Below are 57,076 nucleotides of genomic sequence, written 5' to 3'. Positions count from 1 at the left end.
TCGAACTGCCCATGGTCTCCGTGATCGCGCCCTACCAGGGCGCCTCGCCGGACGTGGTCGAGAAGCAGGTCGTCGAGCCCATCGAGGACAGCCTGGAGGCCGTCGACGGCATCTCCGGCGTCACCTCGAAGGCGAGCGAGGGCACCGCCGTGATCATGGCGTCCTTCGACTTCGGCAACAACACCCAGCAGCTCGTCGCCGATGTGCAGCAGGCCGTGAACCGGGCCGGCGCCCGGCTGCCGTCCGGGGTGGACCCGCAGGTCGTCGCCGGTTCCACGGACGACATCCCGACCGTGGTGCTCGCCGTCACCTCCGACCAGGACCAGCAGGCGCTCGCCGACCAGCTGGACCGCACGGTGGTGCCCGCGCTGAAGGGCATCGACGGCGTCGGCCAGGTCCAGGTGGACGGCGTTCGCGACCTCCAGGTCACCGTCGTCCCCGACGCCGCGAAGCTCGCCAGGGCGGGCCTGAGCACCCAGTCGATAGCGCAGGCCCTGCAGGCCGGCGGGGCGACCGTGCCGGCGGGCTCCTTCGACGAGAACGGCGCCAACCGCACCGTCCAGGTGGGCGGCGGCTTCACCTCGGTGCGCCAGATCCAGGACCTGATGGTCACCGCCGCACCCGGTGCGGGCAAGCCCGTCCGGCTCGGTGACGTCGCCACCGTGCGCCAGGAGGAGGCGGGCTCCGACTCCCTCACCCGCACCAACGGCAGGCCGAGTCTCGCCGTGATGGCCACCATGGACCACGACGGCAGCGCGGTCGCCATCTCCGAGGCCGTCGAGGACAAGCTGCCCGAGCTGCGCGAGGACCTCGGCGACGGCGCCACCCTCACCGTGGTCAGCGACCAGGGCCCCGCGGTCTCCAAGGCCATCGAGGGCCTGACCACCGAGGGCGCGCTCGGTCTGCTCTTCGCCGTGCTGGTGATCCTGGTCTTCCTCGCGTCGGTCCGCTCCACGCTCGTCACCGCCGTGTCCATCCCGCTGTCGGTGGTGCTCGCCCTGATCGTGCTGTGGACCCGCGACCTGTCCCTGAACATGCTGACGCTCGGCGCCCTGACCATCGCCATCGGCCGCGTCGTGGACGACTCCATCGTCGTCCTGGAGAACATCAAGCGGCACCTCGGCTACGGCGAGGAACGCCAGGCGGCCATCATGAACGCGGTGCGCGAGGTGGCCGGCGCGGTCACCTCCGCCACGCTCACCACGGTCGCCGTGTTCCTGCCGATCGGCCTGGTCGGGGGCATGGTGGGCGAGCTGTTCGGCTCCTTCAGCCTCACCGTCACCGCCGCGCTGCTGGCGTCCCTGCTGGTGTCGCTGACGGTCGTCCCGGTGCTGTCGTACTGGTTCCTGCGGCCCCCCAAGGGCACCCCGGAGGACGCCGAGCAGGCCCGCCGGCTGGCGGAGGAGAAGGAGGCCAGGAGCCGGCTGCAGCGCACCTACGTGAGCGTGCTGCGGTTCGCCACCCGGCGCCGGCTGGCCAGCGTGGCCATCGCCGTGGTCGTCCTGATCGCCACCTTCGCCATGGCGCCGCTGCTGAAGACCAACTTCTTCGACGCGGGCGAGCAGCAGGTCCTCACCGTCCAGCAGAAGCTGAAGCCCGGCACCAGCCTGGCCGCCACCGACGCCCAGGCCAAGAAGGTCGAGCGGCTGCTCGACGACACCGAGGGCGTGCGGGACTACCAGGTGACGGTCGGCTCGTCCGGCTTCATGGCCGCCTTCGGCGGAGGTACGGACACCAACCAGGCGACCTACCAGGTCATGCTGGAGGACTCCGCGTCATCCGCGGACGTGCGGGACAGCCTGGAGAAGGGCCTCGGCGAGCTCGACGGCATCGGCACCACCACCGTGGCGGCCGGAGACGGCTTCGGCAGCCAGGACCTGAGTGTGGTGGTCAAGGCCGCCGACGCGCAGGTGCTGCGCAAGGCGGCCGAGCAGGTGCGTGACGCGGTGGCCTCGCTGGACGACGTCACCGACGTCACCAGCGACCTCTCGCAGAGCGTGCCCCGCATCTCGGTGAAGCCCACCGACAAGGCCGCCGCGGCCGGCTTCGACGCCCAGACCCTCGGGACGGCCGTCGCCCAGTCGGTGAAGGGCACCCCGGTCGGCAAGGCGGTCCTCGACGACGCCGAGCGCGACGTCGTCATCCGCTCGGCGCGACCCGCCACCACCGCGGACCAGCTGCGCGAGCTGCGCCTCGGCGCGGTGAAGCTCGGCGACATCGCCACCGTGCAGGTGGTGGACGGTCCGGTCTCCATGACCCGGATCGACGGCCAGCGCGCGGCCACCGTCACCGCCCGCCCGGTCGGCGACAACACGGGCGCCGTGGGAACGGAGCTCCAGACGAAGATCGACGAGCTGACGCTGCCCGCGGGCGCGACGGCCGAGATCGGCGGCGTGACCGAGGACCAGGACGAGGCGTTCGTCAACCTGGGCCTGGCCATGCTGGCCGCGATCGCGATCGTCTTCATGCTGCTGGTCGGCACCTTCCGGTCGCTGGCCCAGCCGCTGATCCTGCTGGTGTCCATCCCGTTCGCGGCGACCGGCGCGATCGGCCTGCTGCTGGTCACCGGCACCCCGATGGGCGTCCCGGCGATGATCGGCATGCTGATGCTGATCGGCATCGTGGTCACCAACGCGATCGTGCTGATCGACCTGATCAACCAGTACCGCAAGCAGGGCTACGGTGTCGTCGAGGCCGTGCTGGAGGGCGGCCGGCACCGACTGCGGCCGATCCTGATGACGGCCCTGGCGACCGTCTTCGCGCTGCTCCCGATGGCGCTCGGTGTCACCGGCGAGGGCGGCTTCATCGCCCAGCCGCTCGCGGTCGTGGTGATCGGCGGTCTGATCACGTCGACCCTGCTCACCCTGCTGCTCGTCCCGACGCTCTACGCGATGCTGGAGCTCCGCAAGGAGCGCCGCGCGAAGAAGCGCGCGGCGAAGCGGGAGACGGCCGCCCAGCAGCGGACGCCCGAGAAGCCGGCCCCGGCGCAGGTCTGATCCGCGGCACGGCGAAGGCCCCCGTCCGGCACCCACAGGTGCCGGACGGGGGCCTTCGCCGTGTGCCGTGCCGGTGTTACGGCAGCGCCAGCATGCGCTCCAGGGCGAGCTTGGCGAACGCCTCCGTCTCCTTGTCCACCTCGATGCGGTTGACCAGGTTCCCCTCGGCGAGGGACTCCAGGGCCCACACCAGGTGGGGGAGGTCGATGCGGTTCATCGTCGAGCAGAAGCAGACCGTGCGGTCGAGGAACACGATCTCCTTGTCCTCGGAAGCGAAACGGTTCGCCAGGCGGCGGACCAGGTTCAGCTCGGTGCCGATGGCCCACTTGGAGCCGGCCGGGGCCGCCTCCAGCGTCTTGATGATGTACTCGGTCGAGCCGACGTGGTCCGCCGCGGCCACGACCTCGTGCCGGCACTCGGGGTGCACCAGGACGTTGACGCCCGGGATGCGCTCGCGGACCTCCTCGACCGAGTCGAGGCTGAAGCGGCCGTGCACCGAGCAGTGACCGCGCCACAGGATCATCTTGGCGCCGCGCAGCTCCTCCGCCGTCAGTCCGCCGTTCGGCTTGTGCGGGTTGTAGACGACGCAGTCCTCCAGCGACATCCCCATGTCACGCACCGCCGTATTGCGGCCCAGGTGCTGGTCGGGGAGGAACAGGACCTTCTCGCCCTGCTGGAACGCCCAGTCCAGGGCGCGCTTGGCGTTGGAGGAGGTGCAGATCGTGCCGCCGTGCTTGCCGGTGAAGGCCTTGATGTCGGCGGAGGAGTTCATGTACGAGACGGGGACGACCTGCTCGGCCACCCCGGCCTCGGTCAGCACGTCCCAGCACTCGGCCACCTGCTCGGCGGTGGCCATGTCGGCCATGGAGCAGCCGGCCGCGAGGTCCGGCAGGACCACCTTCTGGTCGTCGCCGGTGAGGATGTCGGCGGACTCGGCCATGAAGTGCACACCGCAGAAGACGATGTACTCGGCCTGCGGGCGCGCGGCCGCGTCCCGCGCCAGCTTGAAGGAGTCGCCCGTGACGTCGGCGAACTGGATGACCTCGTCACGCTGGTAGTGGTGGCCGAGGACGAAGACCTTGTCCCCGAGCTTCTCCTTGGCCGCGCGGGCGCGCTCCACTAGGTCGGGGTCGGACGGCGAGGGGAGGTCGCCGGGACACTCCACACCGCGCTCGCTCCTCGGGTCGGCCTCACGGCCGAGGAGCAGCAGGGCGAGGGGCGTCGGCTGGACGTCGAGCTCCGGGGTCTGGGCGGTGGTCACGACACGCACCCTTTCTGTTCTGGCGACTTCTCGTCGAAATGACGCTATCTATCATAACCGGTTCACGTCACTTTGACGATGGCCATAGCGTCCATGTGACGTGAATCTAGGCGGCCGCCCGTTCATTCCCGCCAGGCCCCGACAAGGGACGGTTTCCGCTCCGCACGGCGTGTGCGAGCATGAAGAGCGAGGCGAGGAAATCACGCGCCCGGCCCGGAATGAATCCGCGGTCCCGCCGGTTGCAACCGTCGGCAAGCAGTCTCCGTACAACCCGGGAGAGATGTAGATGTCCGTATCGGACGAGACCACCACCGTCACCGACGGCATCGTCCTGACCGACGCCGCCGCGTCCAAGGTCAAGGCCCTGCTCGACCAGGAAGGCCGTGACGACCTCGCCCTGCGCGTCGCCGTCCAGCCCGGCGGCTGCTCCGGCCTGCGCTACCAGCTCTTCTTCGACGAGCGCTCGCTCGACGGCGACGTGGTGAAGGACTTCGGCGGTGTGAAGGTCGTCACCGACCGCATGAGCGCCCCGTACCTGGGCGGCGCCACCATCGACTTCGTCGACACCATCGAGAAGCAGGGCTTCACGATCGACAACCCCAACGCCACCGGCTCCTGCGCCTGCGGCGACTCCTTCAGCTGAGCGCACCGCCCGGTCCGGAGTACCGGTCCGGAGCGTGACGAAGGCGGCGGCCCCGTGGACACGGGACCGCCGCCTTCGTCGTACGCGCCCGGCGGTCAGCGGCTACGGGGCGCCGGCAGGCGGGCGCCCTCCTTGTGCAGCGGCACCGGCTCGCCCCGCGCGTCCACGACCTCGCGGTCGCCGAGCGGCGCGTCCAGCCGTACCGTCTGCCGGTACTGCTTGGCGATCATGATGCACACCTTGTCCGGCCAGGGTGTCTCGGTCACCTTCACCGTGACCCTGCCCCCGCTCTCGCTCGCCGTCGCCTCGTAATCGGCGCACACGCCGCCGGAGAAGGTCACGGTGAGCTCGTCGCCCTCGGCGGTGTAGCCCTCCACCGCGACGTCCCGGGCGGCCGGCGCCGACGTCGGCTCGTCACCCGGCCGAGAGGGCCGCTCGCCCGGCTGCTCCCCGGACCCGGTCGGCGAGGCGAGGAACGAGGGGGCGACCGCGGGGTGCGTCACGGTGAACGGACTGTCCGAACCCGCCGGCCGCACCTCGAACAGCCAGGACGGCACCAGCGCGGGCCGCCCGTCCACCGAGTGCGCGGCCAGCCCGAACACCGCGTCGTCGACCGAGACGGTGTCACCGGCCGGCTTCGTCGCCGGGGCGCACGGCTCCTCCTGCCGCTGCCCGTCCTCCAGCGGTACGGGGGTGGCGCAGCCGCCGATCTCCACCCGGTCCCCGGCGCCGGGAGCCCCGTTCATCGACGCCAGCGCCTCGTCGGCGCCGACCACGGGGTAGGTGTCCCCCTTCACCGGCTCCGCGAGCCGGCCGCTGCCGCCGACCACCTCACCGCCGGCGCCGACGACCACCCCGGTCGTCCAGCCGTAGGTCGGCAGGCCGCCGACCACCGGGTCGGCGTTCACCACGCGCCTGCCGTCCAGCAGCTGGCTCGCGTCCAGCTTGGCCTCGTCCTGGCCCACGGCCTTGAGAACGGGGGCGGCGGCCTTCTTCGCGGCGGCCTCGCTCACCGCGGGACCGCCGGTGCCGGACGGTGCCTTGCAGGTGGCGCCCTTGCAGTTGTCGCCGCCGGGGATGTTCCGGCTGAACGTCCAGGTGCCGGGGGCCTGCTGGTCGACGCGCAGGGTCGGTCCGGAGCCGTCCTGGCCGCCGATCCGCCACGAGGCGCCCTCGGCGACCGGCCGGCCTTCCATGCCCAGCGCCTTCGCCAGCGCGACCACCTTGTCCTCGGTCACCTGGCCCCGCGCGTGGTACACCGGCGCCGTGTCCGGGCCGTCGGGAAGCGTGCCGTCGGCGCGGTAGGTGGCGCCGTAGGGGTTGGGCTCGCCCGGTGCGATGGCGTTCGGGCCGCTCTCGGAGAAGCCGTCCAGGGCGAGCGGCGGGGGAGTGGGGTCACCGTTCGCCCCGGGAGCCGTCCCGGCCCCCTTGTCCTCGCCGGTCCCGGCCGCGAGGTACGCCCCTCCGCCTCCGACCAGCAGCACGGCGGCGGCGACGGAGGCGACCAGCACGGGCGAGCGCCGCCGGCCGGCCGCCGGCTCGCCGGCACCGGAGGGTCCACGCGCTCCCGTCAGCACCGGCTCGGCCCCGGCCGAACCCGCGCCGCCCGAGCCGCGCTCCTCGCCTGCGGCCGGCTGCTCCGCCCTGCCGGCGCTCGCGCCGGGCCTGCGCCCGCCGCGCCGGGCCGGCCGGGCTCCTTGGCATCGGCCGACGGCTGTGCGTCGCCCGGCGGGATCCGCGGTTGCCGGGGCCGGTGCCCCCGCCTCGGAAGGCCGGGTCTCACTCGCGCCCGCGCCGGTGGCCGCCTTCCCGGGCCGTCCGGAATCCTTCACTCCGGAGGGCTCCACCGACTGGTCCGCGGTCGCTTCAGCCGGGGACACAGAGGGCTCGGCCCCCGGTTCCGTCTCCTTCGGCCGGCCGGCCGGCGCCGCCTCACCCGTTCCGGTCCCCGTCACCGCGGTGCCCGCGCCCCGCGGCTCGGTCGCCTCGGCAGCCTCGGTCCCCTCGGCCTCGGACGTCGAGGAGTCCTCCGCACGACCGCCGGACGGTGCGGAGCCGGAATCTCCGCGATCCGGTGCGTCCGCCCGCGCCTGCCCCGGCTCGCGCTCCTGCGGTGCGCCCCCGGTGTCGGGCGCGTTGCCCGGGGCGGGGCGCGGCTCGTCGTCGTGGTCGGGTCGCTCGGTGTTCACCGCATCGCTCCTTCGCCTGCACAGCTGTCCCATGCGGACCCTGCCCGTTCGCACCCGGGCTGCCGAGGGTTCGTATCCCGCATCCCCTCTACGGGGGACAGCGATGGGACGCAGTGGGGGAGCGCGCGGTTCCCCGCGTCCGCTCAGTCGCCGTAGTCCGACATGGCGTCGAGCAGCCGCGCGGACGTGGACGGCACGCTCACGCCGTGGATGAGGGAGGGGGACACCGGCCGTGCCGCGGCCCGCTCGGGGACCGACCAGTGCGGGACCATCCGGGCGCAGTCGCCGCGCAGCGAGGTCAGGTCGCCCTCGAGGTCGGCCGGAGCGGTGCCGTGGACCTTGATGTTCGTCATGTCGGCACCGTATGCACGCAGGACGTCGCGAAGAAAGAGCTACTATCGGGTAGTTTCGGCTGCTTCTACGGGCCGTTCACACCCGGTAGCGTGAAGTGTCAAACCCCCTCCCCCAGGAGAATCCACGCCGTGCGCATCGCAGTCACCGGCTCCATCGCCACCGACCACCTCATGACCTTCCCCGGCCGGTTCGCCGACCAGTTCGTCGCGGACCAGCTGCACACGGTCTCGCTGTCCTTCCTGGTCGACAACCTGGACGTGCGACGCGGCGGGGTGGCCGCGAACATCGCCTTCGGCATGGGCCAGCTGGGCACCCGCCCGATCCTGGTCGGCGCCGCCGGCTTCGACTTCGACGAGTACCGCGCCTGGCTGGAGCGGCACGGCGTCGACACCGATTCCGTCCGCATCTCCGACACGCTGCACACCGCCCGCTTCGTGTGCACCACGGACGCCGACCACAACCAGATCGGCTCCTTCTACACGGGCGCGATGAGCGAGGCGCGGCTGATCGAGCTCAAGACCGTCGCCGACCGCGTGGGCGGCCTCGACCTGGTGTCCATCGGCGCCGACGACCCGGAGGCGATGCTCCGGCACACCGAGGAGTGCCGTTCCCGGGGCATCCCGTTCGCCGCCGACTTCTCCCAGCAGATCGCCCGTATGAACGGCGAGGAGATCCGGATACTGCTGGAAGGGGCGACCTACCTCTTCTCCAACGAGTACGAGAAGGGGCTCATCGAGACCAAGACCGGCTGGAGCGACGAGGAGATCCTCGCCAAGGTCGGCCACCGGGTCACCACCCTCGGCGCCCGCGGCGTGCGCATCGAGCGGGCCGGCGAGCCGGTGATCGAGGTCGCGTGCCCCGACGAGGAGCGCAAGGCCGACCCCACCGGCGTCGGTGACGCCTTCCGCGCGGGCTTCCTGTCGGGCCTCGCCTGGGGCGTCCCGCTGGAGCGCGCCGCGCAGGTCGGCTGCATGCTGGCGACGCTCGTCATCGAGACCGTCGGCACCCAGGAGTACCAGCTGCGCCGCGGTCACTTCATGGAGCGCTTCACCAAGGCCTACGGCGACGACGCCGCCGGCGAGGTGCGCCGCCACCTGGGCTGACCCGGTCAGGAGAGCCGGCGGACCACATAGGCCGCGCCCCGGTCCGCCGGCTGCTCACCGACGTACTCCTGCCCGCGCATCTCGCACCACGCCGGGATGTCCAGCCGGGCCGCCTCGTCGTCGGCGAGGACCCGTACCAGGCCGCCCACCGGCACCTCGCCGATCACCTTGGCCAGCTCGATCACCGGAATGGGGCAGCGCCGCCCCAGCGCGTCCACCACCAGCGCCTCGCCGCGCTCCTCGGTCACCACGTCCGTCCGGGACACCGGCGCGCCGAGCATCTCCCGCACCCCGGCCACCACCTCCGGCAGCACGGCGAGGAACCGCTCGACGTCCTCCTCCCGCGTGCCCGGCGGCAGCGAGACGCGCACATTGCCCTCGCTGAGCACCCCCATCGCCCTCAGCACATGGCTCGGCGTCAGGGTGCTGCTGGTGCAGGACGAGCCGGAGGACACCGAGAAGCCGGCCCGGTCCAGCTCGTGCAGCACCGTCTCCCCGTCCACGTAGAGACAGGAGAAGGTGACGACGCCCGGCAGCCGCCGCTCCGGGTCACCGACGACCTCCACGTCCGGCACCACGCCCGGCACCCGGACCCGGATCCGCTCCGTCAGCTCCCGCAGCCGGGCCGCCTCCCCGGCCGCCTCCGCCCGCACCGCCCGCAGCGACGCCGCCGCGGCCACGATCGCCGGGAGGTTTTCGAACCCGGCCGCCCGCCCCGACTCCCGCTCGTCGTGCGGACCCTGGGGCGCGAACCGTACGCCCTTGCGCACCACCAGCAGTCCGACCCCTGACGGTCCGCCCCACTTGTGGGCGCTCGCCGCCAGCAGGGACCAGTCGCCCTCCACCCGTCCCCAGCCCAGCGACTGGGCCGCGTCCACCAGCAGCGGCACCCCCGCCGCCCGGCACGCCTCCGCCGTGGCGGCCACCGGCTGGACCGTGCCCACCTCGTGGTTGGCGGACTGCAGACAGGCCAGCGCGGTGTCCTCCCGCAGCGCCCGCGCGTACCCGGACGGGCTGACGGCACCCGAACGGTCCACCGGGACCTCGGTGACCGTGCCGCCGCCCGCCCGGTGAACTTCCGCCGCATGGAGTACAGAAGAGTGTTCGACCGCTGACACGATCAGGTGATGCCCGGTGCGCCGCCTCCCGGCCAGCGCGCCCGCGATCCCGGAGTGCACGGCCGCGGTGCCCGACGGGGTGAACACCAGCTCGTCCGGACGGCAGCCCACCGCCTCCGCGGCGGCCTCCCGAGCGGCGTCGAGCAGCAGCCGCGCCCGCCGCCCCTCCTTGTACAACCGCGCCGGATCCGCCCACCCTTCGTCCAGGGCGGCCAACAGGGCCTGCCGGGCGACGGGGTGGAGCGGAACGGCGGAAGCGGCATCGAAGTAGGACACGCCACCACGCTAAGCGCCCCGGCGGGGAGGCGGGAACCGGCCGGGGCGCCCCCGCGTCCAGGCGGCCGGGTGACGGCCCGGATCCGGCCGCCGGACGACCCGAACACCCGGGCGATGAGGCGCTCGGTGTAACCCGCGGCGCGTATGGCACCCCTCCCCGCGAGACCTCAAAAGGCGTCGGCTAGGGTTTGGTCCGCATAAACATCCAAACCCCTGCCCGACGCAGGGCGGCGACCGACCAGCGAGAAGGCCAGGCCGCAGCCGAACAGCGCGGGCGAGACTCTCGGGAAGGCGCTACGTGAGTCCCAACGGCTCCGACCTCCCCCACGGCCTGGAAGGCGTGGGCGGTACCCCCAAGCCGCGGCGCCCGATGCGGCGGAAGCTGCTGCAGGCACTGACCGCGGGCCTGGTCCTGGCGACCGCCACCGGTTGCACATGGGAGGACTTCCCCCGCCTCGGCATGCCCACCCCCACCACGGAAGAGGCCCCGAGGATCCTCTCCCTGTGGCAGGGGTCCTGGGCGGCCGCGCTCGCCGTCGGCGTGCTGGTGTGGGGCCTGATCCTGTGGAGTGCTTTCTTCCACCGGCGCAGCCGCACCAAGGTCGAAGTACCTCCGCAGACCCGGTACAACATGCCCATCGAGGCGCTGTACACGGTGGTCCCCCTCATCGTCGTCTCGGTGTTCTTCTACTTCACCGCCCGCGACGAATCCGAGCTGCTGAAGCTCGAGAAGAAGCCCGACGTCACGGTGAACGTGGTCGGCTTCCAGTGGAGCTGGTGCTTCAACTACGTCGAGAACGTCGAGGGTTCCACGGGCGACGCCAAGACGTCCAAGGAACTCGACCCGATCCCGGACCGCTACAAGGAGGCCTTCCCGGCCGACGCCGGCGGTGTCTACGACTGCGGCATCCCCGGAACCCGGAACCCGCAGACCAACAACCCGGGCCCCACCCTGTGGCTGCCCGAGGGCAAGCGGGTCCGCTTCGTGCTGACCTCGCGTGACGTCATCCACTCCTTCTGGGTGGTGCCGTTCCTGATGAAGCAGGACGTCATCCCGGGCCACACCAACGCCTTCGAGGTGACCCCCAACCGTGAGGGCACCTTCCTGGGCAAGTGCGCCGAACTCTGCGGCGTCGACCACTCCCGGATGCTGTTCAACGTGAAGGTCGTCTCCCCCGAGCGGTACGAGCAGCACCTGAAGGACCTCGCGAAGAAGGGGCAGACCGGCTACGTGCCCGCGGGCATCGAGCAGTCCGGCCCTGAGAAGAACCGGGAGTCGAACATCCTGTGAGCATCCTCAACGAACCCCAGGGTGCCGCGGCAGCAGGGTCCCACTACGAGGACGAACTGCCGGTCAGGCGCCAGAGCCGTGGCAACGTGGTGGTCAAGTGGCTGACCACCACGGACCACAAGACGATCGGCACGCTGTACCTGGCGACGTCGTTCGCGTTCTTCGTCATCGGTGGCGTGCTCGCCCTGGTGATGCGCGCCGAGCTGGCCCGCCCGGGCCTGCAGATCGTGTCGAACGAGCAGTTCAACCAGGCGTTCACGATGCACGGCACGATCATGCTGCTGATGTTCGCGACGCCGCTGTTCGCCGGCTTCGCGAACTGGATCATGCCGCTGCAGATCGGCGCGCCCGACGTGGCGTTCCCGCGGCTGAACATGTTCGCCTACTGGCTCTACCTGTTCGGCTCGCTCGTCGCGATCGGCGGTTTCCTCACGCCCGACGGCGCCGCCGGCTTCGGCTGGTTCGCCTACTCGCCGCTGTCGGACGCGGTCCGCTCGCCGGGTCTGGGCGCCGACCTGTGGATCATGGGTCTGGCCTTCTCCGGCTTCGGTACGATCCTCGGCTCGGTCAACTTCATCACCACGATCATCTGCATGCGCGCTCCCGGCATGACGATGTTCCGCATGCCGATCTTCACCTGGAACGTGCTGCTCACCGGTGTGCTGGTGCTGCTCGCCTTCCCGGTGCTGGCCGCGGCGCTGTTCGCCCTGGAGGCGGACCGCAAGTTCGGGGCACACATCTTCGACTCGACGAACGGCGGGGCGTTGCTCTGGCAACACCTCTTCTGGTTCTTCGGTCACCCAGAGGTGTACATCATCGCGCTGCCGTTCTTCGGCATCGTCTCCGAGATCATCCCGGTGTTCTCCCGCAAGCCGATGTTCGGCTACATGGGCCTCATCGGCGCGACCATCGCGATCGCGGGTCTGTCGGTGACGGTGTGGGCGCACCACATGTACGTCACGGGCGGTGTGCTGCTGCCGTTCTTCTCCTTCATGACCTTCCTGATCGCGGTCCCGACCGGTGTGAAGTTCTTCAACTGGATCGGCACCATGTGGAAGGGCAGCCTGTCCTTCGAGACACCGATGCTGTGGACGCTGGGCTTCCTCATCACGTTCACCTTCGGCGGTCTGACCGGCGTCATCCTGGCCTCGCCGCCGCTGGACTTCCACGTCTCCGACTCGTACTTCGTGGTGGCGCACTTCCACTACGTGGTGTTCGGCACCGTGGTGTTCGCGATGTTCGCCGGATTCCACTTCTGGTGGCCGAAGTTCACCGGCAAGATGCTCGACGAGCGGCTCGGCAAGATCACCTTCTGGACGCTGTTCATCGGCTTCCACGGCACGTTCCTGGTCCAGCACTGGCTGGGTGTCGAGGGCATGCCGCGCCGGTACGCGGACTACCTCGCCGCGGACGGCTTCACCGCCCTGAACACGGTCTCGACGATCGCCTCGTTCCTGCTCGGCATGTCGCTGCTGCCGTTCTTCTACAACGTCTGGAAGACGGCCAAGTACGGCAAGCCGGTCGAGGTCGACGACCCGTGGGGCTACGGCCGCTCCCTGGAGTGGGCGACCTCCTGCCCGCCGCCCCGGCACAACTTCCTCACCCTGCCGCGGATCCGCAGCGAATCCCCGGCGTTCGACCTGCACCACCCGGAGATCGCCGCGCTCGACGAGCTCGAGAACGCCGGTCACGGCGAGAAGGCCCTCTCCGGCGGCAAGGAGGCCGGCAAGTGAAGATCCAGGGCAAGATGTTCGTCTGGCTGAGTGTCTTCTTCCTGGCCGTCGCCGTGGTCTACGGCCTGTGGTCGAAGGAGCCGGTCGGTACCACCGCCCTCGTCCTGGCCTTCGGCCTGAGCATCATGATCGGCTTCTACCTGGGCTTCACGGCCCGGCGGGTCGACGTGGGCGCCCAGGACAACAAGGAGGCGGACGTCGCCGACGACGCCGGCGAGGTCGGGTTCTTCAGCCCGCACAGCTGGCAGCCGCTGGCCCTGGCCGTGGGCGGCGCCCTGGCCTTCATGGGCGTGGCGATCGGCTGGTGGCTGATGTACTTCTCGGCGCCGATCCTGCTGATCGGCCTGTGGGGCTGGGTCTTCGAGTACTACCGCGGTGAGAACCGCACCCAGTAGCACGCCGCGAGGCACCCGGGAGCCCGGACACTCCGTCAGGAGGGTCCGGGCTCCCGCTTTTGCCTCATCCGCCTCACCCGTTCGGGCCGCCCGGTGAGCCGATGCCGCCCCGGCTCCCTAGCGTGGGGCCATGAGAGACACAGAGTCCCCCCGGACCGGCCCCCGGGCCCGCCGGGGCCGCCTCATCGGCTGCACGCTGCTGGTGACGGCCCTCGGCGCGGGCGTCACCGGCTGCTCCTCCGACGGCAGCCCGCTGTCCGCCGAGCCGTACGACGCGGCGGACCAGATCTCCTTCAGCGGCTCCCTCGACGAGGGCAAGCCCGCCGACCCCGACAAGCCCCTCGAGATCGTCGCCAAGGACTCCGACGGGCGCATCACGGACGTCACCGCCGTGGACGCCGCCGGACGCCGTCTGGCGGGCGAGCTGGCCGCCGACGGCAGCCGCTGGCACAGCACCACCCCGCTGGCCGCCGACGCCCAGTACACGGTCCGCGTGAGCACCGAGGACGAGGACGGCGCGCCCGGCCGCAAGGTCCTCACCTTCACGACGGGCAAGACCGGCACCGCCAAGCGGCTGGGCGTCACCTTCGGCCCCGAGGCGGGCACGTACGGCGTCGGCCAGCCGCTCGTCGCGGAACTCAGCGAACCGGTCAAGGACCGGGCCCAGCGGGCCGTCGTGGAACGGAGCCTGAAGGTCGACTCCACGCCCGCCGTGACCGGCGCCTGGCACTGGGTCGACGACAAGAAGCTGCATTTCCGCCCCAAGGACTACTGGCCCGCCCAGGCCACCGTCCAGGTGCGCAGCAACCTGGAGGGCATCAGGATCGGGGACCGGCTCAGGGGCGGCGCGGCGAAGCCGCTGACGATCCGGACCGGTGACCGGGTGATAGCCCTCACCGACGCGGCCACGCACCGGCTGACGGTCTACAAGAACGACGAGGAGATCAAGCAGATCCCCGTCACCACCGGCAAGCCCGGCTTCGAGACCCGCAACGGCGTCAAGGTGGTGCTCGCCAAGGAACGCTTCGTACGCATGCGCAGCACCACCGTCGGCATCGCCGAGGGATCGTCCGAGTCGTACGACCTGGATGTGCACTTCGCCACCCGGGTGACCTGGAGCGGCGAGTACGTGCACGCCGCCCCGTGGTCCGTCGGCTCCCAGGGCTACGCCAACGTCAGCCACGGCTGCGTGGGCATGAGCACCGCCGACGCCGAGTGGTTCTTCGACACCTTCCGCCAGGGCGACCTCGTCGAGGTCGTGAACTCCGAGGGCGACACGATGGAGCCGTTCGGCAACGGCTTCGGCGACTGGAACCTGGACTGGGACAAGTGGCGCGCGGGCAGCGCCCTGACGGCCGGCGGGACGGCGCCCGACACCGGGGAGGCGGCGCGTCTGCGGCCCGCGACCCTATGAGGCTCGCCGGAGGCGTCACAGGGCCGCGGCGGGGCACCACCCGCCGCGGCAGGTGGCTCAGGCGCCCGCGAGGGCCTTCTGCCGCAGCAGGGAGGCCAGGGCGGACGCGAACTCCACCGGCTCCACCGGAAGCGTCACCGCGGCCTCCGCGCGGCTCCAGGTCGCCAGCCAGGCGTCCTGCGGCCGCCCGATCAGCAGCAGCACCGGGGGGCAGTTGAAGATCTCGTCCTTGATCTGGCGGCACACCCCCATGCCGCCCATCGGAACGGCCTCGCCGTCCAGCACGCACACGTCGACGCCGCCGCGGTCCAGCTCCTTGAGCACGGCCGCCGGCGTCGCGCACTCGATGAACTCCACCAGGGGCACGTCCGGCGCCGGGCGCCGCCCGGTGGCGAGCCGCACCTGCTCCCGGGTGTTGGCGTCGTCGCTGTAGACCAGCACCGTGGCGGTCGCCTGCATTGTTCCTCCACGCGTCAGAGAGAGGGCACGGCTCGGTCGGGACCCTCGGGTACCGATGGCGCGGATGCTACCCCCTCGGACCGCCCCTCAACACTGGTTCGGACACGGCTTCGAAGAGGGCTTTCATGGGCCATACGGGCAGTCCAGGAGGGGCGAACACACCGAACGGCACCCCCGGGAGTGAGGGCGGGATAAGCGACCGACATAATGTCGGCGTGGCGACAGCAACGACAGTAGACACCGGGCACGCGCACCCGTCGGTCAACCGACCGAACCTCACCAGCGTCGGAACCATCATCTGGCTGAGTTCCGAGCTGATGTTCTTCGCGGCCCTCTTCGCGATGTACTTCACCCTGCGATCGGTGACCGGACCCGACTTCTGGTCGGAGAAGGCCGACCTGCTGAACTTCCCGTTCTCGGCGACGAACACCACGATCCTGGTGCTCTCCTCGCTCACCTGCCAGCTCGGCGTCTTCGCCGCCGAGCGCGGTGACGTGAAGAAGCTCCGGATGTGGTTCATCGTCACCTTCATCATGGGCGCGGTGTTCATCGGCGGCCAGGTCTTCGAGTACACCGAGCTGGTCAAGCACGAGGGCCTGTCCCTCTCCTCCGACCCGTACGGCTCGGCCTTCTACCTGACCACCGGCTTCCACGGCCTGCACGTGACGGGCGGCCTGATCGCCTTCCTGCTGGTCCTGGGCCGGACCTACGCGGCCCGGAGGTTCACCCACGAGCAGGCGACCGCGGCCATCGTCGTGTCCTACTACTGGCACTTCGTCGATGTCGTCTGGATCGGCCTCTTCGCCACGATCTACATGATCAAGTAGGCGGGCCCTCATCCGCGCGCGCTGGACACAGCGCACCCAACAGAAGCATCGACGCAGAAGATCCTGACACCGGGGTAATCCGTGAAAAAGCTCTCCGCACGACGACGCCATCCGCTGGCGGCGCTCGTCGTCCTACTCCTCGCGCTGGCATGCACCGGGGGGCTGTACGCCGTGTTCGCACCCGCGGACAAGGCGCAGGCCGACGAAACCGCCCAGTCCCTCACGATCAAGGAGGGCCAGAAGCTCTACACGGTCGGCTGCGCCAGCTGCCACGGCACCGGTGGTCAGGGCACGTCCGACGGCCCCAGCCTGGTGGGCGTGGGCGCCGCGGCGGTCGACTTCCAGGTGAGCACCGGCCGCATGCCGGCCGCCACCTCGCAGAGCGCGCAGATCCCGCGCAAGAAGAACATCTACAGCCAGGCCGAGATCGACCAGCTGGCGGCGTACATCGCCTCCCTGGGCGCCGGCCCGGCCATCCCGACGGAGGCGCAGTACGGCCCCGAGGGTGCCGACGCCGCCAAGGGCGGTGAGCTGTTCCGCAACAACTGCGCGCAGTGCCACAACTTCACCGGCAAGGGCGGTGCGCTCACGCACGGCAAGTACGCCCCGAACCTGGACGGCGTCTCGCCCAAGCACATCTACGAGGCCATGCTCACCGGCCCGCAGAACATGCCCTCCTTCCCCGACACCACCCTGTCGGAGCAGAACAAGAAGGACGTCATCGCCTACGTGAAGGCGGTCAACGGCGAGGACACCGAGAGCCCCGGCGGCCTGTCGCTGGGCGGCCTCGGCCCCGTCTCCGAAGGTCTGTTCGCCTGGATCTTCGGACTGGGCGCCCTGATCGCGGTCGCCGTCTGGGTCGCCGCTCGGACCGCAAAGGCCAAGAAGTCATGAGTAGCCAAGACATTCCCGAAGAGAACCTGCCCGCAGCGCAGGACACCGGCCACGGAGCGGTGAAGCTCGCCAACGAGCAGAACCCGTTCGCCGACCCCGGCCTGCCGCCGCACGAGCCGCGGATCCAGGACATCGACGAGCGGGCCGCCAAGCGGTCCGAGCGTACGGTCGCCCTGCTGTTCACGGTGTCGATGCTGGCCACCGTCGGCTTCATCGCCTCGTACGTGACCATCCCGGTCGACAAGTCGGTCTACATCTGGCCGCTCGGTCACATCAGCGCGCTGAACTTCGCGCTGGGCATGACGCTCGGCCTGGCCCTGTTCTGCATCGGCGCCGGCGCGGTCCACTGGGCCCGCACGCTGATGTCGGACCACGAGCTGGCCGACGAGCGTCACCCGATCGAGGCCGCTCCCGAGGTCCGGGCGAAGGTCATGGACGACTTCCGCCAGGGCGCCAAGGAGTCGGTGATCGGCCGCCGGAAGCTGATCCGCAACACCATGTTCGGCGCGCTGGCGCTGTTCCCGCTCTCCGGCGTGGTGCTGCTGCGCGACCTCGGGCCGCTGCCCGAGGACAAGCTGCGCCACACCCTGTGGGGCAAGGGCAAGCTGCTCGTCAACATGAACACCAACGAGCCGCTGCGCCCGTCGGACCTGATCGTGGGTTCGCTGACCTTCGCCAAGCCCGAAGGCCTGGAGGAGCACGACCACGGGTTCCAGACCGAGATCGCCAAGGCCGCCCTGATGCTGGTCCGCATCCAGCCGGACGACATCAAGGACAAGCGCTCGCTCGAGTGGTCGCACGAGGGCATCCTGGCCTACTCGAAGATCTGCACCCACGTCGGTTGCCCGATCTCCCTGTACGAGCAGCAGACGCACCACGCCCTGTGCCCCTGCCACCAGTCCACCTTCGACCTCTCCGACGGCGCCAAGGTGATCTTCGGTCCCGCCGGTCACCCGTTGCCGCAGCTGCGCATCGGCGTGAACGACGAGGGTTACCTCGAAGCGCTCGGCGACTTCGAAGAGCCCGTCGGCCCTGCTTTCTGGGAGCGCGGATGAGTACTACGACCAGCACCGATTCCCGCTCGCGCGGGAAGGCACCGGCCGGTGAGCGGGTCGCCGACTGGGCGGACGGCCGGCTGGGGATCTACTCCCTGGCCAAGGCCAACATGCGCAAGATCTTCCCCGACCACTGGTCGTTCATGCTGGGTGAGATCTGCCTGTACAGCTTCATCATCATCATCCTCACGGGTGTGTACCTGACGCTGTTCTTCCACCCGTCGATGAACGAGGTGGAGTACCACGGCAGCTACGTCCCGCTGCAGGGCCAGCTGATGAGTGAGGCCTACAAGTCGACGCTGGACATCAGCTTCGACGTCCGTGGCGGTCTGCTCATCCGGCAGATCCACCACTGGGCCGCGCTGATCTTCGTGGCCGGCATGTTCGTGCACATGATGCGCGTGTTCTTCACCGGCGCGTTCCGCAAGCCGCGTGAGATCAACTGGCTGTTCGGCTTCCTGCTGCTCGTCCTGGGCATGTTCACCGGTTTCACCGGCTACTCGCTCCCGGACGACCTGCTCTCCGGCACCGGTATCCGCTTCATGGAGGGCGCGATCCTGTCCGTGCCGATCGTCGGCACGTACCTCTCGTTCTTCCTCTTCGGCGGCGAGTTCCCCGGCGACGACTTCGTGGCCCGGTTCTTCTCGATCCACGTCCTGCTGCTGCCGGGCATCATGCTCGGCCTCGTGGTGGCGCACCTGATCCTGGTCTTCTACCACAAGCACACGCAGTTCGCGGGCCCCGGAAAGACCAACAAGAACGTGGTCGGCATGCCGCTGCTGCCGGTGTACATGGCCAAGGCCGGAGGCTTCTTCTTCCTGGTCTTCGGTGTGCTCGCGGCCGTGGCCGCGATCGCCACGATCAACCCGATCTGGGCCATCGGCCCCTACCGGCCGGACATGGTCTCCACCGGTGCCCAGCCGGACTGGTACATGGGCTTCTCCGAGGGCCTGATCCGTGTCATGCCGGGCTGGGAGATCAACTTCTGGGGTCACACGCTCGTCCTGGGCGTGTTCATCCCGCTGATGATCTTCCCGCTGGTCCTGGCGGCCATCGCGGTGTACCCGTTCATCGAGTCCTGGGTCACCGGCGACAAGCGCGAGCACCACATCCTGGACCGCCCGCGCAACGCCCCGACGCGCACCGCGTTCGGTGTCGCCTGGATGACGCTGTACTTCGTGCTCCTCGTCGGCGGCGGCAACGACATCTGGGCCACGCACTTCCACCTGTCGATCAACGCGATCACCTGGTTCGTCCGCATCGCGTTCTTCGTCGCCCCGGTCGTGGCGTTCATCGTCACCAAGCGCATCTGCCTCGGCCTGCAGCGCCGGGACAAGGAGAAGGTGCTGCACGGCCGCGAGTCGGGCATCATCAAGCGCCTGCCGCACGGTGAGTTCATCGAGGTGCACGAGCCGCTCAGCCAGGAGCAGCTCTACACCCTCACCGCGCACGAGCAGCCGAAGCCGCTCGAGATCGGCCCGGAGGTCGACGAGAACGGCGTCCGGCGCAAGGTGAAGGCCGGCGAGAAGCTGCGCGCGAAGCTCAGCAAGGGCTTCTACGGCGAGGAGTCCCAGGTTCCGAAGCCGACCGTCGAGGAGTACAAGGAGATCACGAGCGGCCACGGCCACCACTGATCCCGAAGCTGCTCCACCCGTCGCCACACGACAGCGAAGGGCCCCCGTCCGTTCTGCGGACGGGGGCCCTTCGCCGTGCCCGGGGCTGGATAGGGTGGGTCCGGGACCGCGCCGGTCCCGGCCATCCGCCACTACCGTCAGGAGCGACCATGAGCGCTGTGACCCCCGCTGGAGGCGACAACGCGGCGGGCCGCTCCTGGCCCGCCCTGCTGAACGGCCTCCTGGACGGACGGAACCTGTCCGCCGACGACACCGCCTGGGCGATGGACCTGATCATGCGGGGCGAGGCGACCGACGCGCAGATCGCCGGCTTCGCGGTGTCCCTGCGCGCCAAGGGAGAGACGGTCGAGGAGATCACCGGCTGCGTCCGGGCGCTGTACGCCCACGCCAACGTCATCGACGTGCCGGGCGCCACCGTCGACATCGTCGGCACCGGCGGCGACGGCGCCAAGACGGTGAACATCTCCACCATGTCCTCCATCGTCGTGGCCGGCGCCGGCGCGAAGGTCGTCAAGCACGGCAACCGCGCCGCGTCCTCCGCCTCCGGCGCCTCCGACGTCCTGGAGAAGCTGGGCGTCAACCTCGAACTCACCCCGCGCCGGGTCGCCGAGGTCGCCGAGGAGGCCGGGATCACCTTCTGCTTCGCGGTGAGGTTCCACCCGGCGCTGCGCCACGTGGCCGCCGCCCGCGGCCAGCTCGGCATCCGCACGGTGTTCAACTTCCTCGGCCCGCTGGCCAATCCGGCCCAGGTCAAGGCCCAGGCGGTCGGCGTCGCCGACCCGCGGATGGCGCCCATCATGGCCGGGGTGTTCGCCGGGCGCGGCCACTCCTCCCTGGTGTTCCGCGGCGACGACGGCCTGGACGAGCTGACCACCACCGGTACCTCCCGGGTGTGGGTGGTCCGCGACGGCGCGGTGACCGAGGAGAGCTTCGACCCGCGTGACGTCGGCATCGAGCTGGTGCCGGTGGAGGCTCTGCGCGGCGCCGACGCCTCCTACAACGCCGAGGTCGCCCGCCGGCTGCTGGACGGCGAGCGGGGCCCGGTGCGGGACGCGGTGCTGCTGAACTCCGCGGCGGCGCTGGTGGCGCTGGAGCCGGGCGGCGGCACGCTCACCGAACAGATCCGCGCCGGGATGGACAAGGCGGCCGAGTCGATCGACTCCGGCTCGGCCAAGCGCGTCCTGGAGCGCTGGGTGGCCGTCAGCAACGCCTGAGGAGGGTGCGGTCGTCCCGAGATCCGGACCCGGGTTGCGGGACGCCGGTCACCTCACGTAATTTCCCTGTCAGGTCATGAGTGACAGTCACAAGGCCCCGGCCGGCTGTCCGGCAACCCTCCGTCCGTGGCGGGGTGCCCCGGGTGAGGACCAGGCCGTGAGCAGCAGGGCTCACGGCAAGCGCGGACCCCTCGCACACCAGGGGTCCTGGTCGTCGAGGAGCCTTCCGTGAGCAAGCGAATGCGCTAGGGCGCCGAGCCCCGCCTCCGCACACCCTTTTCACTCTTCTTCCCGCGCCGGCGCGCCGTCCGTTCGCGCGGGGATCCGTCCTGCCTCACGGGAGTTACGCCATGTCCGTCTCCGCCGTTGCCGCCGCCCCCACCGTCCGTGCCCCGCTGCCCGTCCTCGGCCGGGACGTCGCCGTCCCGCTCGTCACCGGCGGCGAGGTCACCTACGCCGCGCTCGACTACGCCGCCAGCGCCCCCGCCCTCCAGCGGGTCTGGGACGACGTGGCCGCGTACGCCCCGTACTACGGCAGCGTCCACCGGGGCGCCGGGTACCTGTCGCAGCTGTCCACCGACCTGTTCGAGAACGCCCGCCGGACGGTCGCCGAGTTCCTCGACTGCCGCAGCGGGGACCAGGTGGTGTTCACCCGGTCCACCACCGACTCCCTGAACCTGCTCGCCGCCGCCCTGCCCGAGGGCTGCGAGGTCTTCGTCTTCGAGACCGAGCACCACGCCTCCCTGCTGCCCTGGCGGGGTGTCCGGGTGACGTACCTGGACGCGCCGGGCAGCCCCGCGCAGGCCGTCGCGACCCTGGAGCGCGCCCTCGCCGACCGTGACCCCTACGGCCCGGCCCTGGTCTGCGTGACCGGCGCCTCCAACGTCACCGGTGAGCTGTGGCCGGTCCGCGAACTGGCCGCCGCCGCGCACGCGCACGGCGCCCGGATCGTGCTGGACGCCGCCCAGCTCGCCCCGCACCGCGCGGTGAGCGTGCGCGACCTGGACGTCGACTGGGTCGCCTTCTCCGGACACAAGCTGTACGCCCCCTTCGGCTCCGGAGTGCTGGCAGGGCGCGCCGACTGGCTGCGCGTGGCCGAGCCCTACCTCGCGGGCGGCGGCGCCAGCCGCAAGGTCGCCCGGCGCGCGGACGGCGGGGTGGACGTGGAGTGGCACGACGGCGTCGCCCGCCACGAGGCCGGCTCGCCCAACGTCATCGGTGCCCACGCCGTCGCCTCCGCCTGCACGGCGCTCGCCGAGGCCGGCTTCGACGCGCTGGCGGCGCGGGAGGACGCGCTGGTCAGCGCGGTGCGGGAAGGGCTGGCGGACGTGGCGGAGGTGCGGTTCCTGTCGCTGTTCGGCGACGACGCGCCGCGGGTCGGGGTGCTGTCCTTCGTGGTCGACGGCTGGAACAGCTCCCACTTCTCGGCGGCGCTGTCCGCGGAGTACGGCATCGGTGTGCGGGACGGGCTGTTCTGCGCGCACCCGCTGGTGCGGCGGCTGGTGGGCAGCGAGGCCGGGGGGCAGGGGGAGTGCGGGGCGCCGGACGCGGGGTCGTTGAACGCGATTCGGGTCAGCTTCGGGGCCGGGACGCCGGACGAGCATGTGGAGCGGTTCGTGCGGGCGGTGCGGGAGCTGGTCCGTGACGGTGCGCGGTGGACCTACCGGACGGTGGAGGGGCGGTGCGTGCCGGACACGTCGGCGCGGGCGTAGGAGGGGATTCGCCCCCGCCGCCCTTTTCCCTTCCCGACCCGGGGCTCCGCCCCGGACCCCGCACCTCGCACGCCGGAGGGCTGAGACGCAGCCCGTCCGGCGTGCGAGCGGGCTAGCTGTCCAGGCCGATGGCGAACGCCGCCTCCAGGTCGTGCTGGGAGTACGTGCGGAACGCCACGTGCGTGTCCGTGCCCTCGACCCCCTGGATCTTGCTGATCCGGCCAGGGATGACCTCCGCCAGGTCCTCGTGCTCGCGGACCCGCACCATGGCGATCAGGTCGTAGGTGCCGGTGACGGAGAAGACCTCGCTGACGCTGTCCAGCGCGGCGATCTGTTCCGCGATCTCGGGGATCCGGTCCACGCTGGTCTTGATGAGGACGATCGCGGTGATCACGGCTGGTTCTCTCCCTCGGGAGCCGGAGCAGGGGCGGACTTCACTGTAGTCGCCCCGCCGCGCCACACCCATGCGCAGCCGATCCCCAGGCCGAAGCCCACGAGGTGCGCCAGATGGGCCACGCCCGGCCCGCCCTCAGCCGTGCGTCCCGCGGCCGCCCACTGCAGGGCCGCCCAGAACGGCAGGACCACCCACGCGGGCAGCCGTACCGGCAGGAAGAGCGCGAACGGCAGGAGACTGGTGACCCGCCCCCGGGGGAACAGGAACAGGAACGCTCCGAGGACCGCCGAGATCGCTCCCGAGGCCCCGACCAGGGACCGCTCGGAGCCGGCGTTGGCGGCGGCGTACCCCAGCAGGGCGAGGTAGCCGCAGCCCGCGCAGCAGAGGGCGAACCGCACGCGGCCCATCCGTGCCTCGGTCATTGGTCCGAACACGTGGAGGAACAGCATGTTGCCGAGCAGGTGCACCCAGCTGCCGTGTACGAACAGTGCCGTGGCGGGGGTGAGGACGGCCGCGGGGGACCCGTCGAACAGGTCTGCGGGGATCACGCCCCAGCGGCGGAAGTAGGCGCGCTGGGCCGCCAGCAGCTCGTCCCCGGAGCCGTGGGCCGGGTGCAGTCCCGAGGCCGGCCCGACGAGGAAGACCAGGCAGCACAGCACGATCAGGGTGCGGGTGACCGGCGCGGGGGTGGTCCGGATCGCCCCGGCGGCCGTCGCGGCCCAGTTGCGGATCATGGCTACAGAGCATGACGTAACCGGACGCACCCGTGCAGACCGCCTCGCCGCCGTGGACAGGCGGGCGGCGGGCACCCGGCAGGCCGTAGGGTTACGAGCCACACGCACCGGCCACCCGGTGCGTCACGGACACTGGAAGGAAGGCGAACAGCCACGATGACGGTTCCTCTGCCGACCGCCTCGACGCGGTGGCGCTGCACGCTCTGCGGCAACCTCACCCGTTTCGACGTGACCCGCTCGTCGAAGGTCGTCGAGTACGTGCACCTCGATCTGGCCGGAGAGCCCAAGGTCGAGGAGCGCGAGGTGCTCGATGAGACGATCGAGTCGGTACGGTGCCGCTGGTGCAACGCCGTGGATCAGGTGGAACTCGTGGACAGGCCGGGCGCCGGCTCCTGAAGCGGAGCGGGCCCCGCTGACGGCGGCCCCCGGGGCGGGGCCGCACACAGGCATTGGGGTGTGACGGATGGTGGAGACCACGGGCGGGGGGCCGCAGGACGGCGCCGCCGAGGTGCTCGACCGCCCGCTGCCCGACGGAGTGCGCCGCCGGGTCGTCCAGATCGTCGCGGACGGCTTCGGCGGGCTCACGGTCGCCGAGCTGCCCGCGCAGCTGCGGCAGTACGCGCGGTTCACCCCGAGCCGCCGCGCCAAGTTCGCCGGGAACGCCATGGCGGCGGCGCTGGAGACCGACCCGCTGTTCCGGCAGCGCATCGGGGAGAAGCTCAGAGAGGCCCAGCCGGAACTGACCGGCGCCCTGGACTCCGGCTCCCCGCCCCCGGCCGCGGACCCGCTCGATGTGGCGGCCGCGGCCTATGTGCTCCGCCCGGCCGGCTGGGTCAAGCTGGTCACCGCCGCCGGCGAGGAGGCCCAGCGCGCCGACGCCGAGCGCGCCGACGAGGAGACCCGCGCCGAGCTGGAGCGGCTGCGCGCCGAACTGGACCGGGCCCGTGACCACACCAGGTCCGAGACCGAGCGGCTGCGCGTCGAGCTGGACGCGGCGAAGAAGGAGACCGAGTCGCTCCACCGCAAGCTGCGCTCCGCCCTCGCGGACGTCAAGCGCGGCGAGGCCGCCGTGCGCAAGCTGCGGGGCGAGATGGAGGCCGTACGCGCCGAGGGGCATGCCCAGGTGTCGGCCGCCGAGAGCGAGAGCCGGCGCCTCAAGGCCCGGCTGGGGGAGACCGAGGCGGCCCTGGAGGCCGCCCGCCGGGCCGCCCGCGAGGGCCGCAGCGTCGAGGACATGCGGGTACGGCTGCTGCTCGACACCGTGCTGGACGCCGCCCAGGGACTGCGGCGCGAACTGGCGCTGCCTCCCGTGTCGGTGCGGCCCGCGGAGACCGTGGACGCCGTGGAACCGGGCCGGATGACCCCGAAGGACATCGCCGCCCGCGCGCTGTCCGAGGACGACCCCGCCATCGTCGACCAGTTGCTGGCGCTGCCGCAGGCGCATCTGGTCGTCGACGGCTACAACGTCACCAAGACCGGCTATCCCCAGATGCCGCTGGAGAAGCAGCGGTTGCGCCTGCTGGGGCAGCTGGCACAGCTCGCCGCGCAGACCGGCGCCGAGGTCACCTGTGTCTTCGACGGCGCCGAACTCGCCGCGCCGGTCCTGCTGGCCCCGCCGCGTGGGGTGCGGGTGCTGTTCTCCAAGCCGGGCGTCACCGCGGACGAGCTCATCCGCCAGCTGGTGCGCGCCGAGCCTCCGGGGCGCCCGGTCATCGTCGCCTCCACCGACCGCGAGGTCGCCGACGGGGTCGCACGCGCCGGCGCGCGCCCCGTCGCGTCCGCCGTGCTCCTCAAAAGGCTTTCCTAATATCTGATGCACATCCGTCCCTCGTGCAACGTACCTGACCAATGCCCGAATTGACGGAACCGTCACGCAACGTAGCGTCAAGAAGGCGTCACTGCAGGTGAGTTGCGGGGCGATAAACGCGCTGTAGCGGAGATTTTGTGCCCAGGGATTTGAACTGATCACAAGAGAATCACTAGGGTCAGTCTTCGAACCCTCGCTCGCGCGATCACTCTCGAGAAGGAGCTCGTCTCCGTGGCGTCCCACCGTCGTCCCAAGCAGCCGAGCCGCGCACGCGTGACTGTGCTCACCACTGCCGCCGCTGCCGCCGTCGTCATGAGCTCGCAGGCTGCCAACGCCGCCCCGAGCGAGAAGCCGAGCAAGGACGAGGTCAAGGCCAAGGTCGACAAGCTCTACGAGCAGGCCGAGCAGGCCACCGAGAAGTACAACGGCGCCAAGGAGAAGCAGGAGAAGCTCCAGAAGGAGATCTCCACCCTCCAGGACAACGTCGCGAAGGGGCAGCAGGAGCTCAACGACCTGCGCGACGGCCTGGGTTCGATGGCCAGCGCCCAGTACCGCAGCGGCGGCATAGACCCGTCGGTGCAGCTGTTCCTCTCCGCCGACCCGGACGACTACCTCGACAAGGCGTCCACGCTCGACCAGTTGAGCGCCCAGCAGGTCGAGGGTCTGAAGAAGATCCAGGAGAAGCAGCGCGAGCTCGCCCAGCAGCGCTCCGAGGCCGCCGAGAAGCTCAAGGACCTCTCCTCCACCCGCGCCGAACTGGGCAAGAAGAAGAAGGAAGTCCAGGGCAAGCTCGCCAGCGCGCAGAAGCTGCTCAACAGCCTCACCGCCGCGGAGAAGGCACAGCTCGCCGACGAGCAGAGCCGCGCCACCCGCGCCAGCGAGCGCGACGCCCTCTCGGTCAACGTCCCGCCCGGCTCCGGCCGCGCCGCCGCCGCCTTCGCCGCCGCGCAGAGCAAGCTGGGCACCCCCTACGTCTACGGCGCCACCGGCCCGTCCTCCTTCGACTGCTCGGGCCTGACCTCTTGGGCGTACGCGCAGGCGGGCGTCGGCATCCCGCGCACCTCCGAGGCGCAGACCGGCGCCGGCACCAAGATCTACTCGGTGGACCAGCTCAAGGTCGGCGACCTGGTGTTCTTCTTCAACGACCTGCACCACGTGGGCCTCTACGCGGGCAACGGCCAGATCATCCACGCCCCCCGCACCGGCACCGTCGTGCGCTACGAGTCGATGAACACCATCGGCGGCCCCTTCATGTTCGGCGTGCGCGTCTGACCCGACCCGGGTGCCCCCGTTCGGGGGATTCCCGGCGGTCCCGCTCCGCCCCACGCCCCGCCTCGACCCCAGGTCACAGGCGGGGCGTCACCGTGTGTGCCCGCCCTGGCCGTGGATATGCCGGCGGTCCCGGAGGCTACTGTCTGCCGCGTTTCCCTGTCCGCCAGCGGAAGGAGCGCGGCTTCCCGTGGGGTCCCATCGTCGTACCGCACCGTCTTCAGGATCCGACCGGAGCACCGTCCTCGCCCTCGGCCTGCTCTCCGCGGCGGCCACCGCGCTCGGCGCGGTGCCGGCCACGGCCGCGCCGCAGGAGGACACCCGGGCCGAGGTCGACCGCCTCTACGAGGAGGCGGAGAAGGCCACCGAGGCGTACAACGCGGCCGGGGAGCGGGCCGACACCCTGCGCCGGGAGATCGCCGACCTCCAGGACGTGGTCGCCCGCAAGCAGCAGCGCGTCAACACCATGCGGGAGTCGCTGGGTTCGCTCGCCGGCTCCCAGTACCGCTCCGGCGGGCTGGAGCCCACCCTGGCCCTGCTGCTCTCCGACGACCCGGAGGACTACCTCGAGAAAGCCTCCGCGCTCGACCGGATCGGTGTCCACCAGAGCGCCGAACTGAAGAAGCTCCGCGGCACGTTGCGCTCCCTCGCCCAGGACCGCGCCGAGGCGTCCGGGCGGCTCGGCGCGCTGGAGCGCAGCCGCAAGGCCGCCGCCACCCACAAGCGGACCGTGGAGAGCAAGCTCGCCGAGGCCCGCCGGCTGCTGGGCTCCCTCCCGGCCGGCGAACGCGCCGCCTGGGACCGGGCCTCCCGCTCCGCCCGCGCCGACCTGCTCGGCCCCGGCGGCGCCCCCGCCTCGGGCCGCGCGGCCGCCGCCGTCGCCGCCGCCCGCTCCGCCCTCGGCAAGCCGTACGTATGGGGCGCCAACGGCCCCTCCGGCTTCGACTGTTCCGGACTGACCCAGTGGGCGTACGCCCAGGCCGGGGTCGCGCTGCCGCGCACCTCGCAGGCCCAGCGGTACGCCGGACGGCAGGTCCCGCTGTCCGAGGCCCGCCCCGGCGACCTGGTCCTCTACCGCGCCGACGCCTCCCACGTGGGGATGTACATGGGCAACGGCCAGGTGATCCACGCGCCCTACCCGGGCGCCCCCGTGCGCTACGACCCGGTGGGCATGATGCCGGTCTCGTCGGTCACCAGGGTCTGACCTCGGCGGCCCTGCGCCCGTACCCTCGGAAAGGTGGCTGGTCGAACGCGGGTGTCCGGGGCGGCGGTGGCGGCGTTGTGTCTGCTGCTCGTCGCCCTCGTGGGGTGCGGTGGAGGGCCCGCCGTGGACGCCGCCCGCGCGCAGGTGCAGTCCCTGCTCGACCGGCGCGCGGAGGCGGTCCTCGACCGGGACGCCGCCGCCTACGCCCGTACCGGCACCCGGGACGGGTTCGACAACCTGCGCGCGGTGCCGCTCGCGGACTGGTCCTACCGCGTCACCGCGCTGGACCGCACCGGCGACCACGCCACCGCCGCCGCCGACCTCAGCTACCGCGTCGAAGGCCACGACCCCTCCCCGGTCGTCACCGCCCGCACCCTCAGCCTGAGCAGGGACCGGGACGGCCGCTGGTCGGTGGACTCCGACCGCCCCGCCGACGACTCCGGCCAGCAGCTGTGGGACCAGGGCCGGGCCCAGGCCGTCCGCGGCGAGCGGAGCCTGGTGCTGGGCGTCGGGCAGTCCGCCGCGACCCTGCGCGACTACGCGGAGCTCGCCGACCGCGCGGTGCCCGCCGTCTCCGACGCGTGGGGCGCGCGCTGGGCCCGCAGCGTCGTCGTCCTGGTCCCCCGGACGCTGGAGGGCATGGCCGGCCTCCTGGGCTCGCCCCCGTCCTCGTACCGGGGCATCGCGGCCGTCACCACCGGGGCCACCGGGGCCGGCCCCCGCGCCCCGGCGGACCGGGTCATCGTCAACCCGGACGCCTTCGGCCTGCTCGGCGACTCGGGACGGCAGGTCGTCCTCACCCACGAGACCACCCATGTCGCCACCCGCGCGCACACCTCCGCCGCGACCCCGCTGTGGCTGTCCGAGGGGTACGCCGACTGGGTCGGCTACCGCGACGCCGCCCGCAGCCCCGCCGAGGCGGCCCCGGAGCTCGCCCACGCCGTGGGCCGGGGCGAGGTGCCGGGCGCGCTGCCCGAGGACGACGAGTTCGGCTTCACCGGCGACGCGGACGGGCTGGCCCGGGCCTACGAGGGCAGCTGGCTGGCCTGCCGGATGATCGCCGACCGCTGGGGCGAGGACCGCCTCGGCGCCTTCTACCGCGCCGTGGGCGCGCACCGGGACCGGGAGGGCGCGGTGCGGGACGCCATGAGCCGGGTCCTCGGCACCACGCCGGAGGACTTCACCCTCCAGTGGCGCGACTACGTACGGGCGGCGCTGCGCTGAAGCGGGGACGGCTCCCCGCCGTTGGGCTGAGTCTCGTCGGTGGGTGCGGGGTGGGGGGTGGTCGCGCAGTTCCCGCGCCCCTTAGGGGTGCTCGTTCCGGCCCGGGGGGCAGGGTGGTCCCGCCGGTGGGTTGCGCGTCGTCGGTGGGTGCGGGTGGTGGGGTGGTCGCGCAGTTCCCGCGCCCCTTAGGGGTGCTCGTTCCGGCCCGGGGCAGGGTGGTCCGCCGGTGGGTTGCGCGTCGTCGGTGGGTGGTGGGGGTGGTCGCGCAGTTCCCCGCCCCTTAGGGGTGCTCGTTCCGGCCCGGGGGCAGGGTGGTCCCGCCGGTGGGTTGCGCGTCGTCGGTGGGTGCGGGGTGGTGGGGGTGGTCGCGCAGTTCCCGCGCCCCTCAGGGGCGCTGATCCGGTGCCGGCGTCGGGACGGCTCTCGCCGGGGGCTGGGTTCCGGGCCGAAATCAGGACGACACCGTGGTCCGCTCCGCCCACGACGGTCCGGGCGCCGCGGGGATCTCCCGGCGCCCCGGCACCGACGCGCACCACAGGATCCGCGCCGCCAGCAGCGCCGCCGCCACCAGCAGCCCGTTGCGCAGGACCAGCAGCGTGATCCCCAGCCCGTCGCTCGCCACCACGTTGCCGAAGTACACCGGGAACTCCAGCACCGTCACCGGGCAGGCCACCAGCACCAGCGCCGCCGGCCGCCCCATCCGGCTCTCCCGGAAGCACAGGCAGGCCGCCGCCGCCCCCACCAGCCACACCATGTACTGCGGGCTGATCACCCGGCTGGTGACGGTGAACATCAGCACCGCCGTGAACGCCGCGTCGGCCGTCGTGTGCGGCTCGAACCGGGTCGCCAGCAGCCGCCACAGCACCAGCCAGGCCAGCGCGGCCCCGGTCAGGAACAGCGCCCCGGTGCTCACCCAGCTCACGTACGGGCCGAGGAACTCCACCGAGCCGTAGTTGAGCAGCACCTCGCCGTCCCAGCCGTGGTGCCGGGCCACGTGGAACACCAGCGCGCCCAGCGACTCGACCTCCGTGCCCCGGTCCCGCTGGAAGCCGAGGAACGCGAACGCCCCCGGCATCAGCAGCGCGAACAGCCCGGCCACGACCACGCCGGTCACCGCCGCCGACACCCACGCGCCACGCCGGCGCACCGCGAGCAGCAGCAGCGCCGGCCACACCTTCAGCAGCGCCCCGAACGCCACCAGCGCCCCCGCGAGCCGGGGGTGCCGGCCGGCCGCCAGCAGCGCGGCCACCGCCACCGCGGTCACCATCACGTCGTAGCGGGCGTACACCGTCGGCCCGAGCAGCGGCACGCCCGCCACCCACATCCACGCCCCACGGCGGGACCGGCCCGCGGCGCGCGCGCCACGCAGCAGCAGGGCCAGCGTCACCAGGTCGGCGACCAGCGCCAGCACGAAGAAGGCGGTGGCGTACTCCAGGAACGGCAGCACGGCGGGGGAGAGGACCGCCAGGGCCGCCGCGGGCGGGTACTGCCAGGTCACGTCGTCCAGCGGAAACGTTCCGGTGACCAGCACGTCGTACCAGCCCCGGTAGATCACCGAGACGTCACTGGTGACGTCCGGGCCGGGGAAGACCACGACCTTCAGCACACACAGCAGCAGCGCCGCGCGCGTCACCCCCCAGACGCCCAGCAGCGGTGCCAGGGACCCTCGTGCGGCCGTCGGTTCCACGTGATCCCTGCCTGTCGGTGTCGCGGTCGTGAGGGGCCATGATGGCGCGGAAGCCCGTGCACATGCCACCGAGCAGCGCCGTGGCGGACGGCACAACAGCCGTTCGGTAGGGTCGGCGGCGATGCACAAGACCTTGATCGTCACGAACGACTTCCCGCCCCGCCCCGGCGGCATCCAGGCGTTCCTGCACAACATGGCGCTGCGGCTGGACCCGGAGCGCCTCGTCGTCTACGCGTCCACCTGGAAGCGCACCCGGGAGGGCATCGAGGCGACCGCCGCCTTCGACGCCGAGCAGCCCTTCACCGTCGTGCGGGACCGCACCACGATGCTGCTGCCCACGCCGGCCGCCACCCGGCGGGCCGTCGGGCTGCTGCGCGAGCACGGGTGCACCTCGGTGTGGTTCGGGGCGGCGGCACCGCTCGGCCTGATGGCACCGGCGCTGCGCCGCGCGGGCGCCGGGCGGATCGTGGCGACCACCCACGGCCACGAGGCCGGCTGGGCCCAGTTGCCCGCCGCCCGCCAACTGCTTCGCCGTATCGGCGAGTCCACGGACACGATCACCTACCTCGGCGAGTACACCCGGTCCCGCGTCGCCGGCGCGCTCACCCCCGAGGCGGCCGCGCGGATGGTGCAACTGCCGCCCGGCGTCGACGAGAAGACCTTCCACCCGGGCTCGGGCGGCGACGAGGTGCGTGCCCGCCTCGGACTGGCCGGCCGGCCGGTGGTGGTGTGCGTCTCCCGGCTGGTGCCGCGCAAGGGCCAGGACACGCTGATCCGGGCGATGCCCGCGATCCTCGCCGCCGAGCCGGACGCGGTGCTGCTGATCGTCGGCGGCGGTCCCTACGAGAAGGACCTGCGCCGGCTCGCCGCGGACACCGGCGTCGCCGCCTCCGTCCGCTTCACCGGCTCCGTCCCCTGGTCCGAACTGCCCGCCCACTACGGCGCGGGGGACGTCTTCGCGATGCCCTGCCGGACCCGGCGCGGCGGCCTGGACGTCGAGGGCCTCGGCATCGTCTACCTGGAGGCGTCCGCGACCGGCCTGCCCGTCGTCGCCGGCGACTCCGGCGGCGCCCCGGACGCGGTCCTCGACGGCGAGACCGGCTGGGTCGTCCGGGGCGGTTCCGCCGACGAGACGGCGGAACGCGTCATCACCCTCCTGGGTGACGAGGAACTCCGCCGCGCCATGGGCCGCCGAGGCCGGGAATGGGTCGAGCAGAAATGGCGCTGGGACCTCCTGGCCGACCACCTCAAAACCCTGCTGTGACGCGAAAGCCGTCCTCGAAGAGGGCGGCTTTTTCGCTCAAGGGGCGCGGGGAACTGCGCGACCAGCCTTCACGGCGCGGCACTCGCACGGCGGGCGGAGATCACCCCTCAGGGGCGCGGGGAACTGCGCGACCAGCCCTCACGAACCGGCACCCGCCAACTGCGAACATCCCCACTCCCGTTGGCGCTACTTCGCGTAGATCGCCTCGATCTCGTGCGCGTAGTCCTTGGCCACGACATTCCGCTTCAGCTTCAGCGAAGGCGTCAAGTGCCCCGACTCCTCGGTGAACTGCGCCGGAAGAATCCGGAACTTCCGCACCGACTCCGCCTTCGACACCGCCGCGTTCCCGTCGTCCACGGCCGCCTGGATCGCCGCCAGCAGATCCGGGTCCTGGTTCAGCGACGCCGCCGTCGACCCCGCCGGCTTGCCGTGCTCCGCGCACCAACGCCCGAGGAACTCCTCGTCGATGGTGACCAGCGCGCCCACGAAGGGCCGTCCGTCGCCGACCACCATGCACTCCGCGACCAGCGCGTGCGCCCGGATGCGGTCCTCGATGACCGCCGGGGCGACGTTCTTGCCGCCGGCCGTCACCAGGATCTCCTTCTTCCGGCCGGTGATCCGCAGGTAGCCGTCCTCGTCCAGGGTGCCGATGTCCCCGGTGTGGAACCAGCCGTCGGCGAGCGCCTCGGCGGTCGCGGCCGGGTTGTTCCAGTACTCCTTGAACAGGTGCTCGCCGTGCAGCAGTACCTCACCGTCGTCCGCTATGCGCACGACCGAGCCGGGCAGTGGCTGGCCGACCGTGCCGATCTTCTGCCGGTCCCACGGGTTGAAGGCGGTGGCCGCGCAGGACTCGGTCAGGCCGTAGCCCTCCAGCACGCTGAAGCCGATGCCGCGGAAGAAGTGGCCGAGGCGCTCGCCCAGCGGGGCGCCCCCGGAGATGGCGTACTCGCCGCGTCCGCCCAGCACCGCGCGGAGCTTGCCGTAGACCAGCTTGTCGAAGACCTTGTGCCTGACCTTCAGGCCGAACGACGGACCCGACGGGGTGTCCAGGGCCTGGCTCCAGGCGATCGCGGTGTCCGCGGCCTTGTCGAAGATCTTGCCCTTGCCCTCGCCCTGCGCCTTGGCGCGCGCCGAGTTGTAGACCTTCTCGAACACCCGCGGCACACCGAGGATCAGCGTGGGCCGGAAGGCGGCCAGCTCGTCGGTGAGGTTCTTGATGTCGGGCACGCAGCCCAGCTTGATCGGCGCCATCATGGGCGCGATCTGCACCAGCCGGCCGAAGACGTGCGCGAGCGGCAGGAACAGCAGCACCGAGCACTCACCGGTGCGGAACAGCGGACGCAGCCGTTCCACGATGTTGCCGCACTCGGCGAAGAAGCTGCGGTGGGTCAGCACGCAGCCCTTGGGGCGGCCGGTGGTGCCGGAGGTGTAGACGATGGTCGCCGGGTCGTCGGCCTTGGCGACCGAGCAGCGCTCCTCGACCGTCTCGTCGCCGACGTCCGCGCCGAGGCGGCCCAGCTCCTCCAGGCCGCCGCCCTCGATCTGCCACACGTGCTTCAGCGCGGGCAGCCGGTCGCGCACCGACTCCACGGTCGCCGTGTGGGTGTCGAGCTCCACGAGGCAGGCGGTGGCGCCCGAGTCGCCGAGGATCCACGCCACCTGCTCCGCCGAGCTGGTCTCGTACACCGGCACGGTGACCGCGCCCGCGCTCCAGATCGCGAAGTCCAGCAGGGTCCACTCGTAACGGGTCCGGGACATCAGGGCGACCCGGTCGCCGGGCTGCACACCCGCGGCGATCAGGCCCTTGGCGGCGGTCCGCACCTCCGCGAGGAAGGTGGTGGCCGTCACGTCCTGCCACACTCCGCCGACCTTGCGGGCCATGACGGCGACATCAGGATGCTGCGCGGCGTTTCGGCGGACGATGTCGGTCAGATTGCCGTCCGCGGGGACCTCGTACAGGGCCGGAAGGCTGAACTCGCGCAAGACTGCTGCTCCTCTTAGGGCGCCGGCGCCACGACGTTGTGCGATGCGACGGTGCGGTCCAAGGCTCGGGCGGGTGCTCGCGAATTCACTGGTTGAAATCCCGAGCACGACTGGACTGCCCGGACGTTACCCGCCGGTATGGCTGTCACGACAGGGGGGCCCTGTCAGATGTTCGCTGCGTCACACAGGTTGGTGTTTCATTGCGCACAGTAGTCCACGGCCGAAGCGGCGAGCCAGTAACCGCAGGTAGGCCCACCATTGTTCACGTATGCCCCACAGGATTACGCTTGATCACCATGGCACCCACACCCGGCGGAGACCGGCGCACCCGCGTCCACGTGGTCAGCGACGTACACGGCAACGCGAGCGGCCTGGCCCGCGCCAAGGACGGCGCCGACGCCCTGGTCTGCCTCGGTGACCTGGTCCTCTTCCTCGACTACGCGGACCATTCGCGCGGCATCTTCCCCGACCTGTTCGGCGCGGAGAACGCCCACCGGATCGTGGAGCTGCGCACCGCGCGGCGCTTCGAGGAGGCGCGCGAGTTCCAGCGCGGCCTGTGGGCCGGCATCGGCGTCGACCGCGCCACGGCGATCGAGACGGCGGTGCGCAAGCAGTACGCCGAGCTGTTCGCCGCCTTCCCCACCCCGACGTACGCCACCTACGGCAACGTCGACGTGCCGCCCCTTTGGGGGGAGTACGCGGCCCCCGGCACCACCGTGCTCGACGGGCAGCGGGTGGAGATCGGCGGCTGGACCTTCGGCTTCGTCGGCGGCGGCCTGCGCACCCCGATGCGCACGCCGTACGAGATCGACGACGAGGAGTACGCGGCGAAGATCGAGGCCGTCGGCGAGGTCGACGTGCTGTGCACGCACATCCCGCCGGAGGTCCCGGAACTGGTCTACGACACCGTCGCCCGCCGCTTCGAACGCGGCAGCACGGCCCTGCTCGACGCGATACGCCGCACCCGCCCCCGCTACTCGCTGTTCGGCCACGTCCACCAGCCGCTGGTGCGGCGGATGCGGATCGGCGCCACCGAATGCGTGAACGTGGGGCACTTCGCGAGCACCGGACGGCCCTGGGCGCTGGAGTTCTGAGGACCGGCCGGAGGCGGTCGCCCCAGGTCGGGTGAGATCGGCCGCCGCGGTGCGCGGTAGCCTTCGCTGCACGCCTGTGCGCCGCGTGTCCGCGCGCACGGCGAGGACGACCTACCGGCCCGCATCTGGAGGAGCCACGGCGATGGCGGAACACACCAGCTCGAGCATCACCATCGAGGCGGCACCGGCCGACGTGATGGGGGTGATCGCCGACTTCGCCCGCTATCCCGACTGGACGGGTGAGGTGAAGGAGGCGGAGGTCCTCAGGACCGACGCCGAGGGCCGCGCCGAGCAGGTGCGCCTGGTCATGGACGCCGGCGCGATCAAGGACGACCAGACCCTGGCGTACACCTGGAGCGGCCCGCACGAGGTCTCCTGGACGCTGGTGAAGTCGCAGATGCTGCGCTCCCTCGACGGCTCCTACGTCCTCACCCCGGCGGGCGCGGGCACCGAGGTCACCTACCGGCTGACCGTCGACGTCAAGATCCCCATGCTCGGCATGATCAAGCGCAAGGCCGAGAAGGTCATCATCGACCGCGCCCTCGCGGGCCTGAAGAAGCGCGTCGAGTCCCACCCGTAGCCGCCGGGGGCGGCACGGGCGGGCGACGGCGGAGGCACCCCGCGAGCGCGGGCACGCGGAACCCGCCCCCGCCCGGCGTCCGTTACCGTTCACCCCCATGCGCACCCTCCTGATCACGGGCCCCGGCGGCAGCGGACGCACCACGACCGCGGCCGCCACCGCGCTCGCCGCCGCCCGCTCAGGCGCCCGCACCCTGCTGCTCGGCACCGACCGCACGGACACCCTCGGACCGGTCCTCGGCGACCGGGACGTACCGGGACTCACCGTGCGCCGGACCGACCCCGACGCGGGCTTCCGGGCCGACCTCACCGCCCTTCAGGACCGCGCGGGCGGCGCCATGGACCTGCTCGGCGCCTCCCGGCTGGTCCCCGAGGAGACCAGCCCGCCGCCCGGCGCCGAGGAACTCGCCGTCCTGCGGGCCCTGCGGGACGCCGCACGCGACGAGGAGTCCTACGACCTCCTCGTCGTCGACCTCCCCGCCACCCCCCGGGCGGTCTCGCTGCTCGCCCTCCCCGACGAACTGCGCCGCGCGCTGCGCCGCCTCCTGCCGTCCGAACGGCAGGCCGCCCGCGCCCTGCGCCCGGTGCTGGGCCGGCTCGCCGGCGTCCCGATGCCCGCCGAGTGGATCTACGAGACGGCCGCCCGCCTCGACCTGCAGCTCGCCGCCGTCGAGGCCCTCCTCGCCGACCACGGCACCGCCGTACGCCTGGTCGCCGAACCCGGCCCGGCGGGCGCCGACGCCCTGCGCACCGCCGCTCTGGGCGTCGCCCTGCGCGGACTGCGCCTGGACGCCGTGATCGCCAACCGCGTCCTGCCGGAGAACGACGCCGGCAGCTGGCTGGCCGGGCCCGTCGCCCAGCAGCGCAAGGCCCTGGAGGAATGGCGCGAGAAGTACGACGTCCACCCGGTCGCCCACCTCGGCCGCGACCCGCGCGGCGCCGACGACCTCGCCGTGCTCGCCGTACCGGCCGTGCCCGCCGCCCCCACGGCCACCGGCGCCCCCGAATGGCCGGTCACCGACCGGCTCGCCGAGGACGGCGTCCTGGTCTGGCACCTGCCGCTGCCCGGCGCCCGCCGGGACGCCCTCGACCTCGTCCGGCGCGGTGACGAACTGGTCGTCACCGCCGAGCCGTTCCGCCGCGTCGTCCCGCTGCCGTCCGCGCTGCGCCGCTGCACCGTCGACGGCGCCGCCCTGCGCGAGGGCGAGCTGCGCGTCAGGTTCCGGCCCGATCCGGGGCTCTGGCCGCGCACCCGGTGAAGCCGCGACGGCCGTTCGGGTACCGTCGAGGGGGCCACCCGCAGTCAAGGAGTCCGTCATGAGCGAACAGCTCCCCCCGTCCGACGACGGGGCGAACCAGGCCGGGGACGACACCGCCGGCACGCCGGTGGACGACGCCCGCGCGGACCGTGCCGAGGCCCACGCCGACGCCTGGGCGACCGCGGCCGCCGAGGACCTCGAAGAAGAGCGGGCCCGCCGCCGCGCCCGCTACGGCCCGCCCCCCGGCTCCGCCGCCGAGGAACTGCGCAAGCTGGTCGACGCTGTCGCGGACAAGCTCTCCGGACTGCAGTCCCCGCTGCTCGGCGCGGTCGCCGGACCCGCCGCCCAGCAGGTCGTCCGCCAGGTCGTCCAGCAGGCGAAGGCCGCCGTCGAACCGGTCATCGAGCGCAACCCCGACGTGTTCGACCACCTCGCCGCCGCGGGCGGTGAACTGCTCGCCGCCTACCGCTCCGCCGTGCAGGACCAGGAGCGCCGCTGGACGGCGCGCGACACCGCCCCGCACGACCCCGACGAGCACCGCGACCCCGGTGACGATCCCGGCACCGGCCCCGGCGAGCGCATCGACCTGGACTGACCGGCGGCACCGGTCACCGGCGGGGCTCCCATGATCTCCGCCGGGCCGCCCGGCCTGCGGACACAGGGACGGCGCGCCCGTCGCCTCGGGTACCGTTGGCGTAGCGGGGCTCGACCGGAACTGAGGGATTCATGGGACTCACCATCGGCGTCGACATCGGCGGCACCAAGATCGCGGCCGGCGTGGTCGACGAGGAAGGCACCATCCTCTCGACGCACAAGGTGCCGACCCCGGGCACGCCCGAGGAGATCGTGGACGCCATCGCCTCCGCGGTGGAAGGAGCACGCGCCGGACACGACATCGTCGGCGTGGGCATCGGCGCGGCCGGATACGTCAACCGCCAGCGCTCCGAGGTCTACTTCGCCCCCAACATCCTCTGGCGCAACGAGCCGCTCAAGGAGAAGGTCGAGGCCCGCGTGGGCCTCCCGGTCGTCGTGGAGAACGACGCCAACGCGGCGGCCTGGGGCGAGTACAAGTTCGGCGCGGGCAAGGGCCACCGCAACGTCATCTGCATCACCCTGGGCACCGGCCTCGGCGGCGGTGTGATCATCGGTAACAAGCTGCGTCGCGGCCACTTCGGCGTGGCCGCCGAGTTCGGCCACATCCGCATGGTGCCGGACGGCCTGCTGTGCGGCTGCGGTTCGCAGGGCTGCTGGGAGCAGTACGCCTCCGGCCGCGCCCTGGTCCGCTACGCCAAGCAGCGCGCCAACGCCACCCCGGACCAGGCCCAGACCCTGCTCGCGCTCGGTGACGGCACCCCCGAGGGCATCGAGGGCAAGCACGTCTCCATGGCCGCCCGCCAGGGCGACCGGGTGGCCGTCGACTCCTACCGGGAGCTGGCCCGCTGGGTCGGCGCGGGACTCGCCGACCTGGCCTCCCTGTTCGACCCCTCCGCGTTCATCGTCGGCGGCGGCCTCTCCGACGAGGGCGAACTGGTCCTCGGCCCGATCCGCAAGTCGTACCGACGCTGGCTGGTCGGCGGCAACTGGCGCCCGGTCGCCGAGGTCCTCGGCGCCCAGCTCGGCAACAAGGCCGGCCTGGTCGGCGCGGCGGACCTGGCCCGGGAGCCCGACCCGATCATGTGACGGCGCGACGGCACGTGGCCACGCCCGCCCGACCCCCTCGGGGGACGGCGGGCGTCGCCGTTTCCGGCGTATCTTGATCGTCATGGCGACGACTCCGCTGCTGCCCGGATCCCGGACCGAGGCCGACGGCTCGGCCGTCGTCCGGGTGCTCAGCTACAACATCCGCTCCCTGAAGGACGACACCGCCGCCCTCGCCCGGGTGATCGGCGCCTGCGCACCCGACCTGGTGCTGCTGCAGGAGGCGCCGCGGTTCTTCCGCTGGCGCAAGAAACTCGCCCGGCTCGCCTCCGACTCGGGCCTGGTGACGCTCTCCGGCGGGGCCACCGCCGCGGGGCCCGCCCTCCTGTGCTCGCTGCGGGCCACCGTCGAGCGCACCGAGGACGTGCTGCTGCCGCTCACCCCCGGGCAGCACCGGCGCGGCTTCGCCACCGCCGTCGTACGGTTCGGCGGGGCGCGGCTCGGGGTGCTGAGCTGTCACCTCTCCCTGCGCGCCGACGAACGCCACGAGCAGGGCGGGATGCTGCTGGACCGGGTGGCCGGGATGGGCGTCGATCACGTCGTCGCGGGCGGGGACCTCAACGACGAGCCTGCCGGGCGCACCTTCCGCCGGCTGGCCGGCACCCTCACCGACTGCCGGACCGCCACGCCCTGGGGCGGGGAGCACACCTGGACGCACAGCGACCCGCCCAAGCGCATCGACGCCCTGTTCGTCACGAAGGGCGTCGAGGTGCTGGGCTGCGGAGTCCCCCACGACCAGCCCGGGGTGACGGAGGCGGACCTGCGGGCGGCCACCGACCACCTGCCGGTGCTGGCCGCCCTCAGGATCCCCGCTGCTTAGTGCCTGTCCCGGCCCGGCTCAGACCACCGCGCCCCGGCCCGGGTCGTCGTCGTCCTCGTCGTCCGTGCGCATCCGGGTCACCAGCGTGACGGCGCCGCCCAGGAAACCGCCGATGCACAGGGTGGTCAGCCACCAGGTCATCTCCCAGCCCAGCAGTATCGCCAGCAGGAGCAGCACCGGGGCGCCCAGCACCCCCAGCCAGGCGAACTTGGAGGTGACGTCCGCCTCCGGCAGCGGCGGCGGCTCCGGCGGCACGAAGTGCCCCTCGTCGCTCTCGCCGAGGTCCTCCTCCGCCGGCTCGGCCACGCTGTAGTCGCGCGGGCCGACCCCGGGGGCGAAGGACACGGAACCGCCCAGCGGCCTGGCCGGCTCGTCCTCCTCCGTCTTCCGTGGCGGCGCCTTGGTCCCGGCGCCGTCCTCGTCGTTGGTCTCGGTCTCCAGCAGCGCCAGGTCCTCCACCGACTTGAACGGCTTGGCGCCCGGCGGGTCCTTCGGCTCCTCGCCGTACCCGGCGACGATCGCGTCCCAGGCGGCGGCCTCGTCGAAGGGGACGCCCTTCTCCTCCGGCTCGCGGCCCTCACGGTCCGAGTCGTGCTCAGCCACCTGCGGTCGTCCCTTCGTTGCCGAGACCGGGCTCCTTGACGGCGCCGGGTGCGAGCCGGTCGATGAACGCGGTGCTCTCCCGGAAGATCCGCTCCGCGTCGTAGTCCAACGTCGCCACGTGGTAGCTCTGTTCCAGCAGGATCTCCGTCACGTCCACGGACGACACACGGCTGAGGATCCGCGCCGGGTCCGCGGGCGGGACCACATGGTCCTGCGGGCTGCGCATCAGCAGCAGCGGCTGCGTGACCTGCGGCAGCTCGCCGTCGACGATCCGGAAGAAGTTCCTGAGGGAGTGCGCCGCGTGCAGCGGCACCCGGTCGTAGCCCAGCTCCCGGCTCACCGGCTTGGCGATGTCGCTCGCGATGCCCTTGGTCGCGGGGACGAGATGGCGGAGCACCGGCAGGGCGTGCGCCGCCACCCCGTGCACCTTGTTCGCCGGGTTGACGACCATCACCCCGCTCACCGCGTCGCCGTGCCGCGCCGCCAGCCGCAGCGCCAGCGCGCCGCCCATGGACAGCCCGGCCACGAACACCCGCTCACGGCGGTCCCGCAGCAGCTGCAGTTCGCGGTCCACCTGCGCGTACCAGTCCTGCCAGCCGGTCACCCCCAGGTCCTGCCAGCGGGTGCCGTGCCCGGGCAGCAGCGGCAGCGAGACCGTCAGACCGTGCTCGGCGAGATGCTCCGCCCACGGGCGCAGCGACTGCGGGGAGCCGGTGAAGCCGTGGCAGAGGAGGACGGCGGTCTCCCCGCCCTCGTGACGGAACGGCTCGGCTCCGGTCAGGAGCGGCACCTTCGGCCTCCTGTTCGTGGGACTCGTGGAAGGTCCGGCACGTCATGACGGCCGGCACGGGGCCGGCCACGGATTGCAGGACCTTCACCGTACGCGACCGCACTGACACCGACCAGGGCCGTCGGGGCCTTCGGGCGCGCTCCGGGATATGGTCTGACCAACACGCACAGGAGGCACTCGGTTGTTGTACGGCACGATGAAGGTCGCCATCGGAGCGCCCCTGAAGCTCGCCTTCAGGCCCTGGGTGGAGGGACTGGAGAACGTCCCCGCCGAGGGCCCCGCGATCCTGGCCAGCAACCACCTGTCGTTCTCCGACTCCTTCTTCCTCCCGGTGGTGCTCGACCGCAAGGTCACCTTCATCGCCAAGGCGGAGTACTTCACCACGCCCGGAGTGAAGGGGAGGCTGACGGCCGCCTTCTTCAAAGGCGTGGGCCAGCTCCCCGTGGACCGCTCCGGGGCGCGCGGCGCCGGCGAGGCGGCGATCAAGAGCGGCATAGAGGTGCTGGAGCGCGGTGAGCTGTTCGGGATCTACCCCGAGGGCACCCGCTCGCCCGACGGCCGCCTCTACCGCGGCAAGCCCGGCGGTCTGGCCCGCGTGGCGCTGGCCACCGGGGCGCCGGTCGTCCCCGTCGCCATGATCGACACGGAGAAGATCCAGCCCCCCGGGCAGGTGATGCCCAAGCTGATGCGCCCCGGCATCCGGATCGGCAAACCCCTCGACTTCAGCCGCTACCAGGGCATGGAGCACGACCGTTTCGTGCTCCGGGCCGTGACGGACGAGGTCATGTACGAAATCATGAAGCTGTCCGGCCAGGAGTACGTCGACATGTACGCCACCGCCATGAAGCGGCAGCTCGCGGAGGCGGCCAAGGCGGAGAAGGAAGCCGAGAAGGCGGCGAAGGCCGCCCTCGTCCGGGCGGACAAGGAACAGGCGGAGAAGCTGAAGGCGGCCATGGAAGAGGCGGACCGGGGACGGACCGGGGGACGTTCCGAGCGGTAGCCGGAACCGGGTCGCACGGGGGGAGTGGGGGAACATGGCCCAGCGCGACAGAGTCATGCGCATGTCGGTGGAGCAGCCGCTGTGGCGTGCCCTCGCCGGCTACCGGCTGCTCGCCATGGTGTACGCGATCGGTCTCTTCGCGGCCTCCCACGACGGGTTCACCCGCCCCTGGCTCGCCGTCGTCTACTTCGCCGTCCTCGGCGTGTGGACCCTCGCCACCCTGCCCAGGGTCGCGAGCGCCGCCGCCTGCACCAAGCCCTTCCTCGCCGTCGACCTTGCCATCGCCGTCACCGGCATCCTGATCACCCCGATCACCGACGCCGCCGAACGGGTCCACGACGGCGGTCCCACCCTGCCGTCCATCTGGACCGCCGGGTCGGTGCTCGCCTTCGCCGTCAAGGGCGGCTGGCGCTGGGCGGCCCTCGCCTCCACCCTCGTCGCCGTCGCCAACCTCGTCGAACGCGGCACCCCGGCCCGCGACACCGTGCACAACGTCGTCCTCGTCTGGGTCGCGTCCATCGCCATCGGCTACGTCGTCGAGGTCGCCCGCGCCTCCGAACGCACCCTCGCCCGCGCCCTGGAGATCGAGGCCGCCACCCGCGAGCGGGAGCGCCTCGCCCGGGACATCCACGACAGCGTGCTCCAGGTGCTGGCGATGGTGCAGCGGCGCGGCGCGGTGATCGGCGGTGAGGCCGCCGAACTGGGCCGGATGGCCGGCGAGCAGGAGGTGGCACTGCGCACCCTGGTCTCCGGCGGCCTGGTGCCCGTCTCCCGGGCCTCCGAGGACGCGGCCCTGGGAGCGGTCGTACGGACCGTCGAGGAGGACGAGCCGGCGGACGACGGCCCGGTGGACCTGCGGTCCCTGCTCGCCCCGCACGCCGGGTCCCGGGTCAGCCTCGCCGAACCCGGCGCGCCCGTGACACTGCCCCCGGCCGCCGCGCGGGAGGTGGCCGCCGCCGTCGGCGCCGCCCTGGACAACGTCCGCCGGCACGCGGGGGAGCAGGCGAGGGCCTGGATCCTGGTCGAGGACGAACCGGACGAGGTGATCGTCACCGTCCGCGACGACGGCCCCGGCATCCCCGAGGGACGGCTCGCCCAGGCCGAGGGGGAGGGGCGGCTCGGTGTCGCCCTGTCCATCCGGGGCCGGCTGGGCGACCTCGGCGGCAGCGCCGACGTGATCACGGTGCCCGGCCAGGGCACGGAGGTCGAACTCAGGGTGCCCAGGCACCGGCAGGACGCGAACGACCCACGGGGGAAGGCGGAACAGCGATGAGCGGGACGACCGGCAGCACCGGGACGCCGATCAGGGTGATGGTGGTCGACGACCACCCCATGTGGCGGGACGCCGTCGCCCGCGACCTGTCCGAGTCCGGCTTCGAGGTCGTCGCCACCGCAGGCGACGGCGACCAGGCGGTGCGCCGCGCCAAGGCCGCCGCACCCGACGTCCTCGTCCTCGACCTGAACCTGCCCGGCAAGCCCGGCGTCCAGGTGTGCAAGGAGGTCGTCGCCGCCGACCCCGCCGTCCGCGTCCTGGTGCTCTCCGCCAGCGGCGAGCACGCCGACGTCCTGGAGGCGGTGAAGTCCGGCGCCACCGGCTACCTGCTCAAGTCCGCCTCCACCGAGGAACTGCGCGACGCGGTGCGCCGTACCGCCACCGGGGACCCGGTGTTCACCCCGGGCCTGGCCGGACTGGTCCTCGGCGAGTACCGCCGCCTCGCCTCCGAACCGGCCGGCCCGGCCGGCGGCGCGGAGGAGTCCAAGGCGCCCCGGCTGACCGAGCGCGAGACCGAGGTGCTGCGCCTGGTCGCCAAGGGACTGAGCTACAAGCAGATCGCCGAACGGCTGGTCATCTCCCACCGCACCGTGCAGAACCACGTCCAGAACACCCTCGGCAAACTCCAGCTGCACAACCGCGTGGAGCTCGTCCGGTACGCCATCGAGCGTGGCCTCGACGACGCGTAGCCGCCCCAACGCCCCGTCCTGTCCCGGGATTTACCGTCCCAGCCATGTCGATGTGACCCCGATCACCCTTACCGTGCCAGGTGGGAACGAACGGCATTCCGTCAACCATGGCGAAGGGACACTTCCATGCGGGTCGGAGTACTGACCGGCGGCGGCGACTGCCCCGGGCTCAACGCCGTCATCCGGGCCGTCGTCCGCAAGGGCGTACAGGAGTACGGCTACGAGTTCACCGGATTCCGGGACGGCTGGCGCGGTCCCCTCGAAGGACGCACGGTCACCCTCGACATCCCCGCGGTCCGCGGCATCCTGCCCCGCGGCGGCACCGTCCTCGGCTCCTCGCGCACCAACCCGCTCAACGAGGACGACGGCATCCGCAAGATCAAGGACAACCTCGCCGCGCTGGGCGTGGACGCGCTCATCACCATCGGCGGCGAGGACACCCTCGGCGTCGCCACCCGCCTCGCCGACGAGTACGGCGTGCCCTGCGTGGGCGTGCCCAAGACCATCGACAACGACCTGTCCGCCACCGACTACACCTTCGGCTTCGACACCGCCGTCGGGATCGCCACCGAGGCCATCGACCGGCTGCACACCACCGCCGAGTCACACATGCGCGTCCTGGTCGTCGAGGTGATGGGCCGCCACTCCGGCTGGATCGCCCTGCACTCCGGCCTGGCCGGCGGCGCCAACGTCATCCTCCTCCCGGAACACCCCTTCGACGTCGACCAGGTCTGCGCCTGGGTCACCTCACGGTTCCGCGCCTCCTACGCGCCGATCGTGGTCGTCGCCGAGGGCGCGGTACCGCGCGACGGCGACATGGTCCTCAAGGACCGGTCCCTGGACGCCTTCGGACACGTCCGGCTCTCCGGGGTCGGCGAATGGCTGGCCAAGCAGATCGAGAAACGCACGGGGAAGGAGGCGCGCACCACGGTCCTCGGGCATGTGCAGCGGGGTGGCACGCCCAGCGCGTTCGACCGGTGGCTCGCCACCCGCTTCGGCCTGCACGCCATCGACTGCGTCCGCGACGGCGACTTCGGCAAGATGGTCGCCCTCGACGGCACGAACATAGTCCGCGTCCCGATCGCCGCGGCCACAGCCCAGCTGAAAACGGTGCCTCCGTCCCTCTACGAGGAGGCAGGAGTCTTCTTCGGCTGAGGTACCCGCTCCCCACGGGCAGCCCCCCCATCCCGCGGCCAGATGCCGCAGTCCGCGGGCAGTCGTGCCGCAGGGCGGCACGGGTGGGCGGATGGGGGTACCTCCCGCTCGAGCGAAGCCGAGAGTGGGGGAGGCACCCCGCAAGCGCCGGGCCGCGCACACCCCGCCCGTACCAACACCCGGGCCGTCCGGCCCACGTGAAACCGCCCAACGGCCCCGTAAGCTCCCCCCAGGGAAGCAAACCGGCACTACCCCCGGAGGGGCCCGTGGAGATCCTCGCCTTCGGCGTACAGGCAGACGAGAAGCCCCTCATCGAGCAAGCCTTCGCGGACCACCACCCCACCCGCACCCTCGACGTCTTCCTCAACACGGACACCGCCCCATCGCCGCCGGCCACGAGATCATCTCCACCAGCGTCAACTGCGACCTCGGTGCCGACGTCCTGTCCGGCCTCGCCGCCGGCGGCACCCGGATGGTCGCCCAGCGCTCCACCGGCTTCAACAACGTCGACCTCGACGTCGCGGAACGCCTCGGCCTGACCGTCGCCCGGGTGTCCTCCTACTCGCCGTACTCCGTCGCCGAGTTCGCCTGGACCCTCGCCATGGCGGTGAACCGCCGCATCGTCCGCGCCTCCACCCGCACCCGTGACTTCGACTTCCGGCTCGACGGGCTGATGGGCCGCGACCTGCACGGCCGCACCGTCGGCGTGCTCGGCACCGGGAAGATCGGCGAGGCGTTCGCCCGGATCGCCCACGGCTTCGGCATGCGGCTGCTCGGCTGGGACGTCGCCGAGAACCCCGCCTGCCGGGAGTTCGGCATGACGTACGTCCCCAAGGAGCAGCTGCTCGCCGAGTCCGACCTGGTCAGCCTGCACGTCCCGCTGCTGCCCAGCACCCGGCACCTCATCGACGCGACCGCCCTGAAGACCATGCGGGACGACTCCATCCTGGTGAACTCCAGCCGCGGCGGCCTCGTGGACACCGCCGCCCTCGTCGACGAACTGCGCGCCGGCCGCTTCACCGGCGTGGGCCTTGACGTGTACGAGGCGGAGGCGGGCCTGTTCTTCCTCGACAAGTCCCTCGAGGCCGTCGACGACGACACCCTGGCCCGCCTCGTCACCTTCCCGAACGTCCTGGTCACCTCCCACCAGGCGTACTACACGCGGGACGCCGTCACGCAGATCGTCGCCACGACGGTGGACAACGTCCTCGACTACACCGCCGGCCGCCGCTCCGGCAACGTGCTGGTGCCGCGCAGCTGACCCATCAGCTCCCGCACCACGGCGGCGCCGTTCAGACTGAGCACCGACTCGGGGTGGAACTGCACGCCCGCGAAACCGGGCCCCCGCAGCGCGTGCACCTCGCCGTTCGCCGCGCGGCTCACCTCGACGCCGTGCGCGGCCAGCTCCCGCGCGGCGTCCTCGTCGCAGTGCGCCACGAAGCTGTTGTAGAAGCCGACCGTCTCCGGCCGCCCGAACAGGTCGATCTCCGTCTGCGCCCCCTGGTAGGGCACCTTCTTGCGGACGATGTCCAGGCCCAGCTCGGCCGCCAGCAGCTCGTGGCCGAGGCAGACGCCGAGCACGCCGTGCCGGCTGCCCGCGACGACCTCGGCGGTCAGCGCGCGCAGGAACCGCATCTTCGGGTCGGCCGTGTCGGTGGGGTCGCCCGGGCCGGGCCCCAGCACCAGCGGGCCCTCGTGCGCGAGCACCGCGTCCCGCAGCCCGGGCTCGTCGTAGCGGCGCACGGTGACCTCAAGACCGGCCGCCCGCAGCACATGGGCGAGCATCGCGGTGAAGGTGTCCTCCGCGTCGACGACCAGCGCGTGTCCGGTCAGCGCATCGGACCGCTCCTGCATCCGCAGCCAGAACGGCGCGAGCGAGGCCCGGCGCCCGTCCAGCGCGGCCCGCACCCGCGGGTCCTCCGCGAGCTTCGGCCGCACCGCCTCCACGCGCGGCCGTCCCGGGCGCACACCCAGCGCGGCCAGCACCCCGGCCGCCTTGGCGTGGGTCTCCGCCACCTCGCCCGCCGGGTCCGAGCCGCGCACCAGCGTGGCACCGACCGGCACCCGCAGCCGTCCGGCGGCGTCGATGTCGGCGGTGCGGATCAGGATGGGGGAGTCCAGCGTCTGGGCCCCGCCCTCGTCCCGGCCGATCAGGGCCAGCGCCCCCGCGTAGTAGCCGCGTCCGCCGGCCTCGTGCCGTTCGATGGCCCGGCAGGCGTTCTGCACCGGCGAGCCGGTCACGGTCGCCGCGAACATGGTCTCCCGCAGCACGTCGCGCACGTCCATGGAGGACCGGCCGCGCAGCTCGTACTCGGTGTGCGCGAGGTGCGCCATCTCCTTCAGCCGGGGTCCGACGACCACGCCGCCCATGTCGCCGACGGTGCACATCATCTTGAGCTCCTCGTCGACGACCATCGACAGCTCCTCGATCTCCTTGCCGTCGGCGAGGAAGCGGAGCAGGTGCTCGGGGGTGGGACCCTCGGCGGGGTAGCGGTAGGTGCCGCTGATGGGGTTCATCACGACCGTCCCGCCCGACGCCCGTACGTGCACCTCGGGGCTGGCCCCGACCAGGGTGCGGTCACCGGTGTGCACGACGAACGTCCAGTACGCGCCCCGCTCGCCCTCCAGCAGCCGCCGGAACAGTGCGAGCGCGTCGGCCCGCCCGAACCCGGGGATCCCGCCCTCGTACGTTCTGCGGATCACGAAGTTGGCGCCCTCGCCCCGCCCGATCTCCTCGTCGAGGACCCGTCCGACGATCCGCGCGTACTCCTCGTCACCGACGTCGAAGCCGCCGCCCTCGACGCGCACGTCGTGTGCGGGGAGCGCCCGGAGCGCCTCGGCGAGCGGGATCTCGTGGCGCTCCTCGGGGGTCAGCACCAGCAGTGGGGTGCCGTCGTCGCGGACGTCGAAGCCGCGCTCGCGGATCTGCCGGAAGGGGACCAGCGCCAGTCCCTCGTCGGGCAGGTCGGCCAGCCGGTCGTGGGCGGTGACCGGGCCGGTCAGCAGCTCCACCACGTCGTGGTCGTGGCCGGGGGTGCGGCGGCGCAGCAGGGCGAAGGGGCGGTCGTCGTGGGGGAGCCGTGCCAGCAGGTCCATGGGGCGTTCCTCGTTTCGTCGCTGTCGTGAGCGGTGAGGAACGACCCCGGAAACCACCGAAGGCCGCCCCTCGGGCGGCCTTCGCGAAGTCGGTGCGTACGCGCAGTCAGTGGGCCGCCGGATGAGCGGTCCACCACCAGGTGCGGGTCGAGTGCGCGAACATGGGCCCGACCTTAGCGCATCGCGCGTCGGTGCGGACCCTGTCTCATTTGTTGGGCGTCGGGATGGACGACCGTTCCGACCCCGTAATGTGGGTTCCGTGACCGTGAACGCTAAGACCAGCGCGAGCGCTGGCAACACCTGGCGAGATCTGCCCGCGGCGCAGCAGCCCGAGTACCCCGACCCCGAGGCTCTGCGCGCAGTCATCGCGGACCTCGAGTCGTATCCGCCGCTCGTCTTCGCGGGCGAGTGCGACCAGCTGCGCGCCCGGATGGCCTCCGTCGCCAAGGGAGAGGCGTTCCTCCTCCAGGGCGGCGACTGCGCCGAGGCCTTCGACGCCGTGTCCGCCGACCACATCCGCAACAAGCTCAAGACGCTCCTCCAGATGGGCGCCGTCCTCACCTACGCGGCCTCGGTGCCCGTGGTGAAGGTCGGCCGGATCGCCGGCCAGTACTCCAAGCCGCGCTCCAAGCCGACCGAGACGCGTGACGGCGTGACGCTGCCGACGTACCGCGGCGACTCGGTGAACGGCTTCGACTTCACCGAGGAGGCCCGGGTCCCGGACCCCGAGCGGCTGAAGCGGATGTACAACGCGTCGGCCTCCACGCTGAACCTGGTGCGCGCCTTCACCACCGGCGGTTACGCCGACCTGCGCCAGGTGCACGCCTGGAACCAGGACTTCGTGAAGTCGTCCCCGTCCGGCCAGCGCTACGAGCAGCTGGCCCGGGAGATCGACCAGGCGCTGAACTTCATGCAGGCGTGCGGCGCGGAGCCGGAGGAGTTCAAGACCGTCGAGTTCTTCTCCTCGCACGAGGCGCTGCTGCTCGACTACGAGTCGGCCCTCACCCGGGTCGACTCCCGCACGGGACAGCTGTACGACGTGTCCGCGCACATGGTGTGGATCGGTGAGCGCACCCGGCAGCTGGACCATGCGCACATCGAGTTCGCCTCGCGGATCCGCAACCCCATCGGCATCAAGCTCGGTCCGAGCACGACGGCCGAGGAGGCGCTGCGCTACATCGACCGCCTCGACCCGGAGCGGGAGCCCGGCCGGCTGACGTTCATCGTCCGGATGGGCGCGGACAAGATCCGCGACAACCTCCCCGAGCTGGTCGAGAAGGTGACGGCGTCCGGCGCGACCGTGGCGTGGGTGACCGACCCGATGCACGGCAACACCTTCGAGGCGGCCTCCGGGCACAAGACCCGCCGCTTCGACGACGTGCTGGACGAGGTGAAGGGCTTCTTCGAGGTCCACAAGGAGCTCGGCACCCATCCGGGTGGCATCCACGTGGAGCTCACGGGTGACGACGTCACCGAGTGCGTGGGCGGCGGCGACGAGATCTTCGTCGACGACCTGCACCAGCGCTACGAGACGGCGTGCGACCCGCGGCTGAACCGCAGCCAGTCGCTCGACCTGGCCTTCCTGGTCGCGGAGATGTACCGGGACCAGTGACCGGCACGGCCGGTCGCCGGCCGTCAGGGGTGGGGCGTGTTTCACACCGGATCACGCCCCACCCCTCTTTCGTGCCCTTCGAGGGCGCAGGTAAGGTTAGGTTTGCCTCACCGACGGAGGGTCGGTACGGCACGACCCTGTACTCCGCCGGGAGGTGACCCGCGTGTTCGTCTGCAGCTGCTTCGGCGTGACCGAGGAACAGGTGAAGAGCCACGCGGAAGCCGGTGCCTGCACACCCCGGCAGATCGCCTCCGCCTGCAAGGCCGGCACCGACTGCGGCGGCTGCGTCCGGCGCATCCAGGCGCTGCTGGGCCGTGGCGCCTGCCCCCGGCGGCAGCTCATCGACCAGGGCGAGCAGCCGCTCGTGGCGGAGGTCAAGGAAGCCGCGTAGGCGGTCCCCGCCGTCGTTCAGGGCGTCTTGAAGCCGTGCGTCCCGGGGCCCGAGGGGTCCGGCTGGGACTGCTCGATGACCGTCGACAGGTACAGCGCCTCACCCAGTTTGTCGATCAGCTCCAGCTGGGTGTCCAGGTAGTCGACGTGGTGCTCCTCGTCGGCCAGGATCGCCTCGAAGATGTTGGCGGAGGTGATGTCGTTCTTGTTGCGCATGACCTCCACCCCCCGGCGGAGCCGGTCGATCGCCTCCAGCTCGACCTCCCGGTCGGCCTGGAACATCTCGGTGACGGTCTGCCCGACGCGGACGTGGAACAGCCGCTGGTAGTTGGGCAGGCCGTCGAGCAGCAGGATGCGGTCCGTGAGCAGCTCGGCGTGGCGCATCTCGTCGAAGGACTCGGCGCGGGTGTACTCGGCGAGCTTGTGCCAGCCCTTGTGGTCCTGGAGCTTGGAGTGCAGGAAGTACTGGTTGATCGCCGTCAGCTCGGCGGTCAGCTGCTCGTTGAGGAACTCGATGACCTCGGGATCGCCCTGCATGGCACGGGCTCCTTCCGCGTGGGGGGAAATGAGCGGGTCGCGCGCATGATTACACCGCCGCGGAAGATCGTCCAGTAAGTATGGACTTAGTAAGTAAACCCATACTTGGTCCATTTTGAGGTTGATTGACCGAATCTGCGGGGCCCGGTTCAGGAGCATGGCCACCGGTCTGTCAGGATGGAGACATGGGTCAGCCGGCGGAACGCGAATCGGGGGAGCGCGCGACACGAGGAGCGGTGGATCTCCAGCTCCCGCCGGGGCAGCGGCTGCAGAAGGGCTGGCCGGTCACCCACTACGGGCCGGTCCCCAAGTTCCGCCCGGAGCGCTGGGAGTTCCGCGTCTTCGGCGCCACGGCCGACGGCGGGAAGCGCTGCTGGACCCACGAGGAGTTCACGGCGCTGCCGTACACCACCGTCGAGGCCGATCTGCACTGCGTCACCAAGTTCAGCATGGTCGGCGCGGAATGGGGCGGGATCCCCGCCCGCACCGTCGTGGAGATCGCCCCGCCCGCCCCCGACGTCACCCATGTGATGGTGTGGGCGGAGTACGGATTCAGCTCCAACCTCCGGCTCGCGGACTTCACGTCCGACCGCTCCCTGTTCGCCACCCACAAGGACGGCGAACTGCTCACCGCCGAGCACGGCTTCCCGCTGCGCCTGATCGTGCCGCACCTGTACGCCTGGAAGGGCCCCAAGTGGGTTCGCGGCGTGGAGTACATGACCGCCGACCGCCGTGGCTTCTGGGAGGAGCGCGGCTACCACAACCTCGGCGACCCCTGGAAGGAACAGCGCTACTCCTACCAGGAGGAGCCCGGGGACGGCCCCGAGCTCTGACCTCGGCGCGACGGCCGCTGGTGCGACGGCCGCGCGTACGACGGTCGCGCGTGCCATGGCCGCCCGCACGACGGTCGCGCGTACGGCTCAGCCGTCGCGGAGCTTCTTCAGCCGCTCCACGTCCGCCGCGTGCCCCTCCTTGCCGCCGGGTGTCTCGATGACCAGGGGCACGCCCGCCGTCGCCGGGTGTGTCATCAGCGCCGCGAACGGGTCCTCGCCGATGTGCCCGGCGCCGATGCCGGCGTGCCGGTCCTTGTGCGCGCCGGCCACGTCCATCGAGTCGTTGGCGTGGATCAGCCTCAGCCGCCCCTCGCCGACGGTCGCCACCAGCTCGTCCAGCGTCCGGTGCGCGCCGTCCGGCCCGGTCAGGTCGTGCCCGGCCGCGAAGACGTGGCACGTGTCCAGGCACACGCCGAGCCTCGGGTGGGCGTCCAGCGCCGCGAAGTACGGGCCCAGGTCCTCCACCAGGGAGCACAGCGAGGCGCCCTGGCCGGCGGTCGGCTCCAGCAGCAGGAACGGGTCGTCGTCGTGCGTCAGCTCGTCCAGCAGCGGCAGCATGTGCTCCCGCACCTGCGCCAGCGCCACCGCCCGCTCCCGTCCGCCGGTCGCGCTGCCGGTGTGCACCACCACGCCGAGCGCGCCGATCGCCCGGCCGCGCCGCAGCGAGTGCCGCAGCGACTCCACGGACCGCTCGACGGTCGCCGGGGTGTGGGACCCGAAGTTGATCAGGTACGGGGCGTGCACGTACGCCGGCATCGAGGCCTCGGCGCAGGCCGCGCGGAACGCCTCGTCCTGCACGGGGTTGCCGGCCGGTGTGGCCCAGCCGCGCGGGTTGGCGACGAAGACCTGCACGGTCTCCGCCCCCAGGTCACGGGCGTAGGACAGACCGACGGAATGCAGACCGCCGGCCACGGGGACATGACTGCCGATCGGGTTGCGGGCGGGGCCGGACGGGTGACTCTTCACCCGTCAAGGGTGGCACGGACGCGCGCGTCACCCGGACGGCCCCCTCCGTCACCTGATCCGGAGGGTGATCGTCGAGCCCTTGGGGGCGGTCTCGCCGCCGTCCACCGACTGGTCCTTGACGGTGTCGCCGAACAGGCCCAGCAGGCCGCGGTCCTCCTTCACCCCGAACCCGGCGCCCTCCAGCTTCTCCCGGGCCTCGTCCACGCTGTCGCCGACGACGTCCGGCACCTCGACCATCTCCGGCCCCTTGGACAGCGTGAGGGTGACGGTGTCGCCCTCCGCGGCCTGCCCGCCGGCCCCCGGGGTCTGCCGGGCCACCGTGCCCGCGTCGTGCTCCGAGGTGACCCGCTCGGAGGCGATCTCCACCTTCAGTCCGGCCTCCTCCAGCTCGGCGCGCGCGTCCTCGGGGTCGTCACCGGTCACGTCGGGCAGGTCCACGGGGCTGCCCTTGCTCACGGTCAGCTTCACCGCCGAGCCCGCGCGGACCTTCGTGCCCTTGCCCGGCTCGGTGGAGACCACCGCGTCCTTGGGCACGGAGTCGCTGAACTCGCGGGTGACCATGCCCGGCTCCAGGCCCTCGTCCTCCAGCAGCGAGCGCGCCTTGTCCAGCGGATAGCCGTCCAGGTCGGGCACCCGCACGGTCTGCGGCCCCTTGGACAGCGTCAGCGACACCGAGGCGCTGCCGCGGACGCGGGCGCCCGCCGCCGGGTCGGTGCCGATCACCTTGCCCCGCTCGACGGAGTCGCTGTACTGCTCCTTGACCTCACCGACGTCGAGGCCGGCCTCGGCGAGCCGGTCCCGGGCCTCCTGCTCGGTCTTCGACAGCAGCGGCGGGACCTTGGTGAACTGCCCGGAGTTGATGTACCAGACGCCCGCGCCGAGGCCCAGCACCAGCAGCACGGCCACCACGATCGCCGCGGGTCCGCGCCGCAGCGCCGTACGGCGGCGGGGCGGCAGCGGCGGCGGGGAGCGGAAACGGCTGGTCCGGTTCACCGCATCCGTGCCGTCGTCCTCGTTCACCGGGAGGGGGCGCGGCACGGTGAGCGCGCGGGGGATGACGCTGGTGCGGTCGTCGGCGTTGTCGTGCTCGGAGGTGAGCGCCTGCGGGGGCATCGCGTCGAGCTGCTCGTCGCTGAGCCGGCCGCGCGTCTCACGGGTCCGGGCGAACAGCGCCACCGCGTCGGCCGGGCGGGCCCCGGGGTCACGCGCGGTCGCCGCCGCGACCAGCTGGTCCAGCGCGGGGGCCAGACCGGGCACGGCCGCCGAGGGCGGCGGCACGTCGTCGTGCAGGTGCTTGTAGAGGACGATCGCGGGGGAGTCGCCGTCGTGCGGCTTCTCACCGGTCAGCATCTCGTACAGCAGGATGCCGCAGGCGTACACGTCGACGCGGGGGTCGGCGGTGCCGTGCTCTATCTGCTCCGGCGCGAGGTACGACACCGTACCGAGCACGGTGCCCGTGCTGTTGGTCACCGTGTCCACCGAGCGGACCAGCCCGAAGTCGGCGACCTTGACCCGGCCGTCGTCCCCGATCAGCACGTTCTCCGGCTTCATGTCGCGGTGCACGAACCCGGCCCGGTGGGCGGCGCCCAGCGCGGCCAGCACCGGCTCCAGGATGTCCAGCGCGGCCCGCGCCTGGAGCGCCCCGCGCTCCCGCAGCACGTCGCGCAGGGTGCAGCCCGCGATGTACTCCATCGCCAGGTAGACGTACGCCCCGTCGGCGCCCTGGTCGAAGACCTGGACGACGTTGGGGTGGGCCAGCCGGGCGACGGACTTGGCCTCGCGGATGAAGCGCTCCACGAAGGAGGCGTCGGAGGCGAGCGAGGGGTGCATCACCTTGAGCGCGAGGACGCGGTCGAGACGGGTGTCCAGGGCCCGGTAGACCGTGGCCATCCCGCCGACGGCGATCCGCGCGTCGACGCGGTAGCGGCCGTCGAGCACCTGCCCGACCAGCGGGTCCTGAAGGGTCGTGTCCACGCAGCGAGTCTACGAGTCCGCGAGGACAGTCCCGGCCCGATCAACCGCCGTTGGAGCGGACCTGTGACCTGTGTTACCCGACCGCGTCCGAACACGGCCGGGACACGGGGGTCAGAAGGCGGGCCGCTCCGGGTCCAGCGCGGCCCGGCCCCCGACGGGGGAGGAGGCCTGCGCGAAGTGCCGCCGGGGGATGCGTCCCGCCCGCCGCGCGAGCCGTCCCGCCTCCACCGCGCCCCGCATCGCGGAGGCCATCAGCACCGGCTCCTGGGCGCGGGTGACGGCGGACGCCAGCATCACGCCCGCGCAGCCCAGCTCCATCGCCAGCGCCACGTCGGAGGCGGTGCCCGCCCCGGCGTCCAGGATCACCGGCACCCCGGCCCGCTCCACGATCAGCTCGAAGTTGTGCGGGTTGCGGATGCCCAGACCCGACCCGATCGGCGAGCCCAGCGGCATCACCGCCGCACAGCCCACGTCCTCCAGCTTCCGGGCCAGCACCGGGTCGTCGTTGGTGTACGGCAGGACCGTGAACCCGTCGTCGACCAGCGTCTCCGCCGCGTCCAGCAGCTCGACCGGGTCCGGCAGCAGGGTGCGCTCGTCGGCGATGACCTCCAGCTTCACCAGATCGGTGCCGAGCGCCTCCCGGGCCAGCCGCGCGGTGAGCACGGCCTCCCCGGCGGTGAAGCACCCGGCGGTGTTCGGCAGCACCCCGATGCCCAGCTTCCGCAGCACCGACAGCACGGACCCGTGCACCGAGGGGTCCACCCGCCGCATGGCGACGGTCGTCAGCTCCGTCCCGGACGCCACCAGCGCCCGCTCCAGCACGTCGAGGCTCGGCGCCCCGCCGGTCCCCATGATCAGGCGGGACGTCAAGGTCCGGCCGCCGAGGACGAAGGGATCGTCGGCCACGGTCAGCCTCCTTGGACTGCGGTGAGGACCTCCACCCGGTCCCCTTCGGTCAGGGGGGTGGCGGGCCACTGGGCGCGCGGGACGACGGTTTCGTTGAGGGCCGCGGCCACCCCCGAAGGGGCGGCGGTGAGCGACCTGACGACGACGTCCAGGGCCGTGCCGGGCGGGAACCGGCGGGGCTCGCCGTTGACGGTGACGGTGGTGACCCGGGTGTTCATACGGGCTGCTCCGCGAGGACAGGGGCGCCGAAGCGCCGGGGCGTGAAGGGGAGGGCCTCCTGGGGCAGGTCGCCGGTGGTCAGCGCCCGTGCCATGGCGTCGCCGGTGACGGGCGTCAGCAGGACGCCGTTGCGGTGGTGGCCGGTGGCCAGCAACAGTCCCGCGAGCCGCGTCGGGCCGAGCAGCGGCGCGTTGTCGGGGGAGCCCGGGCGCAGACCGGCGATCGTCTCGGTCAGCGGCAGCTCGGTGATGCCGGGGACCAGCTCGTGGGCGTCGCGCAGCAGCTCGTAGACGCCGCCCGCCGTGACGGTGGTGTCCCAGCCCATTTCCTCGCTGGTCGCGCCGATCACCAGCTCGCCGTTCTCGCGCGGCACCAGGTAGACGTGGCTGCCGCGCACCACGGCCCGCACCGTGCGGCTCAGGAAGGGCTCGGGCCGGTCGGGCATCGCCAGCCGCAGCACCTGTCCCTTGACCGGCCGCACCGGGGGCAGCACGTCCTCCGGGACGCCCGCCAGCCTGCCGCTCCAGCTGCCCGCGGCGAGCACCACCTGGCCCGCGCCCAGCTCGTCACCGGCCGCGGTGACGACGCCGCGCGCCCGGTCGCCGGCGACGACCAGCCGCTCGGCCCACGTGCGGTGGAGGGTGACACCGGCCCGCTCGCAGGCGGTCATGAGGGCGGACGCCAGCCGTCTGGGGTCGATCTGGTGGTCGCCGTCCACCCGTAGCCCGCCGCGCACGCCCGGCGCGAGCATCGGTTCCAGGCGCCGGCACTCCCGTCCGGACAGCCACTGCGAGTCCAGGCCGGAGCGCCGGTGCAGGGCGTGCAGCTCGCGCAGATGCGCGCGGTCGTCGGCGTCCAGCGCCACGGCGAGGGTGCCGCTGCGGCGGTAGCCGAGGTCCTGGCCGGTGTACTCGGTCAGCTCGGCGGCGAAGGCCGGGTAGCGGCGTGCCGAGGCCAGGCTGAGGCCCAGCAGCGTCTGCTCGCCGTGGTGCAGCTCGGTGACGGCGGCCAGCATCCCGGCGGCCACCCGGGCGGCGCCGCCGCCCGGCTCGGGGTCCACGACGGCCGTGGCGAGCCCGGTCTGCGCGGCCCGCCAGGCCGTGACCAGACCGATGATCCCGCCCCCGACGACGAGGACGTCTGCGGTACGCGTGGGCGACATGGGCGTCCAGCCCCTCCCTTCGCCGGCATGACCCGGATCAGGTTCGTACGGTCGGAGGCCGCCAGCCTCCCTCTCAGCCCGGTGCGTCCGGACTCCCGCGAGTGCGTGTACGCGGGCCACCCTAGCCCGCTGCGCGCGGCACCCGTAAGGGACCCCGCGGGCGAGAGGCGGCGGGACCCCTCGCGGGGGAGGAGTGCCGGCGGTCCGGTGCGGCGGCGGCGAGGGTCCGGCGCGGCGGGCCCGGGTGTCTATGGTGAGCGGGTGAGCGAGCAGACGCAGGAACCGGG

The 57,076-nt window shown here is 72.1% G+C and carries 52 protein-coding genes, 1 pseudogene and 2 riboswitches (2 of these 55 cut by a window edge); of the genes and pseudogenes, 34 read left to right on the top strand and 19 right to left on the bottom strand.

From position 1 onward, the window contains the following. Positions 1–2,996 carry the 3' portion of an efflux RND transporter permease subunit gene (locus F3L20_RS24370; protein ID WP_150156160.1) on the top strand. The gene continues 121 nt to the left of window position 1, outside the view, so 2,996 of the gene's 3,117 nt are visible here — the last part of the coding sequence; its start codon lies off the left edge, out of view; the stop codon is at positions 2,994–2,996. 76 nt (positions 2,997–3,072) lie between these two features. Here F3L20_RS24370 and nadA read toward each other — a convergent pair whose 3' ends face one another. Then, positions 3,073–4,257 (bottom strand): quinolinate synthase NadA, encoded by a 1,185-nt coding sequence (gene nadA, locus F3L20_RS24365; protein ID WP_150156159.1) that lies wholly within the window; start codon positions 4,255–4,257, stop codon positions 3,073–3,075. Positions 4,258–4,543: 286 nt separating this feature from the next. Here nadA and erpA point away from each other — a divergent pair, with 286 nt between their 5' ends. Then, complete coding sequence (gene erpA / locus F3L20_RS24355) at positions 4,544–4,900, top strand: iron-sulfur cluster insertion protein ErpA (protein ID WP_019522019.1); 357 nt, start codon at positions 4,544–4,546, stop codon at positions 4,898–4,900. A gap of 95 nt (positions 4,901–4,995) precedes the next feature. Here erpA and F3L20_RS24350 read toward each other — a convergent pair whose 3' ends face one another. Then, entirely contained in the window at positions 4,996–7,089 is a 2,094-nt protein-coding gene (locus tag F3L20_RS24350) for a hypothetical protein (protein ID WP_431193176.1), read from the bottom strand. A 143-nt stretch (positions 7,090–7,232) separates the two neighbouring features. Next, positions 7,233–7,442, bottom strand: a complete 210-nt coding sequence (locus tag F3L20_RS24345) for a hypothetical protein (protein ID WP_150156157.1) — start codon at positions 7,440–7,442, stop codon at positions 7,233–7,235. A 129-nt stretch (positions 7,443–7,571) separates the two neighbouring features. Between F3L20_RS24345 and F3L20_RS24340 the strand changes: the two genes are divergently transcribed. Then, positions 7,572–8,546: a carbohydrate kinase family protein gene (locus tag F3L20_RS24340; RefSeq protein ID WP_145825358.1), complete on the top strand. Its 975-nt coding sequence runs from the start codon at positions 7,572–7,574 to the stop codon at positions 8,544–8,546. A gap of 5 nt (positions 8,547–8,551) precedes the next feature. On the opposite strand, the gene F3L20_RS24335 is transcribed toward F3L20_RS24340, so the two are convergent. Beyond that, positions 8,552–9,940, bottom strand: coding sequence for a cysteine desulfurase/sulfurtransferase TusA family protein (locus tag F3L20_RS24335; RefSeq protein ID WP_150156156.1), 1,389 nt, complete (start codon positions 9,938–9,940; stop codon positions 8,552–8,554). Between the two features lie 298 nt (positions 9,941–10,238). Here F3L20_RS24335 and ctaC point away from each other — a divergent pair, with 298 nt between their 5' ends. From ctaC to F3L20_RS24315, 4 genes are all read left to right on the top strand, one after another. Continuing rightward, entirely contained in the window at positions 10,239–11,231 is a 993-nt protein-coding gene (gene ctaC, locus F3L20_RS24330) for an aa3-type cytochrome oxidase subunit II (protein ID WP_382681993.1), read from the top strand. Then, entirely contained in the window at positions 11,228–12,964 is a 1,737-nt protein-coding gene (gene ctaD, locus F3L20_RS24325) for an aa3-type cytochrome oxidase subunit I (protein WP_024882623.1), read from the top strand. Before ctaC ends, ctaD begins: the two co-directional genes overlap by 4 nt. Beyond that, a complete protein-coding gene (locus F3L20_RS24320) occupies positions 12,961–13,359 on the top strand; it encodes a cytochrome c oxidase subunit 4 (RefSeq protein WP_145825356.1) in 399 nt (132 codons plus the stop codon). Before ctaD ends, F3L20_RS24320 begins: the two co-directional genes overlap by 4 nt. Positions 13,360–13,489: 130 nt before the next feature. Next, positions 13,490–14,773 carry a L,D-transpeptidase gene (locus tag F3L20_RS24315; protein ID WP_150156155.1) on the top strand — a complete coding sequence of 428 codons (1,284 nt, stop codon included), beginning with the start codon at positions 13,490–13,492 and terminating at the stop codon, positions 14,771–14,773. Between the two features lie 57 nt (positions 14,774–14,830). Here the strand turns inward: F3L20_RS24315 and F3L20_RS24310 are convergent, their stop codons facing one another. After that, a complete protein-coding gene (locus F3L20_RS24310) occupies positions 14,831–15,232 on the bottom strand; it encodes a hypothetical protein (protein ID WP_150156154.1) in 402 nt (133 codons plus the stop codon). 215 nt (positions 15,233–15,447) lie between these two features. On the opposite strand from F3L20_RS24310, the gene ctaE reads away from it, so the two are divergent. The 6 genes from ctaE (at position 15,448) to F3L20_RS24280 (ending at position 22,568) form a co-directional block, all read left to right on the top strand. Further along, positions 15,448–16,059 carry an aa3-type cytochrome oxidase subunit III gene (gene ctaE, locus F3L20_RS24305; protein ID WP_031019600.1) on the top strand — a complete coding sequence of 204 codons (612 nt, stop codon included), beginning with the start codon at positions 15,448–15,450 and terminating at the stop codon, positions 16,057–16,059. Between the two features lie 81 nt (positions 16,060–16,140). Beyond that, the gene (qcrC, locus tag F3L20_RS24300; protein ID WP_150156153.1) at positions 16,141–16,953 is read left to right on the top strand and encodes a cytochrome bc1 complex diheme cytochrome c subunit; all 813 of its coding nucleotides are present in this window, start codon (positions 16,141–16,143) and stop codon (positions 16,951–16,953) included. Then, positions 16,950–18,008 carry a cytochrome bc1 complex Rieske iron-sulfur subunit gene (qcrA, locus tag F3L20_RS24295; protein ID WP_150156152.1) on the top strand — a complete coding sequence of 353 codons (1,059 nt, stop codon included), beginning with the start codon at positions 16,950–16,952 and terminating at the stop codon, positions 18,006–18,008. Before qcrC ends, qcrA begins: the two co-directional genes overlap by 4 nt. Further along, positions 18,005–19,642 carry a cytochrome bc1 complex cytochrome b subunit gene (gene qcrB / locus F3L20_RS24290; RefSeq protein ID WP_150156151.1) on the top strand — a complete coding sequence of 546 codons (1,638 nt, stop codon included), beginning with the start codon at positions 18,005–18,007 and terminating at the stop codon, positions 19,640–19,642. Before qcrA ends, qcrB begins: the two co-directional genes overlap by 4 nt. A 149-nt stretch (positions 19,643–19,791) precedes the next feature. Further along, complete coding sequence (gene trpD, locus F3L20_RS24285; RefSeq protein ID WP_145825350.1) at positions 19,792–20,856, top strand: anthranilate phosphoribosyltransferase; 1,065 nt, start codon at positions 19,792–19,794, stop codon at positions 20,854–20,856. 72 nt (positions 20,857–20,928) lie between these two features. Then, positions 20,929–21,045, top strand: a riboswitch (SAM riboswitch). Between the two features lie 161 nt (positions 21,046–21,206). After that, positions 21,207–22,568 (top strand): aminotransferase class V-fold PLP-dependent enzyme, encoded by a 1,362-nt coding sequence (locus F3L20_RS24280; protein ID WP_150156150.1) that lies wholly within the window; start codon positions 21,207–21,209, stop codon positions 22,566–22,568. A 112-nt stretch (positions 22,569–22,680) separates the two neighbouring features. Here F3L20_RS24280 and F3L20_RS24275 read toward each other — a convergent pair whose 3' ends face one another. Beyond that, positions 22,681–22,962 (bottom strand): Lrp/AsnC family transcriptional regulator, encoded by a 282-nt coding sequence (locus F3L20_RS24275; protein ID WP_024882613.1) that lies wholly within the window; start codon positions 22,960–22,962, stop codon positions 22,681–22,683. After that, positions 22,959–23,696 carry a rhomboid family intramembrane serine protease gene (locus F3L20_RS24270; RefSeq protein WP_150156149.1) on the bottom strand — a complete coding sequence of 246 codons (738 nt, stop codon included), beginning with the start codon at positions 23,694–23,696 and terminating at the stop codon, positions 22,959–22,961. Before F3L20_RS24270 ends, F3L20_RS24275 begins: the two co-directional genes overlap by 4 nt. A 156-nt stretch (positions 23,697–23,852) precedes the next feature. Between F3L20_RS24270 and F3L20_RS24265 the strand changes: the two genes are divergently transcribed. From F3L20_RS24265 to F3L20_RS24245, 5 genes are all read left to right on the top strand, one after another. Next, a complete protein-coding gene (locus F3L20_RS24265) occupies positions 23,853–24,092 on the top strand; it encodes a hypothetical protein (RefSeq protein ID WP_073936621.1) in 240 nt (79 codons plus the stop codon). A gap of 67 nt (positions 24,093–24,159) precedes the next feature. Continuing rightward, positions 24,160–25,503 (top strand): NYN domain-containing protein, encoded by a 1,344-nt coding sequence (locus F3L20_RS24260; protein WP_150156148.1) that lies wholly within the window; start codon positions 24,160–24,162, stop codon positions 25,501–25,503. Between the two features lie 231 nt (positions 25,504–25,734). Further along, on the top strand, positions 25,735–26,775 hold the full coding sequence (locus F3L20_RS24255; RefSeq protein ID WP_145825346.1) for a C40 family peptidase: 1,041 nt from the start codon (positions 25,735–25,737) through the stop codon (positions 26,773–26,775). 187 nt (positions 26,776–26,962) lie between these two features. After that, complete coding sequence (locus F3L20_RS24250; RefSeq protein WP_150156147.1) at positions 26,963–27,976, top strand: C40 family peptidase; 1,014 nt, start codon at positions 26,963–26,965, stop codon at positions 27,974–27,976. A 33-nt stretch (positions 27,977–28,009) separates the two neighbouring features. Then, complete coding sequence (locus F3L20_RS24245) at positions 28,010–29,200, top strand: hypothetical protein (protein WP_167534594.1); 1,191 nt, start codon at positions 28,010–28,012, stop codon at positions 29,198–29,200. 451 nt (positions 29,201–29,651) lie between these two features. Here the strand turns inward: F3L20_RS24245 and F3L20_RS24240 are convergent, their stop codons facing one another. After that, on the bottom strand, positions 29,652–30,887 hold the full coding sequence (locus F3L20_RS24240; RefSeq protein WP_150156146.1) for a glycosyltransferase family 87 protein: 1,236 nt from the start codon (positions 30,885–30,887) through the stop codon (positions 29,652–29,654). A 121-nt stretch (positions 30,888–31,008) separates the two neighbouring features. Between F3L20_RS24240 and F3L20_RS24235 the strand changes: the two genes are divergently transcribed. Next, complete coding sequence (locus tag F3L20_RS24235) at positions 31,009–32,151, top strand: glycosyltransferase family 4 protein (RefSeq protein ID WP_150156145.1); 1,143 nt, start codon at positions 31,009–31,011, stop codon at positions 32,149–32,151. Positions 32,152–32,337: 186 nt separating this feature from the next. On the opposite strand, the gene F3L20_RS24230 is transcribed toward F3L20_RS24235, so the two are convergent. Next, positions 32,338–34,134, bottom strand: a complete 1,797-nt coding sequence (locus F3L20_RS24230; protein WP_150156144.1) for an AMP-dependent synthetase/ligase — start codon at positions 34,132–34,134, stop codon at positions 32,338–32,340. 296 nt (positions 34,135–34,430) lie between these two features. On the opposite strand from F3L20_RS24230, the gene F3L20_RS24225 reads away from it, so the two are divergent. From F3L20_RS24225 to F3L20_RS24200, 6 genes are all read left to right on the top strand, one after another. Beyond that, the gene (locus F3L20_RS24225) at positions 34,431–35,228 is read left to right on the top strand and encodes a metallophosphoesterase family protein (RefSeq protein ID WP_145825341.1); all 798 of its coding nucleotides are present in this window, start codon (positions 34,431–34,433) and stop codon (positions 35,226–35,228) included. Between the two features lie 142 nt (positions 35,229–35,370). Further along, positions 35,371–35,808, top strand: coding sequence for an SRPBCC family protein (locus F3L20_RS24220; protein ID WP_024882602.1), 438 nt, complete (start codon positions 35,371–35,373; stop codon positions 35,806–35,808). A 97-nt stretch (positions 35,809–35,905) separates the two neighbouring features. Next, positions 35,906–37,066, top strand: a complete 1,161-nt coding sequence (locus tag F3L20_RS24215) for an ArsA family ATPase (protein ID WP_150156143.1) — start codon at positions 35,906–35,908, stop codon at positions 37,064–37,066. A 58-nt stretch (positions 37,067–37,124) separates the two neighbouring features. Beyond that, entirely contained in the window at positions 37,125–37,661 is a 537-nt protein-coding gene (locus F3L20_RS24210; RefSeq protein ID WP_150156142.1) for a DUF5304 family protein, read from the top strand. Positions 37,662–37,792: 131 nt separating this feature from the next. Beyond that, positions 37,793–38,746: an ROK family glucokinase gene (locus tag F3L20_RS24205; RefSeq protein WP_145825338.1), complete on the top strand. Its 954-nt coding sequence runs from the start codon at positions 37,793–37,795 to the stop codon at positions 38,744–38,746. Between the two features lie 82 nt (positions 38,747–38,828). Further along, the gene (locus F3L20_RS24200; RefSeq protein WP_150156141.1) at positions 38,829–39,584 is read left to right on the top strand and encodes an endonuclease/exonuclease/phosphatase family protein; all 756 of its coding nucleotides are present in this window, start codon (positions 38,829–38,831) and stop codon (positions 39,582–39,584) included. A gap of 18 nt (positions 39,585–39,602) precedes the next feature. Here the strand turns inward: F3L20_RS24200 and F3L20_RS24195 are convergent, their stop codons facing one another. Then, positions 39,603–40,187 (bottom strand): hypothetical protein, encoded by a 585-nt coding sequence (locus F3L20_RS24195; RefSeq protein ID WP_150156140.1) that lies wholly within the window; start codon positions 40,185–40,187, stop codon positions 39,603–39,605. Continuing rightward, the gene (locus tag F3L20_RS24190) at positions 40,180–40,977 is read right to left on the bottom strand and encodes an alpha/beta hydrolase (RefSeq protein WP_145825335.1); all 798 of its coding nucleotides are present in this window, start codon (positions 40,975–40,977) and stop codon (positions 40,180–40,182) included. Before F3L20_RS24190 ends, F3L20_RS24195 begins: the two co-directional genes overlap by 8 nt. Positions 40,978–41,173: 196 nt before the next feature. Between F3L20_RS24190 and F3L20_RS24185 the strand changes: the two genes are divergently transcribed. The 5 genes and pseudogenes from F3L20_RS24185 (at position 41,174) to F3L20_RS24165 (ending at position 46,355) form a co-directional block, all read left to right on the top strand. Next, entirely contained in the window at positions 41,174–41,977 is an 804-nt protein-coding gene (locus tag F3L20_RS24185) for a lysophospholipid acyltransferase family protein (RefSeq protein ID WP_145825705.1), read from the top strand. A gap of 34 nt (positions 41,978–42,011) precedes the next feature. Next, positions 42,012–43,250, top strand: a complete 1,239-nt coding sequence (gene macS / locus F3L20_RS24180) for a MacS family sensor histidine kinase (RefSeq protein ID WP_150156139.1) — start codon at positions 42,012–42,014, stop codon at positions 43,248–43,250. Then, a complete protein-coding gene (locus F3L20_RS24175) occupies positions 43,247–43,939 on the top strand; it encodes a response regulator (protein ID WP_150156138.1) in 693 nt (230 codons plus the stop codon). The genes macS and F3L20_RS24175 overlap by 4 nt, the downstream gene beginning before the upstream one ends. Positions 43,940–44,065: 126 nt before the next feature. Continuing rightward, positions 44,066–45,094 (top strand): 6-phosphofructokinase, encoded by a 1,029-nt coding sequence (locus F3L20_RS24170; RefSeq protein WP_150156137.1) that lies wholly within the window; start codon positions 44,066–44,068, stop codon positions 45,092–45,094. 266 nt (positions 45,095–45,360) lie between these two features. After that, positions 45,361–46,355: pseudogene (locus F3L20_RS24165) on the top strand (2-hydroxyacid dehydrogenase). On the opposite strand, the gene F3L20_RS24160 reads toward F3L20_RS24165, so the two are convergent. After that, the gene (locus F3L20_RS24160; RefSeq protein ID WP_150156136.1) at positions 46,307–48,190 is read right to left on the bottom strand and encodes an anthranilate synthase family protein; all 1,884 of its coding nucleotides are present in this window, start codon (positions 48,188–48,190) and stop codon (positions 46,307–46,309) included. The pseudogene F3L20_RS24165 and the gene F3L20_RS24160 sit on opposite strands and share 49 nt — an antisense overlap. Before the next feature lie 106 nt (positions 48,191–48,296). Then, positions 48,297–48,353 carry a trp operon leader peptide gene (locus F3L20_RS35730; RefSeq protein ID WP_078493144.1) on the bottom strand — a complete coding sequence of 19 codons (57 nt, stop codon included), beginning with the start codon at positions 48,351–48,353 and terminating at the stop codon, positions 48,297–48,299. 96 nt (positions 48,354–48,449) lie between these two features. On the opposite strand from F3L20_RS35730, the gene F3L20_RS24150 reads away from it, so the two are divergent. Beyond that, on the top strand, positions 48,450–49,802 hold the full coding sequence (locus tag F3L20_RS24150) for a class II 3-deoxy-7-phosphoheptulonate synthase (RefSeq protein WP_145825329.1): 1,353 nt from the start codon (positions 48,450–48,452) through the stop codon (positions 49,800–49,802). A 163-nt stretch (positions 49,803–49,965) separates the two neighbouring features. Continuing rightward, positions 49,966–50,193 (top strand): (2Fe-2S)-binding protein, encoded by a 228-nt coding sequence (locus F3L20_RS24145; protein WP_150156135.1) that lies wholly within the window; start codon positions 49,966–49,968, stop codon positions 50,191–50,193. A gap of 17 nt (positions 50,194–50,210) precedes the next feature. Here F3L20_RS24145 and bfr read toward each other — a convergent pair whose 3' ends face one another. Beyond that, the gene (gene bfr, locus F3L20_RS24140) at positions 50,211–50,729 is read right to left on the bottom strand and encodes a bacterioferritin (protein ID WP_145825327.1); all 519 of its coding nucleotides are present in this window, start codon (positions 50,727–50,729) and stop codon (positions 50,211–50,213) included. Between the two features lie 185 nt (positions 50,730–50,914). On the opposite strand from bfr, the gene F3L20_RS24135 reads away from it, so the two are divergent. Continuing rightward, positions 50,915–51,562: a sulfite oxidase-like oxidoreductase gene (locus tag F3L20_RS24135; protein ID WP_150156134.1), complete on the top strand. Its 648-nt coding sequence runs from the start codon at positions 50,915–50,917 to the stop codon at positions 51,560–51,562. 87 nt (positions 51,563–51,649) lie between these two features. On the opposite strand, the gene F3L20_RS24130 is transcribed toward F3L20_RS24135, so the two are convergent. From F3L20_RS24130 to thiO, 5 genes are all read right to left on the bottom strand, one after another. Beyond that, a complete protein-coding gene (locus F3L20_RS24130) occupies positions 51,650–52,528 on the bottom strand; it encodes a deoxyribonuclease IV (protein ID WP_145825325.1) in 879 nt (292 codons plus the stop codon). A 48-nt stretch (positions 52,529–52,576) separates the two neighbouring features. Beyond that, the gene (gene pknB, locus F3L20_RS24125) at positions 52,577–54,502 is read right to left on the bottom strand and encodes a Stk1 family PASTA domain-containing Ser/Thr kinase (protein ID WP_150156133.1); all 1,926 of its coding nucleotides are present in this window, start codon (positions 54,500–54,502) and stop codon (positions 52,577–52,579) included. A gap of 111 nt (positions 54,503–54,613) precedes the next feature. Next, the gene (locus tag F3L20_RS24120; RefSeq protein WP_145825323.1) at positions 54,614–55,408 is read right to left on the bottom strand and encodes a thiazole synthase; all 795 of its coding nucleotides are present in this window, start codon (positions 55,406–55,408) and stop codon (positions 54,614–54,616) included. A gap of 2 nt (positions 55,409–55,410) precedes the next feature. Further along, positions 55,411–55,626 carry a sulfur carrier protein ThiS gene (gene thiS / locus F3L20_RS24115; RefSeq protein WP_150156132.1) on the bottom strand — a complete coding sequence of 72 codons (216 nt, stop codon included), beginning with the start codon at positions 55,624–55,626 and terminating at the stop codon, positions 55,411–55,413. Further along, positions 55,623–56,789 carry a glycine oxidase ThiO gene (gene thiO, locus F3L20_RS24110; RefSeq protein WP_150156131.1) on the bottom strand — a complete coding sequence of 389 codons (1,167 nt, stop codon included), beginning with the start codon at positions 56,787–56,789 and terminating at the stop codon, positions 55,623–55,625. The genes thiS and thiO overlap by 4 nt, the downstream gene beginning before the upstream one ends. After that, positions 56,787–56,898: riboswitch (TPP riboswitch) on the bottom strand. Its footprint overlaps the gene before it by 3 nt. Positions 56,899–57,050: 152 nt before the next feature. Here thiO and F3L20_RS24105 point away from each other — a divergent pair. Next, on the top strand, positions 57,051–57,076 hold the beginning of the coding sequence (locus tag F3L20_RS24105) for an NAD(P)/FAD-dependent oxidoreductase (RefSeq protein ID WP_150156130.1). It continues 1,204 nt past the right edge of the window; only the first 26 of its 1,230 coding nucleotides appear in the window; its start codon is at positions 57,051–57,053; its stop codon lies off the right edge, out of view.

The sequence above is a fragment of the Streptomyces tendae genome (assembly GCF_008632955.1).
Taxonomy (GTDB): Bacteria; Actinomycetota; Actinomycetes; order Streptomycetales; family Streptomycetaceae; genus Streptomyces.
The sequence above is the reverse complement of the archived record's forward strand: the minus strand, read 5'-3'. Positions and strand labels throughout refer to the sequence as shown.

Coding starts and splice junctions, on each gene's coding strand:
- F3L20_RS24310 (WP_150156154.1), bottom strand. CDS start 15,232: ATGCAGGCGACCGCCACGGTGCTGGTCTACAGCGACGACGCCAACACC.
- qcrA (WP_150156152.1), top strand. CDS start 16,950: ATGAGTAGCCAAGACATTCCCGAAGAGAACCTGCCCGCAGCGCAGGAC.
- F3L20_RS24210 (WP_150156142.1), top strand. CDS start 37,125: ATGAGCGAACAGCTCCCCCCGTCCGACGACGGGGCGAACCAGGCCGGG.
- F3L20_RS24160 (WP_150156136.1), bottom strand. CDS start 48,190: ATGGACCTGCTGGCACGGCTCCCCCACGACGACCGCCCCTTCGCCCTG.
- thiO (WP_150156131.1), bottom strand. CDS start 56,789: ATGTCGCCCACGCGTACCGCAGACGTCCTCGTCGTCGGGGGCGGGATC.
- F3L20_RS24260 (WP_150156148.1), top strand. CDS start 24,160: ATGGTGGAGACCACGGGCGGGGGGCCGCAGGACGGCGCCGCCGAGGTG.
- macS (WP_150156139.1), top strand. CDS start 42,012: ATGGCCCAGCGCGACAGAGTCATGCGCATGTCGGTGGAGCAGCCGCTG.
- trpD (WP_145825350.1), top strand. CDS start 19,792: ATGAGCGCTGTGACCCCCGCTGGAGGCGACAACGCGGCGGGCCGCTCC.
- F3L20_RS24205 (WP_145825338.1), top strand. CDS start 37,793: ATGGGACTCACCATCGGCGTCGACATCGGCGGCACCAAGATCGCGGCC.
- F3L20_RS24220 (WP_024882602.1), top strand. CDS start 35,371: ATGGCGGAACACACCAGCTCGAGCATCACCATCGAGGCGGCACCGGCC.
- F3L20_RS24170 (WP_150156137.1), top strand. CDS start 44,066: ATGCGGGTCGGAGTACTGACCGGCGGCGGCGACTGCCCCGGGCTCAAC.
- F3L20_RS24270 (WP_150156149.1), bottom strand. CDS start 23,696: ATGATCCGCAACTGGGCCGCGACGGCCGCCGGGGCGATCCGGACCACC.
- F3L20_RS24345 (WP_150156157.1), bottom strand. CDS start 7,442: ATGACGAACATCAAGGTCCACGGCACCGCTCCGGCCGACCTCGAGGGC.
- F3L20_RS24315 (WP_150156155.1), top strand. CDS start 13,490: ATGAGAGACACAGAGTCCCCCCGGACCGGCCCCCGGGCCCGCCGGGGC.
- F3L20_RS24135 (WP_150156134.1), top strand. CDS start 50,915: ATGGGTCAGCCGGCGGAACGCGAATCGGGGGAGCGCGCGACACGAGGA.
- F3L20_RS24235 (WP_150156145.1), top strand. CDS start 31,009: ATGCACAAGACCTTGATCGTCACGAACGACTTCCCGCCCCGCCCCGGC.
- F3L20_RS24185 (WP_145825705.1), top strand. CDS start 41,174: ATGAAGGTCGCCATCGGAGCGCCCCTGAAGCTCGCCTTCAGGCCCTGG.
- F3L20_RS24265 (WP_073936621.1), top strand. CDS start 23,853: ATGACGGTTCCTCTGCCGACCGCCTCGACGCGGTGGCGCTGCACGCTC.
- F3L20_RS24175 (WP_150156138.1), top strand. CDS start 43,247: ATGAGCGGGACGACCGGCAGCACCGGGACGCCGATCAGGGTGATGGTG.
- bfr (WP_145825327.1), bottom strand. CDS start 50,729: ATGCAGGGCGATCCCGAGGTCATCGAGTTCCTCAACGAGCAGCTGACC.
- F3L20_RS24280 (WP_150156150.1), top strand. CDS start 21,207: ATGTCCGTCTCCGCCGTTGCCGCCGCCCCCACCGTCCGTGCCCCGCTG.
- qcrB (WP_150156151.1), top strand. CDS start 18,005: ATGAGTACTACGACCAGCACCGATTCCCGCTCGCGCGGGAAGGCACCG.
- F3L20_RS24200 (WP_150156141.1), top strand. CDS start 38,829: ATGGCGACGACTCCGCTGCTGCCCGGATCCCGGACCGAGGCCGACGGC.
- erpA (WP_019522019.1), top strand. CDS start 4,544: ATGTCCGTATCGGACGAGACCACCACCGTCACCGACGGCATCGTCCTG.
- thiS (WP_150156132.1), bottom strand. CDS start 55,626: ATGAACACCCGGGTCACCACCGTCACCGTCAACGGCGAGCCCCGCCGG.
- F3L20_RS24215 (WP_150156143.1), top strand. CDS start 35,906: ATGCGCACCCTCCTGATCACGGGCCCCGGCGGCAGCGGACGCACCACG.
- F3L20_RS24225 (WP_145825341.1), top strand. CDS start 34,431: ATGGCACCCACACCCGGCGGAGACCGGCGCACCCGCGTCCACGTGGTC.